Origin of the sequence: Thauera sedimentorum (genome assembly GCF_014489115.1) — a bacterium.
Lineage (GTDB): Bacteria > Pseudomonadota > Gammaproteobacteria > Burkholderiales > Rhodocyclaceae > Pseudothauera > Pseudothauera sedimentorum.
This window is the reverse complement of the sequence record NZ_JACTAH010000002.1, coordinates 611043-667138: the sequence shown is the minus strand read 5'-3', so window position 1 is coordinate 667138 and position 56096 is coordinate 611043. Positions and strand designations below refer to the sequence as shown.

Annotated in this window: 52 protein-coding genes (1 of these 52 only partly in view); 30 read left to right on the top strand and 22 right to left on the bottom strand. The window is 68.2% G+C overall.

The window, feature by feature from the left end; genetic code table 11:
• Positions 1 to 20: 20 nt before the first annotated feature.
• The 3 genes from efp to IAI53_RS12910 all read right to left on the bottom strand — a co-directional run bounded on the left by efp (position 21) and on the right by IAI53_RS12910 (position 2894).
• A complete protein-coding gene (gene efp, locus IAI53_RS12920) occupies positions 21 to 578 on the bottom strand; it encodes an elongation factor P (RefSeq protein ID WP_187718595.1) in 558 nt (185 codons plus the stop codon).
• 54 nt (positions 579 to 632) lie between these two features.
• A complete protein-coding gene (gene earP, locus IAI53_RS12915) occupies positions 633 to 1817 on the bottom strand; it encodes an elongation factor P maturation arginine rhamnosyltransferase EarP (RefSeq protein WP_187719432.1) in 1185 nt (394 codons plus the stop codon).
• A gap of 360 nt (positions 1818 to 2177) precedes the next feature.
• Positions 2178 to 2894 carry a 16S rRNA pseudouridine(516) synthase gene (locus IAI53_RS12910; RefSeq protein ID WP_187718594.1) on the bottom strand — a complete coding sequence of 239 codons (717 nt, stop codon included), beginning with the start codon at positions 2892 to 2894 and terminating at the stop codon, positions 2178 to 2180.
• A 109-nt stretch (positions 2895 to 3003) separates the two neighbouring features.
• Here IAI53_RS12910 and IAI53_RS12905 point away from each other — a divergent pair, with 109 nt between their 5' ends.
• The 4 genes from IAI53_RS12905 to IAI53_RS12890 all read left to right on the top strand — a co-directional run bounded on the left by IAI53_RS12905 (position 3004) and on the right by IAI53_RS12890 (position 5916).
• A complete protein-coding gene (locus IAI53_RS12905; protein ID WP_187718593.1) occupies positions 3004 to 3471 on the top strand; it encodes an SRPBCC family protein in 468 nt (155 codons plus the stop codon).
• Positions 3472 to 3556: 85 nt separating this feature from the next.
• Positions 3557 to 4513, top strand: coding sequence for a recombination-associated protein RdgC (locus tag IAI53_RS12900; RefSeq protein ID WP_187718592.1), 957 nt, complete (start codon positions 3557 to 3559; stop codon positions 4511 to 4513).
• A 70-nt stretch (positions 4514 to 4583) separates the two neighbouring features.
• Positions 4584 to 5027 carry an NfeD family protein gene (locus IAI53_RS12895; protein ID WP_432813924.1) on the top strand — a complete coding sequence of 148 codons (444 nt, stop codon included), beginning with the start codon at positions 4584 to 4586 and terminating at the stop codon, positions 5025 to 5027.
• Positions 5028 to 5052: 25 nt separating this feature from the next.
• Positions 5053 to 5916, top strand: coding sequence for an SPFH domain-containing protein (locus IAI53_RS12890; RefSeq protein WP_187718590.1), 864 nt, complete (start codon positions 5053 to 5055; stop codon positions 5914 to 5916).
• Positions 5917 to 6050: 134 nt separating this feature from the next.
• Here IAI53_RS12890 and IAI53_RS12885 read toward each other — a convergent pair whose 3' ends face one another.
• Positions 6051 to 6572 (bottom strand): retropepsin-like aspartic protease family protein, encoded by a 522-nt coding sequence (locus IAI53_RS12885; RefSeq protein ID WP_187718589.1) that lies wholly within the window; start codon positions 6570 to 6572, stop codon positions 6051 to 6053.
• Between the two features lie 23 nt (positions 6573 to 6595).
• The gene (locus IAI53_RS12880; protein ID WP_187718588.1) at positions 6596 to 8209 is read right to left on the bottom strand and encodes a peptide chain release factor 3; all 1614 of its coding nucleotides are present in this window, start codon (positions 8207 to 8209) and stop codon (positions 6596 to 6598) included.
• Between the two features lie 209 nt (positions 8210 to 8418).
• Between IAI53_RS12880 and IAI53_RS12875 the strand changes: the two genes are divergently transcribed.
• From IAI53_RS12875 to IAI53_RS12865, 3 genes are read left to right on the top strand one after another with little or no spacing between them, the layout of a single operon-like run.
• Positions 8419 to 8646, top strand: coding sequence for a DUF2798 domain-containing protein (locus IAI53_RS12875; RefSeq protein ID WP_187718587.1), 228 nt, complete (start codon positions 8419 to 8421; stop codon positions 8644 to 8646).
• Between the two features lie 19 nt (positions 8647 to 8665).
• Positions 8666 to 9619 carry an AEC family transporter gene (locus IAI53_RS12870; protein WP_187718586.1) on the top strand — a complete coding sequence of 318 codons (954 nt, stop codon included), beginning with the start codon at positions 8666 to 8668 and terminating at the stop codon, positions 9617 to 9619.
• Between the two features lie 47 nt (positions 9620 to 9666).
• Positions 9667 to 10581 (top strand): delta(1)-pyrroline-2-carboxylate reductase family protein, encoded by a 915-nt coding sequence (locus IAI53_RS12865; RefSeq protein WP_187718585.1) that lies wholly within the window; start codon positions 9667 to 9669, stop codon positions 10579 to 10581.
• A 23-nt stretch (positions 10582 to 10604) separates the two neighbouring features.
• Here IAI53_RS12865 and IAI53_RS12860 read toward each other — a convergent pair whose 3' ends face one another.
• The gene (locus tag IAI53_RS12860; RefSeq protein WP_187718584.1) at positions 10605 to 10988 is read right to left on the bottom strand and encodes a hypothetical protein; all 384 of its coding nucleotides are present in this window, start codon (positions 10986 to 10988) and stop codon (positions 10605 to 10607) included.
• Positions 10989 to 11079: 91 nt separating this feature from the next.
• On the opposite strand from IAI53_RS12860, the gene IAI53_RS12855 reads away from it, so the two are divergent.
• The 3 genes from IAI53_RS12855 to IAI53_RS12845 all read left to right on the top strand — a co-directional run bounded on the left by IAI53_RS12855 (position 11080) and on the right by IAI53_RS12845 (position 13934).
• Entirely contained in the window at positions 11080 to 11922 is an 843-nt protein-coding gene (locus tag IAI53_RS12855) for an amidohydrolase family protein (protein ID WP_187718583.1), read from the top strand.
• Between the two features lie 105 nt (positions 11923 to 12027).
• A complete protein-coding gene (locus IAI53_RS12850; RefSeq protein WP_187718582.1) occupies positions 12028 to 12378 on the top strand; it encodes a hypothetical protein in 351 nt (116 codons plus the stop codon).
• Between the two features lie 47 nt (positions 12379 to 12425).
• Positions 12426 to 13934, top strand: a complete 1509-nt coding sequence (locus tag IAI53_RS12845; protein ID WP_187718581.1) for a CoA-acylating methylmalonate-semialdehyde dehydrogenase — start codon at positions 12426 to 12428, stop codon at positions 13932 to 13934.
• A 149-nt stretch (positions 13935 to 14083) separates the two neighbouring features.
• Here IAI53_RS12845 and IAI53_RS12840 read toward each other — a convergent pair whose 3' ends face one another.
• The 5 genes from IAI53_RS12840 to dnaA all read right to left on the bottom strand — a co-directional run bounded on the left by IAI53_RS12840 (position 14084) and on the right by dnaA (position 20721).
• Positions 14084 to 14974, bottom strand: a complete 891-nt coding sequence (locus IAI53_RS12840; RefSeq protein WP_187718580.1) for a radical SAM protein — start codon at positions 14972 to 14974, stop codon at positions 14084 to 14086.
• A 7-nt stretch (positions 14975 to 14981) separates the two neighbouring features.
• Positions 14982 to 15431 carry a MaoC family dehydratase gene (locus tag IAI53_RS12835; protein ID WP_187718579.1) on the bottom strand — a complete coding sequence of 150 codons (450 nt, stop codon included), beginning with the start codon at positions 15429 to 15431 and terminating at the stop codon, positions 14982 to 14984.
• 87 nt (positions 15432 to 15518) lie between these two features.
• Positions 15519 to 18011 (bottom strand): DNA topoisomerase (ATP-hydrolyzing) subunit B, encoded by a 2493-nt coding sequence (gene gyrB, locus IAI53_RS12830; protein WP_187718578.1) that lies wholly within the window; start codon positions 18009 to 18011, stop codon positions 15519 to 15521.
• A gap of 138 nt (positions 18012 to 18149) precedes the next feature.
• A complete protein-coding gene (gene dnaN / locus IAI53_RS12825; protein WP_187718577.1) occupies positions 18150 to 19259 on the bottom strand; it encodes a DNA polymerase III subunit beta in 1110 nt (369 codons plus the stop codon).
• Between the two features lie 31 nt (positions 19260 to 19290).
• Positions 19291 to 20721, bottom strand: a complete 1431-nt coding sequence (gene dnaA / locus IAI53_RS12820) for a chromosomal replication initiator protein DnaA (protein ID WP_349771926.1) — start codon at positions 20719 to 20721, stop codon at positions 19291 to 19293.
• 296 nt (positions 20722 to 21017) lie between these two features.
• Here dnaA and rpmH point away from each other — a divergent pair, with 296 nt between their 5' ends.
• The 15 genes from rpmH to IAI53_RS12750 all read left to right on the top strand — a co-directional run bounded on the left by rpmH (position 21018) and on the right by IAI53_RS12750 (position 39025).
• Positions 21018 to 21152, top strand: a complete 135-nt coding sequence (gene rpmH, locus IAI53_RS12815; RefSeq protein ID WP_002926183.1) for a 50S ribosomal protein L34 — start codon at positions 21018 to 21020, stop codon at positions 21150 to 21152.
• A 1-nt stretch (position 21153) separates the two neighbouring features.
• Positions 21154 to 21513, top strand: a complete 360-nt coding sequence (gene rnpA / locus IAI53_RS12810) for a ribonuclease P protein component (protein ID WP_187718575.1) — start codon at positions 21154 to 21156, stop codon at positions 21511 to 21513.
• 102 nt (positions 21514 to 21615) lie between these two features.
• Complete coding sequence (gene yidC, locus IAI53_RS12805) at positions 21616 to 23268, top strand: membrane protein insertase YidC (protein WP_187718574.1); 1653 nt, start codon at positions 21616 to 21618, stop codon at positions 23266 to 23268.
• Complete coding sequence (mnmE, locus tag IAI53_RS12800) at positions 23240 to 24598, top strand: tRNA uridine-5-carboxymethylaminomethyl(34) synthesis GTPase MnmE (RefSeq protein WP_187718573.1); 1359 nt, start codon at positions 23240 to 23242, stop codon at positions 24596 to 24598. Before yidC ends, mnmE begins: the two co-directional genes overlap by 29 nt.
• A 37-nt stretch (positions 24599 to 24635) precedes the next feature.
• Positions 24636 to 25412 carry a TSUP family transporter gene (locus IAI53_RS12795; protein WP_187718572.1) on the top strand — a complete coding sequence of 259 codons (777 nt, stop codon included), beginning with the start codon at positions 24636 to 24638 and terminating at the stop codon, positions 25410 to 25412.
• Between the two features lie 138 nt (positions 25413 to 25550).
• The gene (gene speD, locus IAI53_RS18475) at positions 25551 to 25937 is read left to right on the top strand and encodes an adenosylmethionine decarboxylase (RefSeq protein WP_222948296.1); all 387 of its coding nucleotides are present in this window, start codon (positions 25551 to 25553) and stop codon (positions 25935 to 25937) included.
• A 3-nt stretch (positions 25938 to 25940) separates the two neighbouring features.
• Positions 25941 to 26825: a polyamine aminopropyltransferase gene (gene speE, locus IAI53_RS12790; RefSeq protein ID WP_222948295.1), complete on the top strand. Its 885-nt coding sequence runs from the start codon at positions 25941 to 25943 to the stop codon at positions 26823 to 26825.
• 186 nt (positions 26826 to 27011) lie between these two features.
• The gene (gene rsmB, locus IAI53_RS12785; RefSeq protein ID WP_432813923.1) at positions 27012 to 28241 is read left to right on the top strand and encodes a 16S rRNA (cytosine(967)-C(5))-methyltransferase RsmB; all 1230 of its coding nucleotides are present in this window, start codon (positions 27012 to 27014) and stop codon (positions 28239 to 28241) included.
• Positions 28201 to 28800: a DUF4390 domain-containing protein gene (locus IAI53_RS12780; RefSeq protein ID WP_187718571.1), complete on the top strand. Its 600-nt coding sequence runs from the start codon at positions 28201 to 28203 to the stop codon at positions 28798 to 28800. The genes rsmB and IAI53_RS12780 overlap by 41 nt, the downstream gene beginning before the upstream one ends.
• On the top strand, positions 28797 to 30908 hold the full coding sequence (locus IAI53_RS12775) for a sensor histidine kinase (protein ID WP_187718570.1): 2112 nt from the start codon (positions 28797 to 28799) through the stop codon (positions 30906 to 30908). The genes IAI53_RS12780 and IAI53_RS12775 overlap by 4 nt, the downstream gene beginning before the upstream one ends.
• A 12-nt stretch (positions 30909 to 30920) precedes the next feature.
• On the top strand, positions 30921 to 32168 hold the full coding sequence (locus IAI53_RS12770; RefSeq protein ID WP_187718569.1) for a sigma-54-dependent transcriptional regulator: 1248 nt from the start codon (positions 30921 to 30923) through the stop codon (positions 32166 to 32168).
• Positions 32169 to 32262: 94 nt separating this feature from the next.
• A complete protein-coding gene (gene trkA, locus IAI53_RS12765; protein ID WP_187718568.1) occupies positions 32263 to 33666 on the top strand; it encodes a Trk system potassium transporter TrkA in 1404 nt (467 codons plus the stop codon).
• A 23-nt stretch (positions 33667 to 33689) separates the two neighbouring features.
• Positions 33690 to 35147 (top strand): TrkH family potassium uptake protein, encoded by a 1458-nt coding sequence (locus tag IAI53_RS12760; protein WP_187718567.1) that lies wholly within the window; start codon positions 33690 to 33692, stop codon positions 35145 to 35147.
• Positions 35148 to 35370: 223 nt separating this feature from the next.
• Entirely contained in the window at positions 35371 to 36453 is a 1083-nt protein-coding gene (gene hemE, locus IAI53_RS12755) for a uroporphyrinogen decarboxylase (protein WP_187718566.1), read from the top strand.
• Between the two features lie 400 nt (positions 36454 to 36853).
• Entirely contained in the window at positions 36854 to 39025 is a 2172-nt protein-coding gene (locus IAI53_RS12750; protein ID WP_187718565.1) for a primosomal protein N', read from the top strand.
• Between the two features lie 18 nt (positions 39026 to 39043).
• Here IAI53_RS12750 and IAI53_RS12745 read toward each other — a convergent pair whose 3' ends face one another.
• From IAI53_RS12745 to IAI53_RS12725, 5 genes are all read right to left on the bottom strand, one after another.
• Positions 39044 to 39721 carry an MOSC domain-containing protein gene (locus IAI53_RS12745; protein ID WP_187718564.1) on the bottom strand — a complete coding sequence of 226 codons (678 nt, stop codon included), beginning with the start codon at positions 39719 to 39721 and terminating at the stop codon, positions 39044 to 39046.
• 22 nt (positions 39722 to 39743) lie between these two features.
• Complete coding sequence (locus tag IAI53_RS12740) at positions 39744 to 40637, bottom strand: ROK family protein (protein WP_349771943.1); 894 nt, start codon at positions 40635 to 40637, stop codon at positions 39744 to 39746.
• Positions 40638 to 40665: 28 nt separating this feature from the next.
• Positions 40666 to 41313, bottom strand: a complete 648-nt coding sequence (gene can / locus IAI53_RS12735; protein WP_187718562.1) for a carbonate dehydratase — start codon at positions 41311 to 41313, stop codon at positions 40666 to 40668.
• Positions 41314 to 41429: 116 nt separating this feature from the next.
• Positions 41430 to 42155 carry a uracil-DNA glycosylase family protein gene (locus IAI53_RS12730; RefSeq protein ID WP_187718561.1) on the bottom strand — a complete coding sequence of 242 codons (726 nt, stop codon included), beginning with the start codon at positions 42153 to 42155 and terminating at the stop codon, positions 41430 to 41432.
• Between the two features lie 31 nt (positions 42156 to 42186).
• Positions 42187 to 45669, bottom strand: a complete 3483-nt coding sequence (locus IAI53_RS12725; protein WP_187718560.1) for a sensor domain-containing protein — start codon at positions 45667 to 45669, stop codon at positions 42187 to 42189.
• Positions 45670 to 45895: 226 nt separating this feature from the next.
• On the opposite strand from IAI53_RS12725, the gene IAI53_RS12720 reads away from it, so the two are divergent.
• On the top strand, positions 45896 to 46213 hold the full coding sequence (locus tag IAI53_RS12720; protein ID WP_187719430.1) for a hypothetical protein: 318 nt from the start codon (positions 45896 to 45898) through the stop codon (positions 46211 to 46213).
• Positions 46214 to 46276: 63 nt separating this feature from the next.
• Here IAI53_RS12720 and metW read toward each other — a convergent pair whose 3' ends face one another.
• The 5 genes from metW to IAI53_RS12695 all read right to left on the bottom strand — a co-directional run bounded on the left by metW (position 46277) and on the right by IAI53_RS12695 (position 50557).
• Positions 46277 to 46861: a methionine biosynthesis protein MetW gene (metW, locus tag IAI53_RS12715; RefSeq protein ID WP_187718559.1), complete on the bottom strand. Its 585-nt coding sequence runs from the start codon at positions 46859 to 46861 to the stop codon at positions 46277 to 46279.
• Complete coding sequence (gene metX / locus IAI53_RS12710) at positions 46858 to 47991, bottom strand: homoserine O-succinyltransferase MetX (RefSeq protein WP_187718558.1); 1134 nt, start codon at positions 47989 to 47991, stop codon at positions 46858 to 46860. Before metX ends, metW begins: the two co-directional genes overlap by 4 nt.
• A gap of 147 nt (positions 47992 to 48138) precedes the next feature.
• Positions 48139 to 49890, bottom strand: coding sequence for a phosphoenolpyruvate--protein phosphotransferase (gene ptsP / locus IAI53_RS12705; protein ID WP_187718557.1), 1752 nt, complete (start codon positions 49888 to 49890; stop codon positions 48139 to 48141).
• Positions 49891 to 49893: 3 nt separating this feature from the next.
• Positions 49894 to 50163: an HPr family phosphocarrier protein gene (locus IAI53_RS12700; RefSeq protein WP_187718556.1), complete on the bottom strand. Its 270-nt coding sequence runs from the start codon at positions 50161 to 50163 to the stop codon at positions 49894 to 49896.
• 10 nt (positions 50164 to 50173) lie between these two features.
• A complete protein-coding gene (locus IAI53_RS12695; RefSeq protein WP_187718555.1) occupies positions 50174 to 50557 on the bottom strand; it encodes a PTS sugar transporter subunit IIA in 384 nt (127 codons plus the stop codon).
• Positions 50558 to 50733: 176 nt separating this feature from the next.
• Between IAI53_RS12695 and IAI53_RS12690 the strand changes: the two genes are divergently transcribed.
• Together IAI53_RS12690 and IAI53_RS12685 are read left to right on the top strand one after the other, a co-directional pair.
• Positions 50734 to 51771, top strand: a complete 1038-nt coding sequence (locus IAI53_RS12690; protein WP_225433312.1) for an inorganic phosphate transporter — start codon at positions 50734 to 50736, stop codon at positions 51769 to 51771.
• An 11-nt stretch (positions 51772 to 51782) separates the two neighbouring features.
• Entirely contained in the window at positions 51783 to 52424 is a 642-nt protein-coding gene (locus IAI53_RS12685) for a DUF47 domain-containing protein (RefSeq protein ID WP_187718553.1), read from the top strand.
• 10 nt (positions 52425 to 52434) lie between these two features.
• Here the strand turns inward: IAI53_RS12685 and IAI53_RS12680 are convergent, their stop codons facing one another.
• The gene (locus IAI53_RS12680) at positions 52435 to 52965 is read right to left on the bottom strand and encodes a hypothetical protein (protein WP_187718552.1); all 531 of its coding nucleotides are present in this window, start codon (positions 52963 to 52965) and stop codon (positions 52435 to 52437) included.
• A 311-nt stretch (positions 52966 to 53276) separates the two neighbouring features.
• On the opposite strand from IAI53_RS12680, the gene IAI53_RS12675 reads away from it, so the two are divergent.
• The gene (locus IAI53_RS12675) at positions 53277 to 54887 is read left to right on the top strand and encodes a BCCT family transporter (RefSeq protein WP_225433311.1); all 1611 of its coding nucleotides are present in this window, start codon (positions 53277 to 53279) and stop codon (positions 54885 to 54887) included.
• Between the two features lie 82 nt (positions 54888 to 54969).
• Positions 54970 to 56096, top strand: partial view of a DUF294 nucleotidyltransferase-like domain-containing protein gene (locus IAI53_RS12670; RefSeq protein WP_187718550.1) — the 5' portion only. It continues 760 nt past the right edge of the window; 1127 of the gene's 1887 nt are visible here — the first part of the coding sequence; its start codon is at positions 54970 to 54972; the stop codon falls past the right edge of the window.

The following is a 56096-nucleotide window of genomic DNA, read 5'->3' as shown; positions in this document are numbered from 1 at the left end:
GTCGATGCGCTGCGTGCGGCTTACTTCACGCGGTTCTTGTACTCGTCGGTACGGGTGTCGATCTCGATCTTGTCGCCGATCTCGACGAAGGCCGGCACCATCAGTTCGAAGCCGGTGCCGATGGTGGCGGGCTTGAGCACCTTGCCGGAGGTGTCGCCCTTGACCGCGGGCTCGGTGTAGGTGACTTCGCGCACCACCGAGTTCGGCAGTTCCACCGAGATCGCCTTGCCGTTGTAGAACACCACTTCGCACTGCAGGCCGTCTTCCAGATACTTCAGCGCGTCGGTCATGTTCTCGGCCTCGACTTCGTACTGCTCGTAGTCGGCGTCCATGAACACGTACATCGGATCGGCGAAGTAGGAGTAGGTCACTTCCTTGCGGTCGAGCTGGACGACTTCGAACTTGTCGTCGGCCTTGTACACCGACTCGGACGGCGCGCCGGTGAGCAGGTTCTTCAGCTTCATCTTCACGACCGCGGCGTTGCGGCCGGACTTGTTGTATTCGGTCTTCTGGACCACGAGCGGGTCGCTGCCGACCATGATGACGTTGCCGGAGCGGAGTTCCTGTGCGGTTTTCATGCTGTTCCCTGAGGTCTTCTAGCCGCGGCAAAGCCGCTGCAAAGTACTAAAAACTCAGGATTTTACCGCCGCTTCGAGATAATGCGCCAGTGTGTCGACAAGATCGGGCAGATCGGCCAGGGTCGCCGCCCAGCGTCCGGCATGCGCCTCCAGCGCCGGAAGCGCGGCGGCAAAGGCCGGCCAACAGGCCGCCGGGCTGTCCGGCAGGCCGCCGTCCTCACTGCCGACCTCGTTCCACGCCCGCCAGAATGCCCGCAGCGCATCGGCGGGCGTCGCCTCCAGGCCGGCACAGTAGCGCTGCAGGAAGGCATCGAGCTTGACGTGGTGCACGTCCTCCGCCTGGCGGTAGATCTGCCACACGAAGGGGTGCGCCGCCCATTGGGCACGCACGAAGGAATCCTCGCCGCGTACGAAATTGAGGTCGCAGGCCCACAGCAGGCGGTCGTAGCCGTCCTGGTCGGCGAAGGGGATCACCCGCAGGTCCAGCGCGCCGTGCACCACCCGGTCGCCGGTCGCGAGCCCGGGCAGGTCGAGCGCAGCGGCGATGTCCGCGACGATCCGCCCTTCCGGCACCAGCAGGCAGAGCGGGCGCGGTCCGGCGCACCACGCGGCCAGCAATCCGGCAAGCTGCGGATGGCCATAGGCGAACAGCGAGACGACCAGCGCATCTGCGGCCGGTGCGCCGCCGAGCCCGGCGAACAGCTGCGCCCGCGCGCCAGTGTCCGCCCGGAAGGCCGCGCGTGCCCCGACCAGGCCGGGTTCGCGCGGCAGACCGCCACTGCGGGCATCGAAACCGGGGAAGCAGAAGTACTTGGTAAGCGGCAGGCGCGGATGGGGCGAGGCCATGCCATGGACCCCGGCGACCCAGTCCTCGGCCGACAGGTACTCGAGGTTGATCCACACCGGCCTGGGCTGACGCGCGGCCATGCCGGCCAGGTGCGCCTCCGGCAGCTCGCAGGCGAAGGCCTCGACCACCAGCCTGGCCGGCTCGACGACCGGAAACACCTGCGTCCAGTGGCGCAGTTCGACGCCCTCCACCCTCATCCCGTCCCCGCCCCCTGCAACCTGCGGACACAGGCGCGCGAGGGTCGCCCAATCGTCCACCCACAGCCTGACAGCGTGCCCGCGGGCCGCCAGATCGCGCGCCAGCCGCCAGCAGACGCCGATATCGCCAAAGTTATCCACAACCTGGCAGAAGAACTCGCAATCGGGCACAGCGGAAGCCGGGGTGGGAAGCATGACGGTAGACAAGTCGACGAGTTCGATGGGGAGGGCTTGTGGATAAGAGGGGAAAAACGGCGGGGAGCGAATTCGGTCTACATTTTCTCCACAGCCGTACGGCAGGCTTGCCAAGCGTTTTTCAAGTGGCGAAATCCCTTGTACGGAAAGGTTGTCAATGAGTTATCCACAGAAAACGGCCCACTGTTAACATCTTTGTCTTTTATATAAAACCTAAAAACAGAAAGAAAACCGTCAACCTGCTCGGCGCGGAAAAAGCTCGAACCACGAGCGGTCGACGACTGGCAGAACGGCTGGCAAGGCATCAGCAAGAAGCGGAGTGGTGGGCAGGCACGGACCCGGCCCACCCGATGAGAACCACTAGGAAAGGGCGGCAAACTCCGCCAGACGGGCCAGATCGGCTTCGTCCAGCCAGCGCCATTCCCCGGGCGCGAGTTCGGCAGGCAGGTCGAATCCGCCTATCCTGCTGCGATGCAGCCGGTCCACATGATTGCCGGCTGCCGCCACCATGCGCTTGACCTGGTGGTACTTGCCTTCGGTCACGGTCAGGCGCAGTGCGCGTTCGGCGGTGCGTTCGCAGGCCGCGGCGACGATGGGCGCGGGTTCGTCATGCAACTGGACGCCGGCGAGCAAGGCCTCGACCTGGGCGTCGGTAACCGGCTCGGCGGTGGCGACCTCGTACACCTTGGGCACGCGCTTCTTGCCGGAGCTCCAGTAATGGATGAACTGGCCGTCGTCGGAGAGCAGCATCAGCCCGGTACTGTCCTGGTCCAGGCGGCCGACACATTGCACGCCGCGAGTCACCAGGGGTGCTGGCAGCAAGGAAAACACGCTGGGGTGGAACTGCGGTTGGTGGGAGCACTCGTAGTTGGCCGGTTTGTGCAGGACCAGGTAGGCCTTTTCACGGTACTGCCATTCGTCGCCATCGACGGAGAAGACGAGGTTTTCGGGGGAAACGTCGGCGAACGGGTCGTCAATCGTCTCGCCGGCAATGCTCAGCAGGCCGGCACGGATCAGGGCGCGACACTCCTTGCGGGAGCCGAAACCCTGGGAATGGAGAAGGCGTTCTAGTTTCATGGGGCGATTGTAGGCCCTGTTCCCGCGCTTCCACGATCGCGGCACGAAGGGCAACAGACCGCGCGCCGAGCACGGTACACTGTCGCCCGGAAAGCAATGGAGCGTGCAGGTGAAGTTCGAGCATCTGGTCCAGGTCAATGATCTTGCCGATCCGGCACAGAGCAATCTGACCCGCGAGGAGGTCTGGTTCGGCCTGCTGTGCCGTGCCGAAGACCCGCGCGCCTTCCTCCCCGGGCTGGAGCGCTGCGTGATCCGCGAACGGCATGAGGATGCGCTGGTGCGCGAGCTGCACTTCGGCGGCGCCGTGGTCGAGGACCGCGTCAGCTACGCGGAACTGCAGTGGATGCGCTTCGAGTCCGCCCCCACGGCCGAGCATGCCGGCGGCAGCCTGACCATCAGTATCGAGGAACCGGAACCGGGCGAGGTCTTCCTGCGCTTCCAGTACGCCACCACCTTGCCGGAAGCGGCAGGACAGGACGTGCAGGTGGCGGAGATCGTGCGCTCGGCCTACCACGAGTCCGACCTCGACACGCTGCGGGTCATCCGCATGATTGCCGAGTCCGGACGCCTGCAGTAAGCAGACGCTCCCGCCTTCCCCTTTTTCCCGCCCGCAGCGGCTCACCGCGCGGGCTTTGTCTTTGCCAGGATCAGGAAGCAAACACATGTGGTTCAAGAATCTGCAGATCTATCGCCTGCCGGCGCCGTGGAACATCAGCCTGGAGGCGCTCGACGAGCAGCTCGCGCGCCGGCGTTTCGTGCCCTGCGGCAGCCAGGACCCGGAATCGCGCGGCTGGCTGTCACCGGTCGGCAACGACCAGCTGGTGCATTCGATCGGCGGCCAGTGGCTGATCGCCCTGGGGGTGGAGCAGCGCCTGCTGCCGCCCTCGGTGGTGCGCCAGGTGGCCGACGAGCGTGCCGAGGAGATCGCCGCGCAGCAGGGCTACAAGCCCGGTCGCAAGCAGATGAAGGAACTGCGCGAGGCGGTGCAGCAGGAGCTGATGCCGCGTGCCTTCACCCGGCGGCGCAAGATGTACGCATGGATAGACCCGGTGGGCGGCTGGCTGGGGGTGGATGCGCCCAGCCAGACCCGCGCCGAGGACCTGCTCGAGGTGCTGCGCCAGACCCTGGACACCCTGCCCCTGTCGCTGGTGCGTACCGAACGCAGCCCGGTGGCGGCGATGGCCGACTGGCTGGCCGGTGGTGAGGCGCCGGGCAACTTCACCATCGACCAGGACGCCGAACTGCGCTCGGTGGCCGACGAGAAGGCCGCGGTGCGCTACGTGCGCCACGCGCTGGACGGCGAGGACGTGCGCGCCCACCTGGCGGCCGGCAAGCTGCCCACCCGCCTGGCGCTGACCTTCGACGACCGGGTGAGCTTCGTGCTCACCGAAAAGACCGAGATCAAGCGGCTGAACTTCCTCGACGTGGTGCGCGAGCAGCTCGACGACAAGGAAACCGATGCCCAGGCGCTGTTCGATGCCGGCTTTGCGCTGATGACCGGCGAACTGCGCCTGCTGCTGCCGGCAGTGGTCGAGGTGCTGGGCGGCGAGCTGAAGGCGGCGGAAACGTCCGCGGCGGCAGGTGCCGCCCCGGCGCTGGCGGGCGACCCGCCGTTCTGATGGCCACCGGCGCCTGCGCGCATGCCGCAAGTTCGTCGGGATGCGCTAGAGTCGCGGGATGGAAAATTCAATGATCATCGAATGGTGGCACTGGGAGATCGCCGGCCTGGCGCTGGTGTTGCTGGAACTGGCGATCCCGGCCTTCTTCGTCATCTGGTTCGGCTTTGGCGCGATGCTGGTCGGGCTGGCCTTGCTGGTCAGCCCCGGACTGGGCCTGCCGGCGCAGATCGGCCTGTGGGTGGTCGCATCGGTGGCGATGGCGGTGCTGTGGTTCCGCGTCTTCCGGCGCTCGGATCACAAGACCCTGGTCGGTACCGCGGCCGGCGAGGTGATCGGCGAGGTCGGCCTGCTGGTGGGAGCGGTGGCGCCCTTCCAGCGTGGCCGGGTGCGTTTCCAGCGTCCCATCCTGGGCGCGGAGGAATGGGCCTGCATGGCCGACGGCGAGATTGCCGCCGGCGAGCGGGTGAAGGTGCTCAGTGTGGAAGGCAGCTTCGTCAAGGTGACGAAGGCCTGAACGGTCGGTTTTCAGGGGAGTGTTCATGTCGGAAGGTCTGATCATTGCGGTCGCCGTCCTGGTCTTCGTGCTGGTGACGATTGCCAAGGGCGTGCGCCTGGTGGCGCAGGGCGAGGAGTGGATCGTCGAGCGCCTGGGCAAGTACCACGTCACCCTGCGCCCGGGGCTGAACATCCTCATCCCCTACCTGGACAACGTGGCCTACAAGCTGGTCACCAAGGACATCATCCTCGACGTGCAGGAGCAGGAGGTCATCACCCGCGACAACGCGGTGATCCTCACCAACGCAATCGCCTTCGTGAAGGTCACCGACCCGGTCAAGGCGGTGTATGGGGTCACCGACTTCTCCGAGGCCATCCGCAACCTGATCATGACCACGCTGCGCTCCATCGTCGGCGAGATGGAGCTGGATGAAGCGCTGTCCTCGCGCGACAAGATCAAGGCCCGGCTGCGCGAGAGCATTGCCGACGAGGCGGTGGACTGGGGCCTCACCGTGAAATCGGTGGAGATCCAGGACATCAAGCCCTCGCAGTCGATGCAGAAGGCGATGGAGCTGCAGGCCGCCGCCGAGCGCGAGCGCAAGGCCGCGGTGACCAAGGCCGAAGGCGAGAAGCAGGCCGCCATCCTGGAGGCGGAAGCGCGCCTGGAAGCGGCCAAGCGCGACGCCAACGCGCAGGTGATGCTGGCCGAAGCCTCGGCCGAGTCCATCCGCCGGGTGACCGCGGGCATCGGCGAGCAGACCACGCCCATGCTCTACCTGCTGGGCGAGAAGTACATTGCCGCATTGGAGAAGCTCGGCGATTCCAGCAGTTCGCGCATCGTGGTGATGCCCGCCGACCTGCAGGAAACCCTGCGCGGGCTGGTCGGCAAGCTGGGCGGCCGCGCCTGAGCGGCTCGCGCGGCACGAATCGCCGTTCCGCGGGACCCCGCCGAGCACGTCCGTAGGAGCGGCCTTGGCCGCGATGCGGCGTTTATTGTCCGCGGAACGGTCCGATCGCGGCCAAGGCCGCTCCTACGGGGTAATCACTGGCCTGGTGCGCGCAGGATCAGGGTGTCGCCGCGCTGGGTGAATTCCAGGTGCTTGAGCACGCTCATGCCCAGCAGGACCTGCTCGTCGCCCATGCCGGGGTTGAGGTGGCCGCGCACATTGGTGGCCAGGAAGGGGCCGAGGCCGAGTTCGCCGATCACCGTGCTGCGCACCGTGACCGTGCCGTTGGCGGTGATCACCTGGCCCGGCGCCCCCGGCACCAGGCCGAGCTCCTCGCCCAGGTGGGCCGGCACCGAGACCTGGGTGGCGCCGGTGTCGAGCAGGAAGACCACCGGCCGGCCGTTGATGGTGCCCGGCGCCACGTAGTGGCCGGCGCGGTTGCGCTGCAGCACCAGTTCGCTGGCCGCGCCCGGCATCACCATCAGGTCGCGGTTGGGGTTGTAGCGCTGCTCCAGCCGGTCGCTGAAGAACATCCACAGGACGCCGAGCAGGGCGAGCGCGCCCAGCCAGGTCATCACCCGGCCGAGGCCGCGGGTGCTGTCCAGCGGTTCGCGCATCGCCCGTGCCCGTCAGCGCGGCATCAGGCCAGCACCTGGCCGTGCTCGCGGGTGGCGTGGAAGCCCACCTTGGGCCATTTCTCCATGGTCACCTCCAGGTTGTAGCGGCTGCTGGCCAGATACACCGGGTTGCCGTCGACGTCCTTGCCCATGCGATGCGCCTGCTCGCGCTCGAAGTTGCGCCGGGTGAGCTCGTCCGGGAAGGTCAGCCAGCGCGCGGTGTGGATGTCGGCGGATTCGAAGATCGCGTCGACCTTGTACTCGTCCTTCAGGCGCTGGGCGACCACCTCGAACTGCAGCACGCCGACCGCGCCCAGCAGCATGTTGCCGCCTTCCAGCTCAAAGACCTGGATCGCGCCTTCCTCGCCGAGTTCCTGCAGGCCTTTCTGCAGCTGCTTGGACTTGAGCGGGTCGCGCAGGCGCGCGGCGCGGAACAGTTCCGGCGAGAAATAGGGGATGCCCTTGAAACCGAGCGCCTCCCCTTCGGTCAGGGTGTCGCCGATCTGCAGCTGGCCGTGGTTGTGGATGCCGATGATGTCGCCGGCCACGCCGTCGTCCTTCAACACCCGTTCGTTGGCCATGAAGGTGAGCGCGTTGGCGAGCTTCATCTCGCGCCCGGCGCGCACATGCCTGACCTTCATGCCCGAGCTGTAGCGCCCGGAGCAGATGCGGAAGAAGGCGATGCGGTCGCGGTGCTTCGGGTCCATGTTGGCCTGGATCTTGAACACGAAGCCGGAGAACTTCTCTTCGGCCGGCTGCACCATGCGGCTGCCGGCATCGCGGGCCTGCGGTGGCGGCGCCCAGTCGATCAGTGCCTGCAGGATTTCCTGCACGCCGAAGTTGTTGATACCCGAGCCGAAGAACACCGGGGTCTGCTTGCCGGCGAGGAACTCGCCGAGCATGAAGGGGTTGGAGGCGCCCTGGATCAGCTCCACGTCCTCGCGCAGCTGGCCGATCTCCATCGGGAACAGGGCGTCGAGCTGGGCGTTGGCGATGCCCTTGATCACCTCCGCCTCGCTGCGCTTCTCTTCGCCGGCTGTGAAGCGCAGCACGCGGTCTTCCTGCAGGTGATACACGCCGCGGAAGGCCTTGCCCATGCCCAGCGGCCAGGTCACCGGCGCGCACTGGATCTTCAGCACGTCCTCGATCTCGGCGAGCAGGTCGAAGGGCTCGCGCACCTCGCGGTCGAGCTTGTTCACGAAGGTGATGATGGGCGTGTCGCGCAGGCGGCACACGTCCAGCAGCTTGATGGTCTGCGCTTCCACGCCCTTGGCGGCGTCGATCACCATCACCGCGGCATCCACCGCGGTGAGCACGCGGTAGGTGTCTTCCGAGAAGTCCTCGTGGCCCGGGGTGTCGAGCAGGTTGATGGTGTGGCCCTGGTAGTCGAACTGCATCACCGAGCTGGTCACCGAGATGCCGCGCTGCTTTTCCACTTCCATCCAGTCCGAGGTGGCGTGGCGTGCGCTCTTGCGCGCCTTGACCGTGCCGGCGAGCTGGATGGCGCCGCCGAACAGCAGCAGCTTTTCGGTCAGCGTGGTCTTGCCGGCGTCGGGGTGGGAGATGATGGCGAAGGTGCGGCGCTTGGCGACGTCGCGCATCAGCTCGGGCGGGTAGGGGGTGTGGGTGTCGGTCATCGGTGTGCAGGCGGCGAAAAAGCGAAACCGCCGGCCGGCGGCAGCGGCCAGCCGGGCAGGCGGTGAAAGAGCGGCGATTTTATCAGGAAATCAGTGGATTAGACCGCCGCGCAGAGGCCCGGTCGGTAGTTCTGCGGATGCGCGCCGGGGGCGGATCGGCGACAATATTCGACTTTCCGAATATGAACCGGCCGGGTCCGGACGAGAACATGAAACTCAAGCCCCAGCACATCCAGCCGGTGATCATGGCGACCATCATGTCCTTCCTCATGACGGCGGTGATCACCCTCATCAACCTCGGCCTGCGGCCGGATTTCCTGACCCTGTGGGCGCGGGCCTTCGTCATCGCCTGGCCACTGGCGGTGGCGGCGGCCTTCATCGCCATTCCGATCGCGGTGCGCCTGACCCAGCGCATCCTGGCCGCGCTGGCGCGCTGAGCGCCCGGCAGGTGGACGGATGACCGATTTCCTGCAGATCCTCGCCTTCTCGCTCTCGGTCACCGGGCCGATCTTCGTCATCCTCGGCTTCGGTGTGCTGCTGCTGCGCACCGGCATGCTCACCGACGCCTTCGTCGATGCCGGCTCGCGCCTGGTGTTCAACATCGCGCTGCCGGCGCTGCTGTTCATCAGCATCAGCCAGACCCGCATCGAGGAGACCGCCAACTTCGCGCTGGTTGGCTACGGGATGGCCGCCACCTTCGCCGCCTTCCTGCTGCTGGAATGGCTAGTGGCGCGCTTCATCGAACCGGCGCGCGACCGCGGCGTGGTGGTGCAGGGGGCGTTCCGCTCCAACATGGGCATCATCGGCCTGGCCTACTGCGTGAATGCCTACGGCGAGGCTGGGCTGGTGGCCGCCTCGCTCTACCTCGGCCTGGTCACCATCCTGTTCAACGTGCTGTCGGTGATCACCCTGCAGCGCTCGCTGCACCGCGGCGGCGGCGGTATCGCGCGCATGGCCCGCGGCATCGCCACCAATCCGCTGATCATCGGCATCCTCGCCGGCCTGGCGGTGTCGGCCAGCGGGCTGCAGCTGCCGCAGATCGCCCTCAAGTCCGGGCAGTACTTCGCCGACCTGACCCTGCCGCTGGCGTTGCTGTGTACCGGCGCATCGCTCAATTTCCGCAGCCTGCGCGACGAGTTGTCGAGCACGCTGTTCGCCGCCATCGCCAAGCTGGTGGCGATTCCGCTGCTGTTCGTGGCCGGCGGCGTGGCGATCGGTTTCCGCGGCATCGAGCTGGGCGTGCTGCTGCTGATGTCCTCGGCGCCGACCGCGGCGGCCAGCTACGTGATGGTGCGCGCCATGGGCGGCAACGCGCCGCTGGCGGCCAACATCATCGCGCTGACCACGCTGGGTTCCTTGCTGACCACCAGCGCCGGCATCACCGTGTTGCGCGCGCTCGAACTGATGTGAGCCGGCCCGGGCGGTAAGATGGCCGTTTCACGCCAGCCCGCCCTGCCATGACCACGATACCGCTCACCGCCGCCGAAACCACCAGCCGCCTGCCTTATCCCGCGCTCGCCGAGGAGCTCTCCGCCCTGCTGGCGGACCCGCAGGTCGTCGTGCCGGCACGCCTGGAGCATCCGCTCCCGGGCGGCGCCAGTCTGTTCGTCATGCCGGCCAACGACGGCGCGGTGGCGATCACCAAGCTGATCACCTTCACGCCGGCCAACGCAGGCAGCCGCAGGCCGACCATACAGGGCGACGTGGTGGTGTTCGACATCGCCACCGGCACCCGGCAGCTGGTGCTCGACGGTCCCACGGTCACTGCGCGCCGCACCGCGGCGGTGTCGCTGCTGGCGGCGCAGCGGCTGGCGCCCAGGCGCGACGGACCCTTGCTGATCGTCGGCGCCGGGGTGCAGGGCCTGTCTCATCTGGAAGCCTTCGCCGCCGGACTCGGCGTGCGGGAGGTGTGGATCAACTCGCGCAGCGCGGCGAGCGCGGAAGCGCTGGCAGACCACGCGCGCGGTCTAGGACTGGATGCCCGGGTGGTCGATGACGCCCAGGCTGCCCTGGCGCATTGCCCGCTGGTGGTGACCGCCACGCCCGCCAGCGCCGCGGTGCTGGATGCGCCGCCGCGCGAAGATGCCTTCATCGCCGCGGTCGGTGCCTTCACCCCGCGCATGGTGGAACTGGGCGCGGCCATGTGCCACGACATTGCACGGCGCGGCAGGGTGGTGGTCGACACCCGCGACGCGGAGCACGAGGCCGGTGATCTGCTGCAGGCCGGCATGGATGTCGCCGCCCTGCCGGCGCTGGCCGACGTGGTGCGCGGGAACTGCCCGCGGCCCGCGGGTCCGGTGCTGTTCAAGAGCTGCGGCTGGGCCGGCTGGGATCTGGCCGCGGCGCGTCTGGCGGTGCGTGCGACGGGTTGAGCCGCCGCCAGCATCGTCCGTGTTCAGCGGTTGCGTCCCGGGGGCATGCCGTCGGCACCCATGCCGCGTCCGCCGCCGGGCCCGACACCGCCGCCCGGCCCCATGCCGCGCGAGGCGCCGTAGCCGCTGCCGCGGGGCGGCGGTTCGTCCGGCAGGGTGATGCCGCGTTCGCGGGCGCGCTCGACCATGCGTTCGTGGTGCTCGGCGCGCACCGCCTCGCGCTCTTCCAGGCTGCGCGCGGCACGCATGCGGTCGCGGTGTTCGATGCGCTCCTGCTCGGTCATCATCTGCGAACCGAAGATAGGCGCGTTGTCGTCCATCGGCGGCAGCGCACCGCCGGGCTGGGCGTGAAGGCCGGCGGAGAAGGCTAGGGCGGCCAGGGTCAGCAGGATCTTGCGGGGGACCATGATGATTCTCCTCTGCGTGCTGGTGGCGGGCATATCCCGCCGTCGTCTGCTACGAATATAGGCGGTGGGCGGTGGAGGAGACAGGATGCGGATGTTGTCGGTTTGTAAGCGCCTGGTATTGGCTGTACTGGCGGGTTTCGCGCTGGCCGGCTGTACGACGGTGGCACCTCCCCCGCCGCTGATGGTCGACGCCCATGCGCATTACACCGCGGACGACGCGCAAGCCTTCGATCCCGTGGCGGTGATCGGCATGATGGACCGCGCCGGGGTGGCGCGCATCGTGGTCAGCGGCCGTCCGCCGGCCATGGCCCTGCGCCTGCATGCCGAGGCGCCGCAGCGGGTGGTGCCGCTGCTCGGGGTGTATCGGTCGCCGGCCGACAAGGCGGACTGGATGCACGATGCGGGGCTGCCGGCGCGCGTCGAGGCCATGCTGGCCGACGGTCGCTGGGCGGGCATCGGCGAGCTCCACCTGTTTGCCGGGGATGCGCACAGTCCGGTGTTCGAGGCGCTGGTGCGCCTGGCGGCATCGCGTGAGCTGCTCCTGCTGATCCATGGCGATGCGGAGGTGGTCGACCGTGCCTTTGAACTTGCGCCCGGACTGCGCGTGCTGTGGGCCCACCTGGGCACCGAGCCGGTGCCCGAGGCGGTGGCCGCGGTGCTGGCCCGGCATGCCGGGCGGCAGCTGTGGGTGGACACCTCGGTGCGCGACGAACGCATCGCCCCCGGCGGGACCCTGCTGCCGGAATGGCGGGCGCTGTTCGAGGCCCATCCGCAGCGCTTCGTGGTGGCGGTGGACAGCTTCAGCACGAATCGCTGGCGGCGCTACGGCGAGGTGGTGGCCGGCATCCGCGCGTGGACCGACACGCTTGCCCCACCCTTGCGCCGCCGCCTGCTGCACGATAACGCGGCTGCGATGCTGGCGCCGCACAGGTAGCATGGCGGGCTGGATCGGGTGCCGGGGAATCTTTCGCCCCTGCGCCGCTCTGATCCGGTTCCGTTACACAACATCCGACGGCCGCTGCCGTCATGAGGAATGCCGATGTATACCGATCCCCGCCGGCCAAATCCCTTCGACCGCCTCGCCGGCGCGCCGGCCCAGCCGCCCAGCCTGTGGAAGAAGATCGTCGCCGTGGTCGCCGCGGGCGGCGTGTTCGTGCTGGCGCTGATGTTCTCGGTGGTGCTGTTCGCCGTGGTGCTCACGGTTGGCCTTGCGGTGTGGGGCTGGTTCTGGTGGAAGACGCGCGATCTGCGCAAACAGATGCGCGAGCAGCGTGCGCAAGGCGGACCGCGGTCGCCTGGCGGACGGCCCGGCGATGTGCCGCCGGGCGTGGTGGTGATCGAGGGCGAGGTGATCCGCGAGGTGCGTGAGGAGCAGGACGTCCGGCGCTGAAGGCGTGGCGGGCCGCGTCAGGATAAGGACAACAGTGGAGACATGAGATGAGTGGCGAGATCGCGCATTTCGTCGACGGCCGCGTGCTGCGCGGCGACGCCGGCCGCAGCCAGCCGGTGTTCGACCCGGCCCGCGGTGAGGTGAGTGGGCAGGTGCTGCTGGGTGGCGAAGCGGAAGTCGCCGCCGCGGTGGCGGCAGCAGGGGCGGCCTTTCCGGCCTGGGCGGACACCCCGCCGATCCGTCGCGCGCGGGTGATGTTCCGCTTCCTGGAACTGCTCAATCGCCATCGCGACGAGCTGGCGGCGCTGATCACCGCGGAGCACGGCAAGGTGCTCAGCGACGCCCAGGGCGAAGTCACCCGCGGCATCGAGATCGTCGAGTTCGCCTGCGGCATCCCGCAGTTGCTCAAGGGTGACTACACCGAGCAGGTGTCCACCGGCATGGACAACTGGACCTTCCGCCAGCCGCTGGGCGTGGTCGCCGGCATCACCCCGTTCAACTTCCCGGTGATGGTGCCGATGTGGATGTTCCCGCTGGCCGTCGCCACCGGCAACACTTTCGTGCTCAAGCCCAGCCCGCTGGACCCAAGCCCCAGCCTGCGCATCGCCGAGCTGCTGAAGGAGGCCGGGCTGCCGGACGGGGTGTTCAACGTGGTGCAGGGCGACAAGGTCGCGGTCGACGCCCTGCTCGCCCACCCGGACGTGCAGGCGGTCAGCTTCGTCGGCTCTACTGCGGTGGCGCAGCACATCCTGTCCGCCGGCGCACAGCACGGCAAGCGCGTGCAGGCGCTGGGCGGGGCCAAGAACCACATGGTGGTGATGCCCGATGCCGATCTCGAGCAGGCGGTCGACGCGCTCATCGGCGCGGCCTACGGTTCGGCCGGCGAGCGCTGCATGGCGATCTCGGTGGCGGTGCTGGTGGGCGAGGTGGCGGACCGCATCATGCCGCAACTGGCCGAGCGCACCCGCGCGCTGAAGGTCATGGACGGCCGCCGCGCGGAAGCCGAGATGGGCCCCATCGTCAGCGCCGCGGCGCGCGAGCGCATCGCCGGCTACATCGACGCCGGCGTGCGCGAAGGCGCGCAGCTGCTGGTCGACGGCCGTGGGTTCCGCGCGTCGGATGCCGGCCCCGGCTGCGAGGACGGTTTCTGGCTGGGCGGCACGCTGTTCGACCAGGTCACCCCGGCGATGCGCATCTACCGCGAGGAGATCTTCGGCCCGGTGCTGTGCTGCGTGCGGGTGCCGGACTTTGCCGCCGCGGTCGAGCTGGTGAACGCCCACGAGTACGGCAACGGCGTGTCCTGCTTCACCCGCGACGGCCACATCGCGCGCGAGTTCGCCCGCCGCATCCAGGTCGGCATGGTGGGCATCAACGTGCCGATTCCGGTGCCGATGGCCTGGCAGGGCTTCGGCGGCTGGAAGAAGAGCCTGTTCGGCGACATGCATGCCTACGGCGAGGAAGGCGTGCGCTTCTACACCCGGCAGAAGTCGGTGCTGCAGCGCTGGCCGGAGAGCACCCCCAAGGGGGCGGAGTTCGTGATGCCGACCGCGAAGTAGGGCGGTGCCGTGCGCGGCATGGGCCTCACGCCCGGGATGACCGGTAGGAGCGGCCTTGGCCGCGATTCGGCCTTCGAAGAAACCACCGCCGCATCGCGGCCAAGGCCGCTCCTACAGGGGGTGCATGGCCGGGGTAGGGCAACCGTGGATCAGAGCCCGCGCAGCCAGGCCGGGCGCAAGGGCGCGGCATCCGGGCGTTCGATGGCCGCGCGCACCTCGGCCAGCAGGCGGGCCTTGTCGGCGCCCAGGGTGCCCTTGAGCACCAGCCAGTTGGAGGCGTGGTCGGAGCGGAACACCGTGCGGCGCAACTCCAGGGCGGCGAGGAAGCGCTCCATCTCCACAAACAGGCCGTGCTGGTCGAGCGCCTGCCAGTCCGGCCAGGCCTCCATGAAGCGCCGGCCGTGGTCGTGCAGGGTGACGACCAGGGTGGACAGGTACTCCGGCTGGGTGGCGTTGATGAGCTGAGCGGAGTGGTCGGCATGCTGCGCGGACAGTGCCTGTCCGCCGAGGCCGTTGAGGATCATTACCGAGCGCGAGATGCCGGCCTCGCCCAGCTTGTCGAGCGCGCTGCGGGTGGACTCGAAGCTCTCGCCCTTGTTCACCCGTGCCAGCACCTCGTCGTCACCGGACTCGGCGCCCAGGTAGGCGAGCTTGAGCCCGGCCTCGGCCAGCGTGCGCAGCTCGGTCACGCTCTTCTTCGCCAGGTTGCGGGCCAGGCAGTAGCTGGACACGCGATGCACGCCCGGCAGGTGCTCGCGGATCGCCTCCAGGTAGGCCAACAGGCGGCGGGTGGGCAGCACCAGCGCGTCGCCATCGGCCAGGAAAACCCTGCGCACGCGCTCGCCGTAGAGTTCGCCCACGCGACGGATCGACGCCAGTACCTCGTCCTCGCTGCGCGCGCGAAAGGCCTTCTGCGGCGCGGTGTACATCTCGCAGAACGTGCACTTGTTCCAGGAACAGCCGTCGGTGACCGGCAGGATCAGCGACTCGGCCTCGCTGGGCGGGCGGAACACCGGTTCGACGTAGCGGATGGGGATCATCGGCGGTTCAGGCCGGGCGGCGCAGCAGCAGGTGATTGACGATGAAGCTCAGCACCACCTCGTCGCGCTGGTTGCGCGCTTCGTAGCGCAGGCGGGCGATGCCGCGGTCGGGCTTGGAACGCGAGGGGCGCACTTCCAGCACCTCGATGCGGCTGTGCAGGGTGTCGGCCGGGCGCACCGGCGCCAGCCAGCGCAGCTCGTCGATGCCGGGCGAGCCGATGCTCGATTGCAGGAACACCCCGCTCTGGATGAACAGCCGAAAACACAGCGCCAGCGACTGGAAACCGCTGGCGATCAGCCCGCCATAGGGCGAGGCCGCCGCCGCGCCGGCGTCCAGGTGGAAGGGCTGCGGATCGTAGCGCCAGGCGAAGTCGATGATCTCGGCCTCGGTCAGGGTCAGGCCGTTGGTGGTGAAGACGTCGCCGGGGCTGAGGTCGTCGAGGTAGCGGGTGTCCATGGCGGTTCCTGTGAGGTTGGCGGGGCTGACGTGACAACGCCCGGGCGGGCCGGGCGTTGGCGCTCAGGTGGACCTTGGCAGTGCCGCTCAGACGTCGATGTTCTGCGCGTACAGCGCATTGCCCTCGATGAAGGCGCGGCGCGGTTCGACGTTGTCGCCCATCAGCGTGGTGAAGATCTCGTCGGCGGCGATGGCGTCGTCGATCTGCACGCGCAGCAGGCGGCGCACCGCGGGGTCCATGGTGGTTTCCCACAGCTGCTCGGGGTTCATTTCGCCCAGGCCCTTGTAGCGCTGCTTGCTGAGGCCGCGTTCGACCTCGTTGAGCAGCCAGCCGATGGCGTCGGCAAAGCGGGTGACCAGCTGGCGCTTGTCGCCACGGCGGATCTCGGCGCCGCCGCCGATCAGGCCGGCGATGGCTTCCGAGGCGTTGCGGATGCTGCGGTAGTCGCCGGAGACCAGGAACTCCTCTTCGATCCAGCCGAACTTGCGGTTGCCATGGTGCATGCGCTCGATGACCAGGCGCCAGGCTTCGGTCTCGTCGTGGAATTCGGCGCGGATGGTGATGCCCATCGGCAGGTGGGCACCGATCAGTGCGGCGGAGGCTTCCGCGGCGGCCTGGTCGGCGAGGCTGACCTCGATGTTGTGCGCCAGCATGACCTGCAGCACTTCCGGGTCGATCAGGCTGGACAGCCGCCGGGTGACCGCTTCGGCGAGCAGGTAGCTGCGCGCCAGGCCGCCCAGGGCTTCGTCGGCGATCGGCTCGGCGCCTTCGCGCGGCAGCAGCGCGGCGCCGTCGAGGGCGAGCTTGAGCAGGTGGTTGTTGAGCTCGTGGTCGTCCTTGATGTAGAGCTCGGTCTTGCCGTGCTTGATCTTGTAGAGCGGCGGCTGGGCGATGTAGATGTGGCCGCGTTCGACCAGCTCGGGCATCTGGCGGTAGAAGAAGGTGAGCAGCAGGGTGCGGATGTGGGCGCCGTCGACGTCCGCGTCGGTCATGATGATGATGCGGTGGTAGCGCAGCTTCTCGGGCTTGTAGTCGTCCTTGCCGATGCCGGTGCCGAGCGCGGTGATCAGGGTGGCGATTTCCTGGCTCTGCAGCAGCTTGTCGAAACGCGCCTTCTCGACGTTGAGGATCTTGCCCTTGAGCGGCAGGATGGCCTGGAACTTGCGGTCGCGGCCCTGCTTGGCGGAGCCGCCTGCGGAGTCACCCTCGACGAGGTAGAGCTCGCACTGCGCGGGATCCTTCTCCTGGCAGTCGGCGAGCTTGCCGGGCAGGCCGACTCCGTCGAGCACGCCCTTGCGGCGGGTCATCTCGCGCGCCTTGCGGGCGGCGTCACGGGCGCGGGCGGCTTCGACGATCTTGTTGCAGATCGTGCGTGCGTCGAGCGGGTTTTCCAACAGGAAGTCGGTGAGCTTGCCGGCGACCACTTCTTCCACCGCCGGGCGGGCCTCGGAGGACACCAGCTTCATCTTTGTCTGGCTGGCGAACTTGGGGTCGGGCATCTTCACCGAGAGCACGCAGGCCAGGCCTTCGCGCATGTCGTCGCCGGTGATGTCCACCTTGGCCTTCTTGGCGATCTCGTTCTCTTCGATGTACTTGTTGATCACTCGCGTCATCGCCGCACGCAGGCCGGTGAGGTGGGTGCCGCCGTCGGACTGCGGGATGTTGTTGGTGAAGCACAGCACCTGTTCCTGGTAGCTGTCGTTCCACTGCATGGCGACTTCCACCCCGAGCTCGGCGTCGTGGCCGGCGCCGGTGGGGATGCGGGTGGTGCCTTCCGCGTGGAATACGGTGGGGTGCAGCACGGTCTTGGTGCGGTTGATGAACTCCACGAAGCCGCGCACGCCGCCGGCGAAGGCGAAATCCTCCTCCTTGCCGGTACGCTGGTCGAGCAGGCGGATCTTCACGCCGTTGTTGAGGAACGAAAGCTCTCTGAGCCGCTTGGCGAGGATCTCGTAGTGGAACTCGACGGTGCCGAAGATCTCCTCGTCGGCAAGGAAGTGCAGTTCGGTGCCGCGCTTGCTGGTCTCACCGGTGACGCGCAGCGGGGAGACTTCCACGCCGTCGACCACCTCGATGACGCGGTCGGCCGGCACGCCGCGCTGGAACTCCATGAAGTGCTTCTTGCCGTCGCGGCGGATGGTCAGGCGCAGCCACTTGGACAGGGCGTTCACGCAGGACACGCCCACGCCGTGCAGGCCGCCGGAGACCTTGTAGCTGTTCTGGTTGAACTTGCCGCCGGCGTGCAGCACGCACATGACGATCTCGGCCGCCGAGCGCTTGGGCTCGTGCTTGTCGTCCATCTTCACGCCCACCGGGATGCCGCGGCCGTTGTCGGTGACCGAGATGGAGTTGTCGGCGTGGATGGTGACGACGATGTCGTCGCAGTGGCCGGCCAGGGCCTCGTCGATGGCGTTGTCCACCACCTCGAACACCATGTGGTGCAGGCCGGTGCCGTCGGAGGTGTCGCCGATGTACATGCCCGGGCGCTTGCGCACCGCTTCCAGGCCTTCGAGCTGCTGGATGCTGGATTCGTCGTAATCGTTGCCGGAAGGCGCGGGCGTGTTTTGCGGTTCGGACATGGTCATCTCGGGTAATTCAGAAAGAGCGGGTGCAGCGGACGGGCGATGCGTAGGAGCGGGCTTGCCCGCGAACGCCACCAAAGGTGGCGCCCGCCTTGGCGGGTATCGCGGCCAAGGCGGCTCCTACAGGAAGCGCGTTCAGATGCGCATCGGCATCACGACGTACTTGAACTGCTCGTTGCCGGGCAGGGTGATCAGCGCGCTGGAGTTGCCGTCGTTAAAGCGCCACTCGACCTTCTCGGACGACAGGTTGTTCATCACGTCGAGCAGGTAGGTGACGTTGAAGCCGATGTCGAGCGGCACGTCGTGGTAATCGACTTCCAGCTCCTCGACCGCCTCTTCCTGTTCGGCGTTGGTGGACACGATCTTCAGGCTGCCGTCGCCGAGCACCAGGCGCACGCCGCGGAACTTCTCGTTGGTGAGGATGGCGGCACGCTGCAGCGCGGCCAGCAGCGGCACGCGGTCGAAGGTGATCATGCGCGGGTGGTTCTGCGGGATCACGCGTTCGTAGTCGGGGAACTTGCCGTCGATCAGCTTGGAGATCAGCTCGATGGCGCCGAAGCGGAACACCACCTGGTTGCCGGCGAGCAGCACTTCCAGCGGGTCGTCGTTGTCGGCGAGCTGGCGGGCGAGCTCGAGCACGGTCTTGCGCGGCAGGATGGCTTCGGTGCGCTGCTCGACCGGGTTCTCCAGCGTGCTGGCGGCGTAGGCCAGGCGGTGGCCGTCGGTGGCCACCATGCGCAGCTCGTTGCCGTCGGCGATCACCAGCAGGCCGTTGAGGTAGTAGCGGATGTCCTGCTGCGCCATGGAGTAGGCGACCTGGGCGAGCTGGCGCTTGAAGGCGCGCTGGCTGACGGTAAGGCGCACCGCGTCGCCGTCGGGCAGATTCATGCGCGGGTAGTCGGCCGCCGGCAGGGTCTGCAGGGCGAAGCGGCTCTTGCCGGCCTTCACCGTGAGGCGCTTGTCGTCCAGCGTGAGCGACACATCGGCGGTGTCCGGCAGGGCGCGCAGGATGTCCTGCAGCTTGCGCGCGCCCACGGTGATCGCGGTGTCGGCGCCGCCCTGGTGTCCGGCGGTGGCGGTGCGGATCTGGATCTCGATGTCGGTGGCGAGCAGGGTCAGGGTGTCGCCCTGCTTCTCGATCAGCACGTTGGAGAGGATGGGCAGGGTGTGGCGCTTCTCGACGATGCCGGCCACCGACTGCAGCGGGGCCAGCAGGGCGTCGCGGGTGGTGTTGAGCAGGAGCATGGCGTCTCGTTGTATGAAGGTTGATCGGGGCTTAACCGCGGAGAACCTGGGTCAGCACATGGACGTCGTGGTTGAGCTGCTGGTCGCCCAGGCGCAGCTCGGTAATGGTGCGGCAGGCGTGCAGCACGGTGGTGTGGTCGCGCCCGCCGAAGGCGTCGCCGATGGCCGGGAGCGACATCGGGGTTAGTTCCTTGGCCAGCCACATCGCCACCTGGCGCGGGCGGGCCACCACCCGGGTGCGCTTCTTGGAGTGCATGTCGGCGACCTTGATCTTGTAGTAGTCGGCCACCGTCTTCTGGATGTGCTCGATGGTGAGCTGGCGGTTGTGCGCGTTGAGCAGGTCCTTGAGCGCTTCCTTGGCCACCTCCAGCGAGATGCCGCGCCCGTGGAAGCGCGCGTAGGCCACCACCTTGTTGAGCGCGCCTTCGAGTTCGCGCACGTTGGAGCGCAGGTTCTTGGCGATCAGGAAGGCGACGTCGTCGTCCACCGCCACGCGTAGCGCCTCGGCCTTTTTCTTCAGGATGGCGACGCGCATCTCGAGTTCGGGCGGCTCGATCTGCACCGTGAGGCCCCAGTCGAAGCGCGAGATCAGGCGGTCTTCCAGGCCCTGGATGTCCTTGGGGTAGGTGTCGCAGGTGATGACGATCTGCTTGCGCGCCTCGGTGAGCGCGTTGAAGGCGTGGAAGAACTCTTCCTGGGTGCGGTTCTTGTTGTTGAAGAACTGGATGTCGTCGATCAGCAGCAGGTCGAGCGAGCGGTAGTAGCGCTTGAAGGCGTCGAAGCTCTTCTGCTGGTAGGCGCGCACCACGTCGGCGTAGTAGTCCTCGACGTGCACGTAGCGGATCACCGCGCGCGGGTTGTGCTTGTAGACCGCGTTGCCGATGGCGTGGATCAAATGGGTCTTGCCCAGGCCGACGCCGCCGTAGACGAACAGCGGGTTGTAGGAGGTGCCGGGGTTTTGCGCCACCTGCATCGCCGCCGCGCGCGCGAGGTCGTTGGCGCGCCCGGTGACCAGGGTGTCGAAGGTGAAGTCCGGGTTGAGGCGGGTCTTCTCGTAGGCCAGGTCGGCGGCGGAGATGACCGGCTCGGGTTCGGGCTGGCCGATGATGATCCCGGGTGCGGCGGCCGGCATGTCGGCCGGCACCGGCTTGCTCGCCGCCTGCACTGCGCCGGCCACCGGCTTGGGGGACACCGCGGGGCGCGGGCCGCCGGCGGGGGGCAGGGCGAGTTCGATCTGCGGCTCACTGCCGAAGAACTCGGCACCCAGTTCGCCGATGCGGCGCAGGTAGCGCTCGCGCACCCATTGCAGCACGAAGCGGTTTGGCGCCTGTAGCTCGATGCGGGGTTCGTCCGCCGCGTCCGCTTCCCTGGCGGCGAGTGCCTTGATCCAGGTGTTGAACTGCTGGGCGGGCAATTCCTGCTCGAGGCGCGACAGGCAGAAGGACCAGAAGTCTTGGTTCACGGAACGTGCGGTCTGTGCGTGCGACACGATACTCAAAACGCGCCCGCCCGAGGATGTGCCGCGGGGCACACGACGGGAACAAGCGGCCTGATGATTGTTGTAGGACAGCCCGGGCCGGCAGGTCGTCAGTCGCTACGGTAGCGGACTGGACCCCTCCTTTAGCCGGCGGAGGCAACCCGACGGATTCTACCCTCCAAGGGCGGACTTATCCACAGGTCCGGGCAAAAATTGTGCTTGACAAACATGGGATTATCCAATTAAATCTCGCGTTTGACCTTTCTTCAGGCAAGCTGAAAATGAAACGCACCTACCAACCTTCCGTCGTCCGTCGCAAGCGCACCCATGGCTTCCTGGTTCGCATGAAGACCCGTGGCGGTCGTGCGGTGATCCGCGCCCGTCGCGCCAAGGGCCGTCATCGCCTCGCCGTCTGAGGTGACAGATCTTCCGGGTGTCGACGCCAGCTTTCGCGACGCCCACAGATTACGCAAAACGGATGAGTATTCATCCGTTTTTGCTTTTCGGCGGGCCCTCAAGGGGCGCTGGTTCATCGTCCATTACCGGCCCAACGGGCTGGACACCGCCCGTCTTGGCGTGGTGGTGGCCAAGAAGCTGGCGCGGCGCGCGCACCTGCGCAACCTGCTCAAGCGCATCGTGCGCGAGAACTTCCGCAAGACTCGCCACGCGCTTCCGCCGCACGACCTGGTGGTCCGGCTGCACGCGAAGGTGGACGGCGCGACCCGGGCGATGCTCAACGAGGACGTCAGCCGGCTGCTGGCGCGCCTGCCGAGATGACCGGCCCGGAGACGGGCAAGCCGACGCACCGCACGCGGTGTCCCTCGGGGCGGGTATGATTCCGTTCCTCGACCAACGAACCGTCAACCGATAGAAGTCCGTATGGATCAACGTCGCCTCATCCTCTTCCTGATTTTCTCGTTCGCGCTGGTGATGTTGTGGGACAGCTGGCTGGAGTACAGCCGCCCGCAGCCGGCAGTGGTTGCGTCCCAGCCGGCCGGCGCCGACGGCGCGTCCTCAGTGCCGGCCCCGACGCCCGGCAGCGCGCTCAGCGCACCGGTACCGGGTGAGCAGTCCGCCGCGATGCCGGCCTCGGTGCCGCGCATGGTGGTACGTACCGACCTGATGGTGGTGCAGATCGCCGCGCAGGGTGGCGACATCGTGCGCATGGAGCTGCCGGCGCACAAGTCGAACGAGGATCGCACGCGCAACTTCGTGCTCTTCGACGACGGCGGGCGTCACCTGTATGCGGCGCAGTCCGGCCTGATCGGCGAAGGCCTGCCCAACCACAAGACCCTGTTCGCCCTGCCGGCCGATGAAGTGGTGCTGCCGGAAGGCCAGGACAGCGTGACGGTCCGACTGGAGGCGCCGGAGCAGAACGGCGTGCAGGTCACCAAGCTGATGACCTTCCACCGCGGCAACTACCTGGTGGATGTCAGCTACGAGATCCGCAACGGCAGCGAGCAGCCGCTGGACGCCCATGCCTACTTCCAGTTCACCCGTGACGGCCAGCCGGCCGAAGGGGTGGATGTGTACGGGGTCAACACCTTTACCGGCCCGGCCTTCTATACCGATGCCGAGCGCTTCCAGAAGGTGCAGTTCGAGGAAATCACGGAAGGCAAGGCGAAGTTTGCCAAGCAGGCTGCCGATGGCTGGGTGGCCATGGTGCAGCACTACTTCGTCGGCGCCTGGCTGCCGCAGGCCGGCGTGGAGCGCGAGTTCTTCGCCCGCCGGGTGGGCAACGACCTCTTCTCGGCCGGGGTGATCCTGCCGGTGACCCAGGTTGCGGCCGGTCAGCAGGGCAAGGTGGATGTGCGCCTGTACGCCGGCCCGCAGGACCAGGACAAGCTCGAAGGCATCGCGCCTGGCCTGGACCTGGTGGTGGATTACGGCTTCCTGACCGTGATCGCCGCGCCGCTGTTCTGGGTGCTGTCGTGGTTCCATAGCCTGACCGGCAACTGGGGCTGGGCAATCATCCTGGTCACCGTCGCCATCAAGCTGGTGTTCTTCCCGCTGTCGGCGGCCAGTTACAAGTCGATGGCCAAGATGCGCGTGCTCGGTCCCCGCCTGCAGCGTCTGAAGGAAGTGTACGGCGACGACAAGGCGAAGATGCAGCAGGAGATGATGAATCTCTACCGCACCGAGAAGATCAATCCGCTGGGCGGCTGCCTGCCCATCCTGGTGCAGATCCCGGTGTTCATCGCGCTGTACTGGGTGCTGCTGGGCAGCGTCGAGATGCGCCACGCGCCCTGGCTGGGCTGGATCCAGGACCTCTCGTCCAAGGATCCCTACTTCATCCTGCCGATCATCATGGGCGTGTCCATGCTGGTGCAGATGAAGCTCAACCCGACGCCGCCGGACCCGATGCAGGCCAAGATCATGATGGCCCTGCCCATCGTGTTCACCTTCATGTTCCTGTGGTTCCCGTCCGGTCTGGTGCTGTACTGGGTGGTGAACAACATCCTGTCCATTGCTCAGCAGTGGCAGATCACCAGGATGATCGAGGGTGCAAAACCCGGCAGCAAGGCCGCGTGACACGATAGCGGCCATCGCCACCGCGCCGGGCCGGGGAGGCATCGGCGTGGTGCGCGTTTCCGGCAGCGCCCTGCTGCCGTTTGCCCGTGCGCTGTGCGGGCGTGAGCCAGCCCCGCGGGTCGCCACCTTTGCACGCTTTCGCGATGCGGATGGGGGGGCCATCGACGAGGGGCTGGTGCTCTATTTTCCCGCACCCGGTTCCTTTACCGGAGAGGACGTGATCGAGCTGCAGGGCCATGGCGGCCCGGTGGTCATGCAGATGCTGCTCGCGCGTTGCGTCGAGCTTGGGGCGCGGCTGGCAGAGCCGGGCGAGTTCACCAAGCGGGCCTTCCTCAACGGCAAGCTCGATCTTGCGCAGGCCGAAGGCGTGGCCGATCTGATCGAGGCGTCGACCACGGCTGCAGCGCGCTCCGCCCTGCGTTCCCTGTCGGGCGCGTTTTCGTCCGAGGTCACCCGGATTCGCGATGCCTTGATCGACCTGCGCATGCTGGTCGAGGCGACGCTGGATTTCCCTGAGGAGGAACTCGACTTCCTTGAGCGCGCCGACGCTTTCGGCCGCCTCGCCGCAGTGCGACGCAGTCTCGAATCCTTGCTCGATCGCGCCCGCCAGGGCGCATTGCTGCGAAGTGGTCTGAACGTGGTGCTGGTGGGGCCGCCGAACGTCGGCAAGTCCAGCCTGCTCAACCGTCTGGCCGGCGAGGAGCGCGCCATCGTCACCGACATCGCCGGCACGACCCGGGATGCGCTGCGGGAGACGATACAGATCGAAGGTATTCCGCTGCACATCATCGATACTGCGGGCCTGCGCGAGACCAGCGACGAGGTCGAGCGCATCGGTATCGCGCGGACCTGGCGCGAGATCGAGCGGGCCGATGTGATCGTTCGATTGCAGGATGCGGGCGCCGCGGCTGATTCGGCGGACACTGCGGCGATCGACGCCGCGCTTCCCGGGCAGGTCGAACGCATCGTGGTCCGCAACAAGATCGATCTCCTTGGCCAGGCGCCTGGGCGTATCGAGGCGGACGGGATGGTCACGCTGCAGTTGTCGGCGCGCACCGGCGATGGGATAGACCTCTTGCGTGCCGAGCTGCTGCGGGTGGCGGGCTGGCACGCGCATGGCGAGGATCTCGTGCTTGCACGGGAGCGCCATCTTGCTGCCCTGCGCGGGGCGCTGGAGCATTTGGCGCAGGCGGCGCAGCGCGTTCATGCGCTGGAGCTGTTCGCCGAGGAACTGCGGCTGGCGCAGGACAGGGTGAGCGAGATCACCGGGGAGTTCACCGCCGATGATCTGCTTGGGGTCATCTTCTCGCGCTTCTGCATAGGCAAGTGAAGTCCGCGGCGCGCGGTTTCACGTGAAACAAAACTGAATGGATTTCGAGTTCATCGCGCTCGCGCTGGGACTGGCGGCCTTCTTTGCCGGATTCGTCGATGCGGTGGTCGGTGGCGGCGGCTTGATCCAGATTCCCGCCTTGTTTGCGGCGTTTCCGCAGACCGCACCGGCGAGCCTGTTCGCCACCAACAAGGTAGCGAGTATCGTCGGCACCACTAGTGCTGCCGTCCAGTACAGTCGCCGGGTACGCATCCCATGGGCGGTAGCTGGCCCCGGAGCGCTCGCCGCTCTGGTCGGGTCTTGGTACGGCGCCAAGGCGGTGGCATTCCTCCCGCCTACGCTTCTGCGTCCGCTCATCCTCGTCCTGCTGGTAGGGGTCGCGGTGTACACCTTCATCAAAAAGGACCTGGGCCTGCATTCCCGCGAGCACGTCGCGCCGGGCCGAGCGGCTCTCGTGGCCGGTGCGATCGGGCTCACCATCGGTTTCTACGATGGCTTCTTCGGTCCGGGCACCGGGAGCTTCTTCATCTTCCTGCTGATCCATTTCCTGGGGATGGATTTCCTGCGCGCCTCGGTGACCGCAAAGATCCTCAACGTTGCCACCAACCTCGCCGCCATCGGTTATTTTTCTGCCAACGTGGAAGTGATGTGGAAGCTGGGTCTGTTGATGGCGGCGTGCAATCTCGCAGGCGCGATGACGGGGTCGCGCATGGCCCTGCGCCACGGAACGACGTTCGTGCGGGGGATGTTCCTCTTCGTGGTCAGTACGCTGATCGCCAAGTTGGCCTACGACCTGATCGTCAGCGGGTGGTAGGCAAGGTGGGGGCAGTTTCACGTGAAACCGTCCCCACGCCGGGCAGGTCGGTGCGTTGGCGAATGCATTTGCAGGAATATTGAGTTTTGCTTACGTGGTAAAATCGCCTGCTTTGCCGAAGCTGGATCGAAGCGCACCATGAACGGACTCCACCTGATCGCGGACCTGTACCGCTGTCAATGTCCGCCCGACCTGCTAACGGATCGGGCGGTACTCGAAACACTCTGCGTCGAAGGCTGCCGCGACGCCGGCCTCACCCCGCTGGGTGCCTACTTCTACCAGTTCCTGCACGATGACGGACAGCACGCCGGTGTGACCGGTACGGTGGTCCTCGCCGAATCCCATTTGGCCATCCATACCTGGCCGGAAAGCGGTGACGTGACCCTGGACGTGTACGTGTGCAACTTCTCGCGTGATAACAGCGGGCGGGCGCGCGAAGTCTTCGAACACGTCATCCGTACCCTCAAGCCGCGCGATTCGGTGTGCCATGACGTGGTGCGCGGAAAGATTGGCGCCGAGGTCTGAGGCATGAGCGGGCAGAATCATCCGGCGGCCGAGGACTTGCTGCTCGAGTGGCTCAACGACGACGCCGGCTTCTTCTACCGGCGGGGCACGCTGCTGGAGGAGGGTGCCTCGCCCTATCAGCAGTACGAGGTCTGGGACACTCCCCAGTTCGGCAAGCTCTTCCGTCTGGACGACTGCTTCATGACCTCCGAGCGTGACGAGTTCTACTATCACGAGAACCTCATCCACGTTCCGGCGATCACGCACACCGCCCCGCGCTCGGCGCTGATCATCGGTGGCGGAGATGGCGGCTCCGCCGAGGAGTTGTTCAAGCACCCGGGGATGGACCGTGTGGTCCTGGTCGAACTCGACGCCAAGGTGATCGACATCGCGCGCCAGCATCTGCAGGCGGTGCATCACGGTTCGCTGGACGATCCGCGCCTGGAAGTCCGTATCGAGGACGGCTTGCGCTACGTGCGCGAGGTGGCGCCTGCGGCCGGTGAGCGCTTCGATCTGATCGTGCTCGATCTCACCGATCCGGTCGGGCCTGCCGAGGAGTTGTACTCGCGACAGTTCTTCGCCGAATGCAAGGCGCTGCTGAATGAAGGAGGGGCGATCACGCTGCATATCGGCGCACCGGTCTTCCAGCCCGAGCGCGTGCGTGAGCTGGTCGGCCGTCTGCGTGACTGCTTCGCCCGCGTGTCGCCGTATTTTCTCTACATTCCGCTGTACGGCAGCCTGTGGGGCATGGCCTGCGCGTCCGACACGCTGGACCCGAAAGCGCTGAGCGCCGACGAGGTTGAGCGGCGCATCGCCGCCCGCCAGATCGGCCGCCTTCAGCACTACAATGGCGCCATCCACTGCGCACAGTTCGCGCTGCCCAACCATCTGCGCCGCCTGCTCGCCTGATCCACCGGGCGGCGGGCGCGCCCACCGCCCGCCTCAGACGTGACCTCCAACCCAGGTAACAAGCGCCGTGCTGCCCGACCCGCCGACAGGGGCGGGCGCCGGCCAGATTCATCATCCTCGTCCGCGCGCCGCGCGCCACTGCCGGCCGACAGCCTGGCCTATGGGCTGCAGCAGGCTGCGGGTCTGGTGCAGGCCGTGCGCGACGGCGCCAATCTCACCGACACCTGGGAAGCGCTGCAGCGTGCGCACCCGCAATGGCCCGACGGCACCCGCGGCGCAGTGCGCGATCTCGCCTGGGGCACCCTGCGCGACTACGGGCGGGCCGAACCGATACTCGGGCGTCTGCTGCAGAAGCCCCTGCCTGACCCTTACCAGGCCCTGCTCATGGTGGCGATCCACCGGTTGGAAAGCCGGCCCGAGCAGTCGCATACCATCGTCGATCAGGCGGTCGAGGCGGTGGCCGCCACCGCACCGGGGCTGCGCGGCGTGGTCAACGGCGTCCTGCGCAACCTTGTCCGCCAGGCCGACCAGGCCGCCCGCTGGCGCGAGGCCGACCCGGTGGCGCGCCACCGCCATCCCGACTGGTGGATCGCCCGCCTGCGCGCGAGCTGGCCGGGGGAGTGGGAGTCGGCGCTCGAGGCAGGTAACCAGCATCCGCCGATGGCCTTGCGGGTCAATCCGCGCCGCGCTACCGCCACCCAGGTGCTGGAAGGGTTCGCCGCAGCCGGCATCGACGCGCGTGCGCTCGACAATGGTGCGCTGCTGCTGGCGCGCCCGCGCGCGGTGGCCCAGCTGCCGGGTTTCGCCGAAGGGCGCTTCTCGGTGCAGGATGCCGGCGCCCAGTGGGCCGGGCGCTGGCTCGGTGCACAGGCGGGCGAACGGGTGCTCGACGCCTGTGCCGCCCCGGGCGGCAAGGCAGCGCAGATTCTCGAGCTGGCGGACGTTGCCCTGACCGCGCTGGAGCTCGATCCGCGCCGGGCGCGCCGCATCGAGGAGAACTTCGAGCGCCTGGGCCTGCGCGGCGAGATCAGGGTGGGTGATGCCCGCCGCACCGCCGGCTGGTGGGACGGTCGCCCCTTCGACCGCATACTCGCCGACGTGCCGTGCTCGGCCTCGGGCGTCGCCCGCCGCCATCCGGACATCAAGTGGCTGCGCCGCCGCGAGGACATCCCGCGCTTCGCCGCCCAGCAGGCCGAGATCCTCGATGCGCTTTGGCATACCCTGGCGCCCGGTGGCACAATGCTCTACGTGACCTGTTCGGTGTTCGACGAGGAGAATCGCGGCCAGATCGCGCGCTTCTGCACCCGCCACGCCGACGCCCTCCGCCTGCCGCTCGACGGTCGGCTGGAGCAACAGCTGCTGCCCACCGCCGAGCATGACGGTTTCTACTACGCCCTGTTGCGCAAGCAGGCCTGAGCGCTTGATCAGGCGCCTGCTCCTTGTCCTGCTTTGGTTGCCGGCGGTGCTGCTGGCCGACCACGCCTTGCTGCGCCAGGCCGACATCACGCTGCGGGAAGAGGGCTATGTGGTCAATGCCGACATCGACTTCGCCCTCAACCCCCGGCTCACCGACGCGGTCAATCGCGGCGTATCGCTCTACTTCGTCACCGAGTTCCTGGTCGAGCGCCCCCGCTGGTACTGGTTCGACGAGGTGGTGATCGAGCGCCGTCTCAACTACCGCATCTCCTACCACGCGATCACCCGCAGCTATCGTCTGTCGCTGGGCAGCTTCCACCAGAGCTTCGACACCCTGGACGGCGCGGTGCGCACCATGCAGCGCGTGCGCAACTGGCAGGTGGCGGAGCGCTCCGCGCTCGCCGATGGCGAGTCCTACGAGGCGTCGCTGCGCTTCCGCCTCGACACCGCCCAGCTGCCCAAGCCCTTCCAGGTCACGGCCATCGGCAGCCGCGACTGGAACCTGTCCACCGAGTGGATGAACTGGACGTTTCTAGCAGGAATGCCGCTGTCCCGATGAAACGTGTCGCCCTCATCGTTGCCGCTGCCGTCGCCGGCATCTCGCTGTTCCTGCTGGCCTCGGCCAGCGCCAACACCGAGCTCTTCGCCGGCGCCTATCCCTACCTGCTCGGCCTCAACGGCGTGGTGGCGGTGGCGCTGGTCGGCCTGGTCGCCGTCCAGCTGCGCGGCCTGTGGCGCGAGTACAAGGGCCGCCAGTTCGGTTCGCGGCTCAAGTACCGCCTGATGCTGATGTTCGCCCTGATGGCCTTGCTGCCGGGGGTGGTGGTCTATGCGGTGTCGCTGCAGTTCGTGGTGCGCAGCATCGAATCCTGGTTCGACGTGCGGGTCGATTCCGCGCTGGAGGGCGGCATCGCGCTTGGCCAGAATGCGCTCGACTACCTGGTGAGCCAGGTGGGCGACAAGGCCACCGACATGGCGCTGGACCTCGATGGCCTGCCGGTGAGTCCGGCCCGCCTGAACCGGTTGCGCGAGACTGCCGGCGTGGCCGCCGCCACCGTGGTATCGTCCAGCGGCCAGCTGCTCGCCACGGTGTCCGATGGCAGGGGCAGCCTGATCCCCGACCTGCCGGCCGCGACCCATCTGCGCCAGGCCCGCCAGTTCCGCAAGTTCAGCCTGGTCGACAGCCGGCCGGACGGCAGCCTGCTGATCCGCGTGGTGGTGCCCCTGCCGGCACGTTCGCTGACCGAGGAGCCGCCCTTCCTGATGCTCAGCCAGCCGGTACCCGAGTCCTTCGCGCTGCATGTGGATGCGGTGCAGGAAGCCTACCGCGACTACCAGCAGCTCACCCTCGGGCGCCAGGGGCTGACCCGCATCTACACGCTCACCCTCACCCTGTCGCTCCTGCTTGCCCTGCTCGCCGCGGTGGCGGTGGCCTTCGTGCTCGCCCGCCGCCTTGCCGCACCCTTGCTGATCCTCGCCGAAGGCACCGAGGCGGTGGCGCAGGGCGACTACTCGCCGCGCCGCGCACTGCCGGCGCGCGACGAGCTGGGCGTGCTCACCCAGTCCTTCAACCAGATGACCCGCCAGCTCGACGACGCCCGCGCGGCGGCCGAGCGCAACCGTGCCGCGGTAGAGTCGGCCCGCGCCTACCTGGAAAGCGTGCTGGCCAATCTGTCGACCGGTGTGCTGGCCTTCGCCGAGGACGGCACGCTGCGGGCTGCCAACCGTGGCGCGATGGACATCCTCGCCGATCCGCTGGACGGCTTCGAGGACATCGCGCTGGCCGACTGGCCCCATCACACGGCTTTTCGCGACGCTCTGCTCGAAGGCTTTGCCCGCAACGAGGGCGACTGGCACCGCGAGCTCGAACTGGAGAACGCCGACCGTGGCCCCCAGACCCTGCTGATCCACGGCGCGCGCCTGCCGGCCAGCTCCGGGGGCGGCTCGGTGGTGGTGTTCGACGACATCTCCAACCTGATCGCTGCCCAGCGCACCGCCGCCTGGGCCGAGGTGGCGCGTCGCCTGGCCCACGAGATCAAGAATCCGCTGACGCCGATCCAGCTTTCCGCCGAGCGCCTGATGCACAAGCTGCACGACCGGCTCGACGCGGACGGGCAGGACATGCTGGAGCGCGCCACGCGCACCATCGTCAATCAGGTCGAGGCGATGAAGAAGCTGGTCAACGCCTTCCGCGACTACGCCCGCCTGCCCGCGCCGCAGCTCGGCCCGCTGGACCTCAATGCGTTGATCGAGGAGGTACTGAATCTCTACGAAAGCACGCCGCTGCGCATCCGCACCGAACTTGCGCGCGACCTGCCGCCGGTGCTCGGCGACCCCACCCAGGTGCGCCAGATCATCCACAATGTGCTGCAGAATGCCGAGGACGCGCTGGCCGGCGAAGAGGACGGCGAGCTGCTGATCCTCACCCGGCGCGATGGCGACCGCGCGCAGCTGCTGGTGCGCGACAACGGCCCGGGCTTCCCGGCCGAGATCCTCGCGCGCGCCTTCGAACCCTATTTCACCACCAAGTCGCGCGGCACCGGGCTGGGGCTGGCGATGGTGAAGAAGATCGCCGACGAACACGGCGGCGACGTACGTCTGGCCAACCGCGAACAGGGCGGGGCGGAAGTCCGCATCCGCCTGCGGCTTGCAGGCGCGCAACACTGATACGACGGAACCATGGCGAACATACTGATTGTTGACGATGAGATGGGCATCCGCGAGCTGCTCTCGGAGATCCTGAGCGACGAAGGACATGACGTGGTGCTGGCCGCCAACGCCGCCGCGGCGCGTGCCGCGCGCAACGCCGCGCGTCCGGACCTGGTGCTGCTCGACATCTGGATGCCCGATACCGATGGCATCACCCTGCTCAAGGAATGGGCCGCCAACGGCCAGCTCAGCATGCCGGTGGTGATGATGTCCGGCCACGGCACCATAGACACCGCGGTGGAAGCCACCCGCATCGGCGCCATCGACTACCTTGAGAAGCCGATCGCCCTGCAGAAGCTGCTCGCCGCGGTCAAGCGCGGCCTGCAGCGCCCGGCCACCCCGGGCACGCCGGCGGCACTCTCCCTGGCGGCCTTCACCCGCTCGGTGCCGCTGCGCGAACTGCGCCGCCGCATCGAGCAGATCGGCGAGAACTCGCGCGTGCTGCTGCTCAAGGTCGGCGCCGGCAGCATCGCGGAGCTGGCCGCGCGCAGCGTGTTCTCGGCCAACGCGCACTGGATCGACCTGTCCCAGCTCCACAACCCGATCGACATCGCCCAGCTGCAGGCGGCGCACGGCGGGGTGGTGTTCGCCGGTGAGCTGGCGCGCCTGTCCCGGCCGCAACAGAAGAACCTCGCCTTCATCCTCGAGCGCCTCGATCGCTACGACCTGCGCATGGTGGTGGCGACCGACCACAGCACCGAGGGCCTGCAGCGCCTGGGCTGGGACGAGGGCCTGCTCGCACGCCTGTTCGAGGTCAGCCTGGTGCCGCCGTCGCTCGCCGACATCCGCGACGACGTGCCCGAGCTGGCCGCGCAGATCCTGCTGCACCTGGTCGAGGCCGGGGAGGTGCCGCGCCACCATTTTTCCACCGGTGCGCTCAACGCGCTGCGCACCCATCCATGGCCGGGTGGCTACGCGGAACTGCGGGGCGCGGTGAAATCGATTGCGCTCGGTACGCTGGAAGAGGAGATCGCGCTGGCCGACGTACGTCGCATCATCGGCCAGCCGAACGATTCCGCCGCTTTCGCCCTGCCGCTCGACCAGCCGCTGCGCGAGGCCCGCGAGGCCTTCGAGCGCATGTACTTCGAGCATCACCTGCGCCTGGAGGGGGGCAACATGACCCGCCTGGCCGAAAAGAGCGGCCTGGAGCGCACCCACCTGTACCGCAAGCTCAAGCAGCTCGGCCTGCAGGCCGGCCGGCGCAGCGAAGAGGCGTGAGGGTGACGCGCTTTTTTGCGCCGCAACAAAGTGTTTCAACAAAGCAAAACCCCGGCGTAGAATCGGCGGACTCGCACCCTGACGGGCCTACGTTGTGAAGATCATCATCCTCGGTGCCGGCCAGGTCGGCGCCTCGGTTGCCGAGAACCTCGTCTCCGAAGCCAACGACATCACCCTGGTCGACACCAGCGCGGACTACCTTGCCGCGCTGCGTGACCGGCTGGAAGTGCGCACCGTGTGCGGCAACGCCGCATCGCCCTCGGTACTGCGCGAGGCGGGCGCGGACGACGCCGACCTGCTGATCGCGGTCACCCAGTCCGACCAGACCAACCTGTGCGCCTGTCGCATCGCCAAGGCGATCTTCAACCTGCCCACCCGCATCGCCCGGCTGCGTTCGACCGACTTCGTCGACTACCCGGAGCTGCTCGACAACAACAACTTCGCGGTCGATTTCTCCATCTGCCCGGAGCAGATCGTCACCGACTACATCAAGCGCCTGATCGCCTTTCCCGAGGCGCTGCAGGTGCTCGACTTCGCCGAAGGCGTGGTCAGCCTGATCGGCGTGAAGGCCTTCGAGGGCGGGCCGCTGGTCGGCCACCCGCTGAAGAACCTGCGCTTCCACCTGCCCAACGTCGAGGTGCGCATTGCCGCCATCTACCGCAACGGCGAACCGATCATCCCCGAGGGCGACACGGTCATCGTGCCCGGCGACGAGGTGTTCTGCCTGGCGGCCACGGTGCACATCCGCCAGGTGATGCGCGAACTGCGCCGTACCGACAAGCCGATGCGCAGGGTGATGATCGCCGGCGGCGGCAACATCGGCTACCGCCTGGCACGCAGCATCGAGTCCGACTACCACGTGAAGATCCTCGAGGTGGACAAGCGCCGCGCCGAGGCTCTCGCCACCCAGCTGTCCAGCGCGCTGGTGCTGCGCGGCGATGCCACCGACGAGAAGCTGCTGGAGAACGAGGGCATCGACGAGATGGACCTCTTCGTCGCGCTCACCAACGACGAGGAGGACAACATCATGGCCGCCTCGCTCGCCAAGCGCATGGGCGCGCGGCGCACGCTGGCGCTGATCAACCGCAAGAGCTACGTGGACCTGGTGCAGGGCGGGCCGATCGACATCGCCATCTCGCCGGCGCATACCTCCATCGGCTCGCTGCTCGCCCACGTGCGGCGCGGCGACGTGGTGGCGGTGCACAGCCTGCGCCGTGGCGCGGCCGAGGCGCTGGAGATCATCGCCCACGGCACGCCCAAGGACTCCAAGGTGGTGGGCCGCCAGATCGAGGAGATCCCCCTGCCCAAGGGCGCGAGCATCGGTGCCATCGTGCGCGACGAGAAGCGCATCGACGGCAAGGTGCTGCGCCGCATGGTGATCATTCCGCACCACGACACGGTGATCGAGCCGGAGGATCACGTGATCGTGTTCTGCACCCACAAGAAGCTGGTGCGCAAGGTCGAGAAGCTGTTCCAGGTCGGCTTTACCTTCCTGTAAGCATCCAGCCTCCACAGTCCGCGATGCGCGCCTACCATCCCGCCCTCAACGCCCTGGGCCTGATCATCATGATCTTCGGCCTGCTGATGGGCTTTCCGCTCGGCGTCTCCGCCTGGCTGGACGACGGTGCCACCCTGGCCTACGACCAGGCCCTGCTGCTGACCATCGCCACCGGCGCGCTGCTGTGGATGTTCACCCGCAGCCGCAGCCGCGACCTGCGGGTGCACGACGGCTTCTTCCTGGTCGCCGCAGCCTGGGTGGTGCTGCCGGTGTTCGGCGCGCTGCCGCTGCTGGCCTACCTGCCGGAGCTGTCCTTCACCCACGCCTACTTCGAGGCGGTGTCCGGGCTCACCGCCACCGGTGCCACGGTGCTCAGCGGCCTGGACGACCTGCCGATCTCCATCAACCTGTGGCGTACCTTCATGCACTGGATAGGCGGCATGGGGGTGATCGTGCTGGTGGTTGCCATCCTGCCGCTGCTGGGCATCGGCGGGCGGCAGATGTTCAAGGCGGAAGTGCCCACGCCGATGAAGGAGAGCAGTCTCACCCCGCGCATCACCGAGACCGCCAAGGGCCTGTGGGTGTCCTACATCCTGCTCACCGTGGCCTGCGGGCTGAGCCTGTGGTACGTGGGCATGGACGGCTGGGACGCCCTCATCCACGCCTTCACCGTCGCCGGGCTGGGCGGCTTTTCCAGCAAGGACGCGTCCATCGGCCACTTCGCCAACGTGAACGTCGAGATCGTCATCATCGTCTTCGCCCTGCTGGCCGGGCTCAACTACGCCACCCACTACCTGGCGCTGGTCCGCCGCAGCGCCATGCCCTATCTGCGCGACCCGGAGATTCCCTTCTTCTTCGGCGTGCTGGTCATCAGCGTGATCGGCCTCTCTGCCTACCTCATGCAGAACCACGCCCACGCCGACCTGCCGGCGACCGTGCGCTACGTGTCCTTCCACGTGGTGTCCATCGCCACCTCGCTCGGCCTGGCGACCTACGACTACACCCTGTGGCCGATGTTCGCGCAGTTGTGGGTGCTCTTCCTCGGCAGCTTCATCGCCTGTTCCGGCTCCACCGGTGGCGGCATCAAGATGATGCGCGCGATGATCCTCTACAAGCAGGTGTTCCGCGAGATCATCCGCTCGCTGCACCCGCACGCGGTCCGTCCGGTGCGCCTCGGCAACCAGCCGGTTTCCGAGGGCATCCTGCACGCGGTGCTGGGCTTCTCCTTCATGTACATGGTGTCCATCGTTTCGCTCACCCTGGTGCTGTCGGCCACCGGGCTGGACATCGTCACCGCCTTCTCCGCAGTGGTGGCCTGCATCAACAACACCGGCCCGGGCCTGGGCGCGGTCGGCCCGGCCTCCAACTATGCCGGCATGGATACCTTCCAGAGCTGGGTGCTGTGCTTCACCATGATCCTCGGCCGCCTGGAGATCTTCACCCTGCTGGTGGTGCTCACCCCTTCGTTCTGGCGCCGCTGAACGCGCCAGTGGGCCTGAGTTCCCCCGTAGGAGCGGCCTTGGCCGCGATGCGGCGGTGGTTCGCCGGTGGGCCGCAATCGCGGCCAAGGCCGCTCCTACGAGTCAGCGCATCGGTCGCGGCCGAGCGTCGGGGCGCAAAACGCGGGATAATCGCCGTTTGCCCCGGCGCGGCCCCTCGATGCGGGCGCGGCCGGAACGGTCGGACGAAACCAGGAACGACAACGTGAGCCGCCTCAAGAACGACACCTTTCTGCGCGCACTGCTGCGCCAGCCCACCGAGTACACCCCCGTCTGGCTGATGCGCCAGGCCGGCCGCTACCTGCCGGAGTACTGCGAGACGCGCAAGCGCGCCGGCAGCTTCCTGCAACTGTGCAAGAGCCCGGCGCTGGCCTGCGAGGTCACGCTGCAGCCGCTGGCACGCTACGACCTGGATGCCGCCATCCTGTTCTCCGACATCCTCACCGTGCCCGACGCGATGGGCCTCGGCCTGTACTTCGCCGAAGGCGAGGGCCCGCGCTTCGAGCGTCCGCTGCGCGAGGAGTGGGAGATCCGCAACCTGGCCGCGCCGGACCCGCACGCCGAACTGCAGTACGTCATGGATGCGGTCGCCGAGATCCGCCGTGCGCTGGACGGCTCGGTGCCGCTGATCGGCTTCTCCGGCAGCCCGTGGACCCTGGCCTGCTACATGGTGGAAGGCGGCTCCGGCTCGGAGACCGACTACCGCCGCATCAAGACCATGGCCTACACCCGGCCGGACCTGCTGCACCACATCCTGTCGGTCACGGCCGATTCGGTGGTGGCCTACCTCAACGCCCAGATCGAATCCGGCGCGCAGGCGGTCATGGTGTTCGACTCCTGGGGCGGGGTGCTGTCCGAGGCCGCCTACCAGGAGTTCTCCCTGGCCTACCTCAAGCGCGTGGTGGATGGCCTGATCCGCGAGCGCGACGGCGAGCGCGTGCCCAGCATCGTATTCACCAAGGGCGGCGGCGTGTGGATCGAGCAGATCGCCGACCTCGGTTCGGACGCGGTCGGCCTCGACTGGACGCTGGACATCGGCCGTGCGCGCGAGAAGGTGGGCCACAAGGTGGCGCTGCAGGGCAACCTGGACCCTTCCATCCTGTTTGCGCCCCCGGAAGTCGTTGCCGCCGAAGCGCGTCGGGTGGTCGATGCCTTCGGGCCACACCCCGGCCACGTGTTCAACCTCGGTCACGGCATCTCGCAATTCACCCCGCCGGAGAGCGTCTCGGTGCTGGTCGACACCGTGCATGCGCACAGCCGTGCGGTGCGCAGCAAGGCCGCCGGCTGAGCCCGCGCGACAGGCGCGGAATACCTGTTTTTCGGTAGTGGGGATTTCGCGCCTGTCAACAAGAAAAATGCACCAAATCGGGTTGACTTATGCACACCCGGCTGTTCCCGCGGCATTTGCTGCACAGCGCTGGTGCAGTATGCATCAAAAATCATAAGTCTCTGTTTTACAAGCAAAAAGCCCCTGCCTAATGTTGGGGCAAAGTAGTGGAAATGCTTGTGCCGTACCGGTTTGCGCTCGTTTCACCCAGGCTTTCCACAAACTTATCCACAGCTTTTGTGGACAAGCTTCCGAGCTGTTTCTGCAGCAAAGTGTTAGCGTCATTTTCCACGTTTCGCATCAAGTAAACGCGCCAAGTAACTGTTTATAAAGACGTTACCCGCAAGAAGGCCTCGACTGCATGCGAATCGTCCGCGTCGCGCTACCCGTACCGCTCCCGCAAGTCTTTGATTACACGGCAACAGACGTATCCGATACGGATATCGGCCGCTGTGTCCGGGTGCCCTTCGGCAAGGGCGAGAAGAGCGGGTTGATCGTTGCGCTGCCCCCTGCCGCCGAGGTCGACCCGGCCCGGCTCAAGCCGGTGCGGCACATCCAGCGCGAGGTCTCCGCCCTGCCGGCCGACTGGCTGGCGCTCGTGGGCTTCACCGCGCGCTACTACCATGCACCGCTCGGCGAGGTCATCGCCCTCGCATTGCCCCCCGGCTTGCGCCGTGCCGACGCGATCGCCGACCGCGACCACGACCCCCTGCTCGCACCGGCCGTGGCGGGTCTTGCAGCCCTGGATGAGGTCAAGCGGGACAGCCGTGCCCTGCGCCTGCTGCGTGCGCTGGCGGGCCATGGCGGCGCGGCGCGGCGCAGCATCGTGCGTGCCTGGGAGGACGGCGCCGCGGTCGGCGAGCTGTTGCGCCGCGGATGGGCGAAGGAGGTCCGTCGCCCGGCAGCCGAGCCTGGCGGCATCCTGCCTGCGCTGACCGCCGAACAGCAGGCCGCCCTCGACACCCTGGCCGCCGCACCGGACGGTTTTGCCGCCTGGCTGCTGCAGGGGGTGACCGGCAGCGGCAAGACCGAGGTCTATCTGCGCCTCGCCCAGCGCGAACTGGCTGCCGGCCGGCAGGTGTTGATGCTGGTGCCCGAGATCGCCCTCACGCCGCAGCTCGAAGCGCGGGTGGCGGCGCGTTTCCCGGCCGCGGAGGTGGTCAGCCTGCATTCCGCGCTGGCCGAGGGTGCGCGCTCGCGCGGTTTCGTGCGCGCGCTGGAAGGCCACGCCGACATCGTGCTCGGCACCCGCCTGGCGGTGTTCGCGCCCTTGCCGCGCCTGGGGTTGATCCTGGTCGACGAGGAGCACGACGCCTCCTACAAGCAGCAGGAGGGCGTGCGCTATTCGGCGCGCGATCTCGCGGTGTGGCGCGCGCGCCAGCGCGCGGTGCCGGTGGTGCTCGGTTCGGCCACGCCCTCGCTGGAAAGCTGGCAGCACGCGCGCGGCGGGCGTTACCGCCATCTGGTGCTGGCGCACCGCGCGCTGGCCAGCGCGCTGCCCACGGTGCGCTGCGTGGATACCCGCAGGCTGAAGCTGGACGAGGGGCTCAGCCCGGCGCTGCAGGCCGCCATCGGCGAACGCCTGGCGCGCGGCGAGCAAAGCCTGGTGTTCCTCAACCGGCGCGGCTACGCCCCGGTGCTGTCCTGTCCGGCCTGCGGCTGGGTCAGCACCTGCCCGCACTGCACCGCCAACCTGGTGGTGCATCTGGCCGACCGCCGGGTGCGCTGCCACCACTGCGGCTGCGACGGCCCCATCCCGCGCGCCTGCCCGTCCTGCGGCAACCAGGACATCCAGCCTTTCGGGCGCGGCACCCAGCGCATCGAAGCGCGGCTGGGCGAGCTGTTCCCCGAGGCCCGCGTGCTGCGCATCGACCGCGATTCGGCGCGTACCCGCGCGCAGTGGGAGGCCCTGCTCGCGACCATCGCCGCGGGCGAGGCCGACATCCTGGTGGGCACCCAGATGATGGCCAAGGGACACGACTTTCCGAAGTTGACCCTGGTCGGCGTGGTGGGCGCCGACGCCTCGCTGCATGCGGCCGACTTCCGCGCCCCCGAGCGCCTCTTCCAGCAGCTGATGCAGGTCGGCGGCCGGGCGGGGCGCGCCCAGTTGCCGGGCGAGGTGCTGATCCAGACCGAATACCCGGAGCACCCGCTGTACCGGTGCCTGGCCCGTCACGACTTCGACGCCTTCGCCGCGCTGGCGCTGGAGGAGCGTCGCCAGGCCGGCTTCCCGCCGCTCACCCACCAGGCCATGCTGCGCGCCGATTCGCCGGCCCTGGACGACGCGGTGGCCTTCCTGCGCGAAGCGGCGCGGGTCGCCGCGCAGTGCGCCCCCGAGGGGCTGCAGGTCTACGACCCGGTGCCGATGCGCATGACCCGGCTGGCGCGCCGCGAGCGCGCGCAGCTGTTGGTCGAGGCCGGCGAGCGCGGCGTCCTGCAGGGATTTCTCGGAGAGTGGATGACGGCGCTGCGGGCGCTGCGAACCGCGCGCGAGCTGCGCTGGAACCTGGACGTCGATCCGCTGGAGGTGTGAACCGCAGCTGGCGCGGGGTCAGGCGTTGCCCAGCAGCCAGGCGCGGCGGTCGGCCAGGCGCTTCTGCCAGGCCGGCGACAGCCCGGCGGCCGCGCCGAGCATCGCCAGTTCATCCGGGTCGGGGCGATGGTCGATGCGCGCGCGCCACAGGCGGGCGAGGGTGAGGCCGGGGGCGGGCCGCTCTTCGAGCTCGAAGCGGTCGCCGGCGGCCACGCTGCCCGGCGTCAGCACCCGGTAGTACCAGCCGGTCAGGCCTTCGGCGGCGATCAGCCTGGACAAGCCGTTGTCCTCGCAGCGCGCGTCGATCTTCCAGCACGGACTGCGCGGCTCGCTGACCTGGATACGCGCCGTGCCGAGGCGGAAGATGTCGCCGATGCAGACCTCGTGCTCGGTCCAGCCGCGGGTGGACAGGTTCTCGCCCAGCACGCCGGGGGCGAGCAGGCCGGCCAGTCCGGGTCGTGCCTGCGCCAGCCGCTCGTAGTGCTCGGCCGGATAGTGGTGCAAGGCCTTCTGCGGGCCGCCGTGGTAGCGCGGATCGGCCTGGCGGTCGCCGGCCAGGCCGGTGGGGCCGATCTCGCAGCGGCCGGCCACCGGCGCCTTGAACATGCCGGTGAGCTGGCCTTCGGGCGGCAAGGGGCGCAGGCCGCCGGCGAACAGTCCGCCGAGCGTCAGCGAGGGGAGGGGGGAGTCGGGCATGGTGTCCATGCCGTGCAGTCTCTCACAGGCGTGCCGCGCCGCGCACGCCCGAGGCGTCGCCGTGCCGGCCCGCTTCGAGGCGGGTGACGACCCGGTCGGCGAACACCTGCGCCTGCCACAGCTGCGGCACCGTGCGGTAGAGGCGTTCGAGGCGGGACAGTCCGCCGCCGAGGACGATCACGTCCGGGTCCAGCAGGTTGATCACCCCGGCCAGGGCACGCGCCAGGCGCTGCTCGTAGCGGGCCAGCGTGGCTTCGCAGGTCGCATCGCCGGTAGCGGCCCCCTGGGCGATGGCGTCGGCGTCCAGCGCCTCGCCACCGTGGCGCCGATGGTCGGCGGCCATGCCGGGGCCGGACAGGTAGGTTTCGATGCAGCCGCTGCGCCCGCAATAGCATGGCGGCAGCGGCAGGTCCTCAGGGCCGGGCAGCGGCAGCGGGGAATGCCCCCATTCGCCGGCGATGCCGTTGGCGCCGGTGAGCAGGCGCCCATGCACGACGATGCCGCCGCCGACCCCGGTACCGAGGATCACGCCGAACACCACCGCCGCGCCGGCACCGGCCCCGTCGGTGGCCTCCGACATGGCGAAGCAGTCGGCATCGTTGGCGATGCGCAGCGGCCGGCCCAGGCGGGCGGCGAGGTCCTCGCGCAGGGCCCGGCCGTTGAGGCAGGTGGAATTGGCGTTGCGCATCCGCCCGGTGAGCGGGGAGGTCGAGCCCGGCGTACCGATGCCGACCGGGCACTGGCCGCGCACGCCGAGTTCGGCTTCGGCCTGCTCGACCAGCGCGGCCACCGCGCCCACGGTGGCGGGGTAGTCGCCCTGGGGCGTGGGGACGCGGCGACGCAGCAGTTCGCGGCCGTCGCCGTCGAGCGCGACGATCTCGATCTTGGTGCCGCCCAGGTCGACGCCGATGCGGATCACCGGGATGCCTGCGGCGGGATGTGGATCAGAGCAGGCGATCGACCGCGCTGCGGTACTGTTCCACCGCATCCTCGCGCCCGCGCGCGCTTACGCCGAGCTCGCGCACCAGGCCGTCGTGCAGGCTGTAGCACCAGCCATGCACGGTGACCGCCTGGCCGCGCTGCCAGGCCTCGCGCAGGATGGAGGTCTGGCTGATGTTCACCACCTGGTGGATGGCGTTGAGTTCGCACAGGCGGTCGAGGCGTTCGCTCTGGTCCTCGATCTCGTCGAGCTTCTGCAGGTGGCGGTCGCGCACGTCCTGCACATGGCGCAGCCAGTTGTCGGTCAGCCCGGTGCGGTTGTCGTGCAGCGCCGCCTTGACGCCGCCGCAGCCGTAGTGGCCGACCACCAGGATGTGCTTCACGCGCAGGATCTCGACGGCGTAGTGGATGACCGACAGCGCGTTCAGGTCGGTGTGCACCACCACGTTGGCGATGTTGCGATGGACGAAGATCTCGCCCGGCGCCAGGCCGACGATCTGGTTGGCCGGCACGCGGCTGTCCGAGCAGCCGATCCACAGGTATTCGGGGGTCTGCTGCTTGACCAGGCGGGAGAAGAACTCCGGGTCCTCGGCATGCATGCGCTCGGACCACGCCTTGTTGTTGGCGAAGAGGTGTTCGATGGATTGGGGCATGGTGCGGATTCCTCGGCGGGCGGAGCCCGGTAAAGATTCCGTAATTATGAATTACGAACCGCCTGCACGCCAAGCCGTCCGAAAGCACTACGCCTGATCAGCGGCGTCCTTCGGCCTCAGTCCTCCCAGATGCCGAGCTCGGCAAGCTGCCGGCTGGCCGCCTCGGCCCAGCCGCGGTTGGCCGCCGGGCTGGCCGGGCTTGGATGCAGGATGCGTCCGAAGCGCAACGGCAGGCCGTCCAGGGCTTCGGCTGCGCGCTTCTCCGCCCAGGCGCCGACGCCGATCACCCATTCCGGCTCTAGGGCGGCCACCATGGCGCGCAGATGGGTGTTGCAGGCCGCCAGCAGCGGGCGGGATTCGGCTGCCGGCAGCTTGTCGGGGGTGAGGTTGCGGCCCTGGTCGAAGAACACCAGCGGACAGTAGTTGGCGACGAAGTGATCGGCGAAGAACTGCCGGGGATCGCCGAAGCGTGCCCGGAACAGACCCCACAGGCGCTGGCCGCTGACCTCGGCGCGCTTGCAGGCGAAGCCTTCGACCGGCCGCTTCGGGTTGCTCTGCGCCGGCTGGCCGACCGCGCCGGCCAGCCCCAGCCAGTCGCGCACCGCGCCGATCTCGCCGAAGGGCACGCCGGTCTGCGCCATCCCGAAGGGGCCGGGGTTCATGCCCAGGAAGACGACGCGCTTGCGGCCCGCGCCGTAGCGCTCCAGGTAGTTGCGGTGGATGCCCCAGGCGTAGTCGAGCGGGTTGTACACATGGCTGACCGGGGCGCTGAAGCGCAGGGCGCCGACGGACGTGGAGAGTTGCTGTGCGGCCTCGACGAGGCGGGCGGCGGTTGCGGTCATCTGGTGGCGGGCCGAACGGGGAAAACGCGCATTATCCCAGATCGGCGAAGCGCTTCTGCAGCCAGTCTTCCGCCTCGTCGGCCGGCAGCGGCCGGCTGAAGTGGTAGCCCTGCAGTTCGTCGCAGCCCAGCTCGGACAGGCGGGCGACCTGCACCGCGGTTTCCACGCCTTCGGCGATCACCGACAGGCCGAGGTTGTGGGCCATGGACACCGCGGCCGCGACGATGGCCGCGTCGTTGGCGTCATGCTCGATGTCGGAGACGAAGGAGCGGTCGATCTTCAGGTGGTCGAGCGGGAAGAGCTTGAGGTAGGACAGCGACGAGTAGCCGGTGCCGAAGTCGTCGATCGCCAGCCGCACGCCCAGCCGCTTGAGGCCGCCGAGCACCGGGATGGCGTCGTTCGGGCGCTCCATCACTGAACTCTCGGTGATCTCCAGCTCCAGTTGCGAGGCCGGCAGCTCGCTGTCGGCCAATGCCTCGCCGACCGCCTCGGCCAACCCGGCGTGCATCAGCTGGCGGGTGGACAGGTTGACCGACATGCGCAGCGAGGGCAGGCCGCGGTCCAGCCATGCGCGGGCCTGCCGGCAGGCCTCGCGCAGCACCCACTTGCCCAGCTCGACGATCAGGCCGGTTTCCTCGGCCAGCGGGATGAAGCGGAAGGGCGGGATCAGCCCATCCTCCGGGTGGCGCCAGCGCACCAGCGCCTCGACCCCGCGTACGCGGCCATCGGCGGCACCGAGCTGCGGCTGGTACCACAGTTCGAACTCGCCCTGCTGCAGGGCGCGGCGCAGCTTGCGTTCGAGGTCCAGGCGCTCGGTGGCGCTGCGGTTCATCTCCTCGGTGAAGAACTGGTAGTTGGCGCGGCCCAGGGCCTTGGCGTGGTACATCGCGGTGTCCGCGCAGCGCAGCAGCTCGGCGGCGTCCTCGCCGTCCTCCGGATACAGCGCGATGCCGATGGACGGCGTGGTGTGCAGTTCCGCGCCGCCGGTCTCGTAGGGGGCGGACAGGCGGGTGAGGATCTTTTCGGCCACGTGTGCCGCGCGTGCGCTGCTGGAGATGCCCTGGATGACCACCACGAACTCGTCGCCGCCCTGGCGGGCGACGATGTCGGCATCGCGCACCGTGTGGCGCAGGCGCTCGGCCACCTCCTTGAGCAGGCAGTCGCCGACCTGGTGGCCGAGCGAGTCGTTGATGTGCTTGAAGCGGTCTAGATCGAGGAAGAGCACCGCCAGGCCGTGGCCGTTGCGCCGCGAGTCGGCCAGCGACTGCGCCAGCCGGGCGTCGAGCGAGAAGCGGTTGGCCAGTCCGGTGAGCATGTCGTGATGGGCCAGGTGCTCGATCTCGGCCTCGGCGCGCTTGCGTTCGGTGATGTCGGTGTAGATGGTGACGAAGCCGCCGTCGGGCAGGGGCTGGCCCTGCACGTGGAGCACCGTGCCGTCCGGGCGGGTGCGCTCGAAGCTGTGCGGCTCGGTGCGCCGAGCACGGGCGAGCAGGTCGGCGACGATGCGCTCGGGGTCGCCGTCGCCGTACTCGCCGCGCTCGGCGTTGTAGCGCATCAGGGTCTCCAGCGTCGGCAGGCCGTTGGCGAACAGCTCGTCGGGGAAGTCGAGCACCCGCTTCAGTTCCTCGTTGCAGGCCACCAGATTGAGGTCGCGGTCGATCAGCGTGACGCCACCCGGAATGTTCTCGATGATGGTCTGCAGGATGCGGTTCTGGCGGGCGAGTTCGGCCTGGGCGTGCTTGTGCTCGGTGATGTCGGTGTAGGTGGTGATGAAGCCGGCCACCTTGCCGTCGATGAACAGCGGCTCGCCGGCCACCAGGTGGGTGCGGCCGTTCGGCCGGGTGCGTTCGAAGCGGTGTGCCTGGAACTGCAAGGCGAGTTCGCGCCGCTTGCGCACGTGCTCTGCCGGGTCGCCCGGGCCGTACTCGCCGCGCAGGGCGGGGACCATGATCAGGTCGTCGAAGCTGACGTTCTGGTACACCGTGCCGGGCGGCAGCTCCAGCACGTCGGCGAAGCCCTCGTTCCAGTACTGCAGGTGCAAGGTCTCGTCGAACACGCTGATGCCTTGCGGCAGGTGGTTGACGATGGCCAGCAGGTAGGCCGACTTGCGCTCCAGCTCCTGCGCCAGCAGTTGCTGGCCGGTGATGTCCTGCACCGTGCCGACCACCCGCCAGGGTTTGCCGTCGACGTCCTTCTCGATGCGGAAGCGGTTGTGGAAGTGGCGGATCGCGCCGGCAGCGCCGACGATGCGGTAGTAGAAATCGCCACTCTTGCCCTCGCGGTAGGCGCTGGTCAGCGCCTCGTTCACCTGCTCGCGGTCGTCCGGATGGATGCGCTCGAGGAAGGCCTCGCGGGTCGGTGCCACGCCGTCGGCGATGCCGAGCAGCTTGCGGGTGCGGTCGGACCACCACAGCTCGTCGGAGATCAGGTTGCGCTCCCAGCCGCCCAGGCGTGCCACCTCCATGGTTTCGATCAGGTCGTTGCGCAGCCGCTCCAGTTCCTGGCGGTAGCGCTGTTCCTCACGCAGGCGGCCGCGGGTGACGCGGCGCTGGTTGCGCCAGATGCGCGCCAGGGCGACGGCGGCGGCGATCAGCAGCAACAGGCTGACCGCCGCCGCGCCGAGGAGCTGCTGGCGCGAACCTGCCAGCAACTCCTCCTGGTCCACCTTGCTCAGCAACAGCCAGCCCGCCTCCTCGATCTGCGCGGCGGCGGCGAAGACCAGCGGGCCGTTGCGGTAATCCTGCCCCTCGCCGTCCAGGTCGCCGCGCAGCGCGGCAGCCGACACCGCCACCGGATCGTCGCGGGATACCTCGAGCGGCGGGGCGTCCGGCGCCCGGAAGCGCGCGGGCAGCATCAGCCGCAGGCCGTTCGCGGTGCGTTCGAACAGCAAGGTCTCGCCCGACTGGGTGATGCGCGGCGAGCCCTGCAGCAAGGGGATCAGGTAGTTGTCCGGCGACACGCGCAGCACCACGGTGTCGACCTGCCAGTGTTCGCCGGCCAGCGGCACCGGAACGACCAGGTCGAGATAGATCTCTCCGGCCGGGTCGCGCTGCAGTGAGCTCAGGCGGGTGAAACCGCTCTCCCTTGCCTCGCGCACCGCCACCGCGGTGGCCGGCGACAGCTGGTGCGCCCGGCCCAGGGCGAGCAGCTCCTGCCCGCGGGCATCGAGCACCAGTACGCTCTCGTAGTCGGAGACGTCCAGGTAGCCCTGCAGCCAGTAGCGCAACTCCGCGCTGCCGATGCCGTTGTCGCCGGCGAGCGAGCGGTCGAGCTGGGCGAGCCCGGCGCGGTTGCGGCGCAGGACCTCGCCGTCGCCCAGGCGCTCGTTGCGCCAGCGGGCCACGTCCTGGGCGAGCAGGCGGACCACGGACTGCAGTTCGGCGCGGGCGCCGTCGCGCACCACGGAACTCTGTTGCTGGTAGTAGGCGAAGAAGGCCAGGGCGATCGCGCTGGCGACGATGAGGAAGACCGCCGCGAACTGGATGGTGAAGGGATCTGCCTTGGCTCTCGACATACCGTACCGGAGGTGTGGGTAGGAGTGGAGTGGGCCTGTCCCGGAAGCAGGCGGCTCTCGTGTGGGTCCCGAATCGGGGAGCATTTTTGCGGTCGATTCTGACAGCGCCCCGGAGGGCTTACAATCGTGCGCTGCAGCGATACGCATGCGTACGGGCTTGCCTGCCCGTGCGAGCAGGCCGAAAATGCGCTTTCAACAAAACCACAGCGAACGCGAGGAGATCAACATGACCCAGCACATCACCGTATCCTTCGGTGCCAACCGGGAATACGAACTGACCGTGCATGACGCCGACACCGCCGGCATGACCAAGGATCAGGCGCGTGCCTGGCTCGCCAAGGAATTCGAGGTGCTCGAGTGCACGCCGTCCAACCCGATGGGCAAGATCCTGGTGCTGGACATGATCCTCAATGTCGCCAAGTACGGCGGTGAGGAGCGTTTCAAGCAGCCGGGCGAATGGGCGAAGCAGTTTGCCGCCGCGGTCGGCCGCGCTCTGGAGCGCCCGGCGATCCGTGTGGACGTGGCCGGATTCGTGGTCGGCTGATCGACCTGCCGGCGCCATGAAGAAAGGGGGCCGCGGGCCCCCTTTCTTTCTTTCAGCGGCCGCTCAGCGCCGCCCCAGCCGGTACACCGCCACGCTGGCGAGGAAGTTCGCTTCCTCGAGGATGAGCTTGCCCTCGTCGAACGCCAGGCGCTCGCGCACCACGATGCCGTTCATCTCGCACAGCGCGTCGAAGTCGGCGATGGTGAAGAAGCGCACGTTGGGGGTGTTGAACCACTGGTGCGGCAGGCTCTCCGACACCGGCATGCGGCCGTTGAGGATGCTCTGGCGGTGGCGCCAGTAGCCGAAGTTGGGAAAGCTCACCACCGCCTCGCGGCCCACCCGCAGCATCTCGGCGAGGATGCCCTGGGTGTTGTGCATGGCCTGCAGCGACAGGCTCATGATGACGTGGTCGAAGAAGCCGTCCTCGAAGCCGGCCAGGCCCTTCTCCATGTCGATCTGCAGCACGTCCACGCCGTTCTTCACGCAGGCGAGCAGCTTGTCCGGGTCGTTCTCCACGCCGTAGCCCAGCACCTGGCGCACTTCCATCAGGTGGCGCAGCAGGCTGCCGTCGCCGCAGCCCAGGTCCAGCACCTTCTCGCCCGGGGCGATCCACTGGGCGATCACGTCATAGTCGTAGCGGTAGCTCATGCGTGCACCTCGATGCGGTCGAACCAGGCGCCGAGCACGGCGTGGTATTGCGGCTCGTCGAGCAGGAAGGAGTCGTGCCCGGCGTCGCAGTCGATCTCCGCGTAGCTGACCCGCCGGCGGTTGTGCAGCAGGGCGTAGACGATCTCGCGCGAGCGCGCCGGTGAGAAACGCCAGTCGGTGGTGAAGGACACCACCAGGAACTCGGCGGTGGCGCGCGCGAGTGCCGCGGGCAGCTTGCCGCCGTGCTCGAAGGCGGGGTCGTAGTAGTCCAGCGCCTTGGTGGTCAGCAGATAGGTGTTGGCGTCGAAGTAGCCGGCGAACTTGTCGCCCTGGTAGCGCAGGTAGGACTCGATCTCGAACTCGACGTCGTAGCTGTACACCGCCTTGCCGTGGCGCAGGCTGCGGCCGAATTTCTCCGCCATGGCGTCGTCGGAGAGATAGGTGATGTGGCCGACCATGCGCGCGAGCTTGAGGCCGCGCGCCGGCACCACGCCGTGCTCGTAGTAGTGCCCGCCGTGGAAGTCGGGGTCGGTGAGGATGGCCTGGCGGGCCACCTCGTTGAAGGCGATGTTCTGCGCGGTGAGCTTGGGCGCGGAGGCGATCACCGCCGCGTGGCGCACCCGGTCCGGGTACTGCAGGGTCCAGGACAGGGCCTGCATGCCGCCCAGGCTGCCGCCGATCACCGCGGCCAGGCGCTCGATGCCGAGGCGGTCCATCAGGCGGGCCTGCGCATCCACCCAGTCTTCCACGGTGACGAAGGGGAAGTCGGCCCCCCAGGGTTTGCCGGTGGCCGGGTTGAGGGCGTTGGGGCCGCTGCTGCCGTAGCAGCCGCCGAGGTTGTTCACGCCGATGACAAAGAACTTGCGCGTGTCCAGCGGCTTGCCGGGACCGACCAGGTTGTCCCACCAGCCGGTGCTGGCCGGGTCGTCGGCGTACACACCGGCGACGTGGTGCGAGCCGGACAGCGCGTGGCAGACCAGCACCGCGTTGTCGCGCGCGGCGTTCAGTTCGCCGTAGGTCTCATAGACGAGCTCGTAGTCGTCTAGCCGGCCGCCGCTCCTGAGCGGCAGCGGGTCGGTGAAACGCGCCCGCTGGGGCACGACGATACCGACGGATTGGGGTTGGATCATGATGTCGAGCCGGAAAACAAAAAACCCAGCCGGCTGCAGACGCGGACTGGGTTGCCCTCGCTTTAGCCGGATTTGTTGAGCGCCCGCAAGCTGTGAATCAAATCGGCGCTGAAGTGGCAGGGAAATTAGCTCGGCAGCAGGAAAATGTCAAACGGACGGCGGTTTTGCGGTAGGAGCGGCCAGGCGCTCGACTGCCTCGCGCACCCGGACCTGCTCGTCCATCTTGAGGATGCGCTGCACTTTGGGGGCGAGTTCGCCGACGTCGGCGCGCAGCACCTGTTGCTTGATCTCCAGCACGTTGGACGGGTGCATGGAGAAGTTGCGCAGGCCCATGCCGAGCAGCAGCAGGGTGTAGGCCGGATCGCCGGCCATCTCGCCGCACACCGACACCGGCAGGCCGAAGCGCGCGCCGGCCTGGATGGTGCCGCCGATGAGCTTGAGCACCGCGGGGTGGAGCGGGTCGTAGAGCGGGGCGACCGCCTCGTTGGAGCGGTCGATGGCCAGGGTGTACTGGATCAGGTCGTTGGTGCCGATGGACAGGAAGGACAGCCGGCGGATGAACATGCCCAGCGCCAGCGCAGCGGCCGGCACCTCGATCATGCCGCCGATCTCCACGCCTTCGTCGAACTTGATGCGCTCGGCGCGCAGCTCGGCGCGCGCCTTGTCGATCAGCATCAGCGATTGGTCGATCTCATGCGCGTGCGCCAGCATCGGGATCATGATGCGCAGCCGGCCATGCACCGAGGCGCGCAGCAGCGCGCGCAGCTGGGTGAGGAACATCTTGGGTTCGGCCAGCGAATAGCGCACCGCGCGCAGGCCCAGCGCCGGATTGGGCTCGGGGCGGGCCACGCCGTTGAGCGCCTTGTCCGCGCCCACGTCGAAGGTGCGGATGGTCACCGGGCGCTTGCCCATGGCCTTGAGCACGCTGCGGTAGGCCTCGTACTGCTCGTCCTCGTCCGGCAGGGTGTCGCGCCCGATGAACAGGAACTCGGTGCGGTACAGGCCCACGCCGTCGGCGTTTACGCTGCGCGCGGCGGCCACGTCCTTGGGGCCTTCGATGTTCACCAGCAGGTTGACGTCCTCGCCGTCCAGGGTGGTCGCGCGGGTGTCCTTGAGGCGCTTGAGCTTGGAGCGCTCCAGTTCCAGCTCGGTGCGCCGCAGGCGGTACTCCTCGACGATCTGCTCGTCCGGGCCGACGATGACCACGCCGCGGGTGCCGTCGACGATCAGCAGTTCGTCGTCTTCGACCAGGTCGCGGATGCGGTGCAGGCCGACCACCGCGGGGATGGCCAGACTGCGGGCGACGATGGCGGTGTGGCTGGTGGGGCCGCCCACGTCGGTGACGAAGCCGGCGATGTTGTGGTCGCGGAAGCTGATGGTGTCGGCCGGCGACAGGTCGTGGGCCACCACGATGGTGCCCAGGCCGTCGCGGCGCTTGGCCGGCAGGTGGCCGGGGTGGCCGAGCAGCACCTTGACCAGGCGTTCGACCACCTGCACCACGTCGGCCTGGCGTTCGCGCAGATAGGGGTCTTCGATGGCCTGGAACTGCTCGACCAGCAGTTCCATCTGCTGCACCAGCGCCCATTCGGCGTTGCAGCGCCGCTCGGCGACCAGGTTGCGGGCGGCGTCGACCAGCATCGGATCGGCCAGCAGCATGACCTGCAGATCGACGAAGGCGCCCACCTCGGTATGCGCCTGCCCGGCCGCGGTGGCCGCCTTCAGGCCCATCAGCTCGCCGCGCACGGTGGCCACCGCGTCGTCCAGGCGGTACAGCTCTTCGTTCAGGTACTTCTGGGCGACGTGGTAGTGGTTGACCTCGAGCAGGGCGTGCGACACCAGATGCACGTGGCCGATGGCGATGCCCTGTGAAACCGGAAGCCCGTGGATGGTGAAGGCCATCGCCTACTCCTCCTCGCCGAAGCGGTCGGCGATCAGTTCGAGGATGGCGGAGAGCGCCGCATCCGCGTCCTGGCCCTCGGTCTCCACGGTGACCGTGCTGCCGCGCGCGGCAGCCAGCATCATCACCCCCATGATGCTCTTGGCGTTCACCCGCCGGCCGTTGCGTTCCAGCCAGACGTCGGCGCCGAAGCTGCTCGCGGTCTGGGTGAGTTTGGCCGAGGCACGTGCGTGCAGGCCGAGCTTGTTGATGATCGGGGCTTCCGCTCTGGGCATCGTTGTGGGCTCACTTCATGTGCAGGACGCCGTCGCAGCCGCCGGAGATGGCGCGCTGGACGAGGGTGGGCATGTCTTTCTCGCGGTAGGTCAGCACGCGCAGCAGCATCGGCAGGTTGACCCCGGCGATGCCTTCCACCCGGCCCGGTTCGAGCAGCTTGGTGGCAATGTTCGACGGCGTGGCGCCGTAGATGTCGGTGAGCAGCAGCACACCGTGGCCGGCATCCGCCCAGCCCAGCATCTGGCGCGCGGTCGGCAGCAGGTCCAGCGGATCGTCCTGGGCCGAGACGCCCAGTTGCACGATGTGCGGCGGGCGCTTGTTCAGCACGTGGCAGGCGCACTGGATGAGCGCTTCGCCCAGGCTGCCGTGGGTGACGAGGAAGATGCCGATCATGGACAGAATATTCCGTTGTGTTGCCGGCGCAGCCGTGCCGGACCCAGGCCGCGCGCCGATCGGGCGATTGTAGCCGATGCGCCCGATGCCGCTCATGTGGCAGTGCGGCATGCGCCGACCCCGTCCGCCGCCTTATGATCCTGAGCTATCACCTGCCAACCAGGACGCCCGCGCCCTTGGATGCTCTGCTGACCCTCACCGTGCTCGCGGTGTTCACCGTGTTGCTCTTCGACTACACCAACGGCTTTCACGATGCCGCCAACGTGGTGGCCACGGTGATCGCCTCGCGGGCGATGTCGCCGGCGCAGGCCGTGGCCCTGGTGGCGGTGTTCGAGTTCCTCGGCCCCCTGCTCGGCGGTACCGCGGTGGCCAATACCATAGGCGGCTTCGTCGACCTGTCCGCGCTGCCGGTGCAGGTGTCGCTGGGCGTGCTGCTCGCCGGCCTGTTGGGCGCGATCGGCTGGAACCTGCTGACCTGGTGGTGGGGCATCCCCTCGTCGTCCTCGCACGCCCTGGTGGGCGGGCTGGCCGGCGCGGTGATCGCCGCCGCCGGCCCGGCGCACGTGGTGTGGGGCTTCGGCTCCTGGCTGGAAGGCGGGCCGCTCACCGGGGTGGCCAAGGTGGTGCTGGCGCTGCTGCTCTCGCCGCTGCTGGGTTTTGCGGTCGGCTACCTCATCCACCGCCTGCTCGGCCTGCTGTTCCGCGCCGCGCGCCCGGCGCTGAACCGCCGCCTGCGCGGCGCGCAGTTCGTCACCACCGCCGGGCTGGCCTTCTCGCACGGCGCCAACGACGCGCAGAAGAGCATGGGCATCCTCACCCTGGTGCTGGTGCTCGGCGGCTTCATCCCCGCCTTCGAAGTGCCGCTGTGGGTGATGCTGGCCTGCGCCACGGCGATGACCCTGGGCATCCTCTCCGGTGGCTGGCGCATCGTGCGCACGCTGGGATTCGCGGTGTACAAGGTGCGTCCGCTGCACGCACTGGATTCCCAGCTCACCTCGGCGGCGGTCATCCTGTCCGCCTCGTTCGCCGGCGCGCCGGTGTCCACCAGCCACGTGGTGGCCAGCTCCATCATGGGCATCGGCGCCTCGGAGCATCCGCGCCGGGTGCGCTGGTCCAAGGCGGGCGAGATCGTCGCCACCTGGGCGATCACCATCCCGGCGTCGGCCGCAGCCGGCGCCGGCCTGTTGCTGCTGCTGCGTCCCCTGTTCGACTGAGAGCCTTCGCCATGAGCGACAAACCGCCATCCATCGTCCATCGCATTCTCGCGCGGGTCTTTCCCAAGGCGCCCGACTTCCACCAGCTGCTCACCGAGCAGGCCGACCAGGTGGTGCACACCGTGACCCTGCTGGTGCGCTTCATGGAGACTGCCGATCCGGCGACCGCCAAGCAGATCAAGAAGGACGAGCACGCCGCCGACACCCTCAAGGTGCGCAACATCCACACGCTCAACGAGGCCTTCTCCACGCCCTTCGACCGCGAGGACATCTACCGCGCGATCATGGACCTGGACGAGGTGGTGAACTACTGCAAGAGCACGGTGAACGAGATGGACGTGCTCGGCGTCGGCCCCGACGTCTATACCCACGACATGGCACGCTGCCTGCACGAGGGGGTGGTGGCGCTGGCGGCCGGTTTCGCGCGGCTCAAGGCCACGCCGCCGGCCGCGGCGGGCGACGCCGACCTGGCGCGCAAGGCCGAGCGGCGGGTGGAGAAGCTCTACCGCCGCGCCCTGGCCGATCTGTTCCAGGGCGAGGACTACCTCAACATGTTCAAGCGCCGCGAGATCTACCGCCACCTGTCGAACGCCGCCGACCGCATGGCGCATTGCGCCAACACCCTGCACGACATCGTGGTGAAGAGCGCCTGAGGCGCGCGGCTCAGCCGCCTTCGAGCAGGGCGCGCACCGAGCCGAGCAGGGCGTCGGCCTCGGCGTGCCCGTTGCGCGAGTCGCGCAAGGCCAGGTGCCAGCGAGCGATGGCCGCCCGCAGCGTATGCGCGCAACTGGCCTGCTCGATCACCAGATGAACCTCCTGTGCCAGCAGGCCGAGGTGGCGGCGGGCGCTGTCCTTCATCAGCGCGCGGATGGCTTCCAGACGCTCGCCGGGCAGCGCCACGGGCGCCGGCTCGGCCATCGCCGATGCGTTGAGGACAGGCTCCGTACTTGCGCCGTTTGCCTGATCTGCGCTGACCACCAGACCCAGGGCGCGTAGCGTGGCGAGCAGTTCCGCCAGGGTTTCCCGGCCGATGAGCGCCGCCAGTTCGCCGTCGCTGCGGCGGCCGTCGACCAGCACCAGCAGCTGGCGCTGGCGCGGGCTCAGATCGGCGTTGCGGCTGGCGAGTTCCGCGCGGCCGGCGGCGGTCTTGCGGTGGACCGTGGACGCTTCGAATGCGGGGCTGCGGGCCGTCATGGCGGGCGGCTTCCTGCGGGATGACGAAGGCGTGAATCTGCACCGCCTGCATTACAGCCGTTTGACCGCCGCGAATGCCGCTTGCGGTCGGCGTCCGTGCCACCCCAACGCTACCCGCATGTCTTCCGAATATGCGAAACGGCTCTACCGCGGGCCGCTTCCCGAATGCCGGCACGGATTTCCGGCCTTGTTAGGTCGTGCTCGAGTCTTTATTTTAAAAAGGCGGGGCCGTGCGCCACACGTGCGCGGACCCCCGTTTCACGTTCCCGAAAACGACAAGTGAGGTTCCCATGGCAGAGGAACGGGATTACATGCGACCCGATGGCGAGGTCAATCCCATCGATACCGACTATCAGATCGGTCAGGACAACATCGTTGTCAACGTCGGCCCCTTCGGGCTCGACATCCACAACCGGGTATTCGCCATTTCCGGCCTGGCGGTGGTCGCCTTCGTGGCGCTCACCCTGATGTTCCAGAACCAGGTCGAGCCGCTGTTCAGCGGCCTGCGCGGATGGCTGACCGGCAATCTGGACTGGTTCTTCATCGGCGCCGGCAACATCTTCGTGCTGGTCTGCCTGGGTCTGGCGATCTCGCCGCTCGGGCGGGTGCGCCTGGGCGGCACCGAGGCCAAGCCGGACTATTCCTACCTCGGCTGGTTCTCCATGCTGTTCGCCGCCGGCATGGGCATCGGGCTGATGTTCTTCGGCGTGTCCGAGCCGCTGTCGCACTTCGGCAGCGCCTTCGGCGGCACCGCCATGGAGAACGGCGTGCGTACCGACTGGGCGCCGCTGGGCGCCGCCGCGGGCGATGCGGAAGGCGCCACCCGCCTGGCCATGGCGGCCACCATCTACCACTGGGCGCTGCATCCCTGGGCGATCTACGCGGTGCTGGCCCTCGGCCTGGCGCTGTTCTCCTTCAACAAGGGCCTGCCGCTGACCATCCGCTCGGTGTTCTATCCGCTGCTCGGCGAGCGCGTGTGGGGCTGGCCGGGGCACGTCGTGGACATCCTCGCGGTGTTCGCCACCCTGTTCGGCCTGGCCACCTCGCTCGGGCTGGGCGCCTCGCAGGCCAGCTCCGGCCTCAACCACCTGTTCGGCGTGCCGCTGGGCGACACCACGCAGATCGTGCTGGTCATCGTCATCACCGCGATCGCGCTGGTGTCGGTGGTGGCCGGCCTGGACGCCGGGGTCAAGCGCCTGTCCGAGATCAACATGGTGCTGGCCCTGCTGCTGCTGGCGTTCGTCATCGCCGTGGGCCCGACCCTGGCGATCCTGACCGGTTTCTTCGATAACCTGGGCGCCTACCTGCAGTACCTGCCGGCGCTGGCCAACCCGGTCGGGCGCGAGGACGCCAACTTTGCCCAGGGCTGGACCGCCTTCTACTGGGCCTGGTGGATCTCGTGGTCACCCTTCGTCGGCATGTTCATCGCCCGGGTGTCGCGCGGGCGCACGGTGCGCGAGTTCATCATCTCGGTGCTGATCGTGCCTTCGCTGGCCTGCGTGCTGTGGATGACGGTGTTCGGCGAGACGGCGATCAGCCAGTTCGTGAAGGACGGCTACAAGGCTGCGGTGGAGGCCGATCTGCCGCTGCAGCTCTTTGCCATGCTCGAGGTCCTGCCGCTGTCGCAGATCACTTCCTTCGTGGCCATCGTGCTGGTGGTGGTGTTCTTCGTCACCTCCTCGGACTCCGGTTCGCTGGTGATCGACGTCATCTCCGCCGGCGGCAAGGTCGATGCGCCCTTGCCGCAGCGCGTGTTCTGGTGCACCTTCGAAGGCCTGGTGGCGATCGCGCTCATCCTCGGCGGTGGCCTGGTGGCACTGCAGGCGATGGCGGTGTCCACCGGCTTCCCCTTCACCATCGTGCTGCTGATGTCGGCGGTGGCGGTGGTCAAGGGCCTGGCCTCGGAGCCGCGCGCCGTCTGACGCAGGCGCCCGGCACAATCCAGGGGGCGGGCGCTCGTGCCGGGCGGCCCGCCCCTTGTACTTCTTGACCATGGATGGCCCGATGCAGGTCGAACAGCTCGAGATCCTCGATTTCCTGCGCGCCCACGCGCCCTTCGGCGAACTGCCCGAGGACACCTTGCAGCGCGTGGCCGCAGCGGTGGATGTGCGCTACTTCAAGGCCGGCAGTCGCATCCTCGAGTTCGGCCAGGCGGCCGAGGCGTGGTTCGTGGTGCGCAGCGGCGCGGTGGAGATCTACCGGCGCAACGGCACCTTGTACAACCGCCTCACCGAGGGCGGCTACTTCGGCGAATTCGGCCTGCTGCGCAACAAGCGGGTGCGCTTTCCGGCCGCGGCCATCGAGGACACCCTGCTCTACCTGATCCCCGAGCCGGTGTTCACCGAACTGTTCGAGAGCAACGAGCAGTTCGCCGACTATGTCGAGATCGAGGACCGCTCGCGCCTGCGCCAGGTGTTGTCGCGCCGCGAGGATGCCAACCAGCTGATGACCGCCAAGGTCGACACCCTGGTGAGTCGCGCGGCGGTGATGCTGGACCGTGAGGCCAGCGCGGCGGATGCCGCCCGCCACATGACGGCCGAGGGTGTGTCCTCGCTGCTGATCACCGCCGGTGACGACGAGGGTGAGCCCGACGGCGCGGTGCCGCGCATCGTCGGCATCATCACCGACCGCGACCTGCGCACCCGCCTGCTCGCCGAAGGCCTGCCCTACGACACTGCGGTGAGCGAGATCATGTCCGCCGGGCTGGTCACCGTGGAGCACAACCAGCTGGTGTTCGAAGCCATGCTGCGCATGCTGCGCAACAACGTGCACCACCTGCCGGTGCTCAGGCACGGCCGCCCGCTGGGGGTGATCGCGCTGTCCGACATCATCCACTACGAGTCGCGCAACAGCCTGTTCGTGGTGGGCAACATCTTCCGCCAGAGCAGTGTGGACGACCTCGCCGCGCTCACCGGCGACGTGCGTGCCTGCTTCACCCGCATGGTGGGCGAGGACGCCAACTCGCGCATGATAGGCGCGGCCATGGCGGTGATCGGGCGCAGCTTCAAGCAACGCCTGCTGGAACTGGCCGAAGCCGAACTCGGCCCGCCGCCGGTGCCCTACTGTTTCCTCGCGCTGGGCTCGATGGCGCGCCAGGAACAGCTCATCGTCACCGACCAGGACAACGCGCT

Excerpts from the sequence above, each read along its gene's own strand:
- IAI53_RS12875 (WP_187718587.1), top strand. The coding sequence starts at position 8,419 with ATGAAACTCAAGCCCCAGCACATCCAGCCGGTGATCATGGCGACCATC.
- IAI53_RS12685 (WP_187718553.1), top strand. The coding sequence starts at position 51,783 with ATGAGCGACAAACCGCCATCCATCGTCCATCGCATTCTCGCGCGGGTC.
- IAI53_RS12760 (WP_187718567.1), top strand. The coding sequence starts at position 33,690 with ATGCGCGCCTACCATCCCGCCCTCAACGCCCTGGGCCTGATCATCATG.
- IAI53_RS12885 (WP_187718589.1), bottom strand. The coding sequence starts at position 6,572 with ATGCGCGAACCGCTGGACAGCACCCGCGGCCTCGGCCGGGTGATGACC.
- IAI53_RS12835 (WP_187718579.1), bottom strand. The coding sequence starts at position 15,431 with ATGGACACCCGCTACCTCGACGACCTCAGCCCCGGCGACGTCTTCACC.
- IAI53_RS12855 (WP_187718583.1), top strand. The coding sequence starts at position 11,080 with ATGTTGTCGGTTTGTAAGCGCCTGGTATTGGCTGTACTGGCGGGTTTC.
- can (WP_187718562.1), bottom strand. The coding sequence starts at position 41,313 with ATGCCCCAATCCATCGAACACCTCTTCGCCAACAACAAGGCGTGGTCC.
- IAI53_RS12780 (WP_187718571.1), top strand. The coding sequence starts at position 28,201 with ATGACGGTTTCTACTACGCCCTGTTGCGCAAGCAGGCCTGAGCGCTTG.
- IAI53_RS12840 (WP_187718580.1), bottom strand. The coding sequence starts at position 14,974 with ATGATCCCCATCCGCTACGTCGAACCGGTGTTCCGCCCGCCCAGCGAG.
- IAI53_RS12680 (WP_187718552.1), bottom strand. The coding sequence starts at position 52,965 with ATGACGGCCCGCAGCCCCGCATTCGAAGCGTCCACGGTCCACCGCAAG.
- IAI53_RS12750 (WP_187718565.1), top strand. The coding sequence starts at position 36,854 with ATGCGAATCGTCCGCGTCGCGCTACCCGTACCGCTCCCGCAAGTCTTT.
- efp (WP_187718595.1), bottom strand. The coding sequence starts at position 578 with ATGAAAACCGCACAGGAACTCCGCTCCGGCAACGTCATCATGGTCGGC.
- IAI53_RS12770 (WP_187718569.1), top strand. The coding sequence starts at position 30,921 with ATGGCGAACATACTGATTGTTGACGATGAGATGGGCATCCGCGAGCTG.
- metW (WP_187718559.1), bottom strand. The coding sequence starts at position 46,861 with ATGAGCTACCGCTACGACTATGACGTGATCGCCCAGTGGATCGCCCCG.
- IAI53_RS12860 (WP_187718584.1), bottom strand. The coding sequence starts at position 10,988 with ATGGTCCCCCGCAAGATCCTGCTGACCCTGGCCGCCCTAGCCTTCTCC.
- IAI53_RS12870 (WP_187718586.1), top strand. The coding sequence starts at position 8,666 with ATGACCGATTTCCTGCAGATCCTCGCCTTCTCGCTCTCGGTCACCGGG.
- IAI53_RS12720 (WP_187719430.1), top strand. The coding sequence starts at position 45,896 with ATGACCCAGCACATCACCGTATCCTTCGGTGCCAACCGGGAATACGAA.
- IAI53_RS12745 (WP_187718564.1), bottom strand. The coding sequence starts at position 39,721 with ATGCCCGACTCCCCCCTCCCCTCGCTGACGCTCGGCGGACTGTTCGCC.
- IAI53_RS12890 (WP_187718590.1), top strand. The coding sequence starts at position 5,053 with ATGTCGGAAGGTCTGATCATTGCGGTCGCCGTCCTGGTCTTCGTGCTG.
- IAI53_RS12700 (WP_187718556.1), bottom strand. The coding sequence starts at position 50,163 with ATGCCCAGAGCGGAAGCCCCGATCATCAACAAGCTCGGCCTGCACGCA.
- IAI53_RS12845 (WP_187718581.1), top strand. The coding sequence starts at position 12,426 with ATGAGTGGCGAGATCGCGCATTTCGTCGACGGCCGCGTGCTGCGCGGC.
- IAI53_RS12795 (WP_187718572.1), top strand. The coding sequence starts at position 24,636 with ATGGATTTCGAGTTCATCGCGCTCGCGCTGGGACTGGCGGCCTTCTTT.
- IAI53_RS12675 (WP_225433311.1), top strand. The coding sequence starts at position 53,277 with ATGCGACCCGATGGCGAGGTCAATCCCATCGATACCGACTATCAGATC.
- IAI53_RS12865 (WP_187718585.1), top strand. The coding sequence starts at position 9,667 with ATGACCACGATACCGCTCACCGCCGCCGAAACCACCAGCCGCCTGCCT.
- IAI53_RS12775 (WP_187718570.1), top strand. The coding sequence starts at position 28,797 with ATGAAACGTGTCGCCCTCATCGTTGCCGCTGCCGTCGCCGGCATCTCG.
- IAI53_RS12900 (WP_187718592.1), top strand. The coding sequence starts at position 3,557 with ATGTGGTTCAAGAATCTGCAGATCTATCGCCTGCCGGCGCCGTGGAAC.
- gyrB (WP_187718578.1), bottom strand. The coding sequence starts at position 18,011 with ATGTCCGAACCGCAAAACACGCCCGCGCCTTCCGGCAACGATTACGAC.
- IAI53_RS12695 (WP_187718555.1), bottom strand. The coding sequence starts at position 50,557 with ATGATCGGCATCTTCCTCGTCACCCACGGCAGCCTGGGCGAAGCGCTC.
- earP (WP_187719432.1), bottom strand. The coding sequence starts at position 1,817 with ATGCTTCCCACCCCGGCTTCCGCTGTGCCCGATTGCGAGTTCTTCTGC.
- IAI53_RS12910 (WP_187718594.1), bottom strand. The coding sequence starts at position 2,894 with ATGAAACTAGAACGCCTTCTCCATTCCCAGGGTTTCGGCTCCCGCAAG.
- IAI53_RS12725 (WP_187718560.1), bottom strand. The coding sequence starts at position 45,669 with ATGTCGAGAGCCAAGGCAGATCCCTTCACCATCCAGTTCGCGGCGGTC.
- speD (WP_222948296.1), top strand. The coding sequence starts at position 25,551 with ATGAACGGACTCCACCTGATCGCGGACCTGTACCGCTGTCAATGTCCG.
- dnaN (WP_187718577.1), bottom strand. The coding sequence starts at position 19,259 with ATGCTCCTGCTCAACACCACCCGCGACGCCCTGCTGGCCCCGCTGCAG.
- IAI53_RS12730 (WP_187718561.1), bottom strand. The coding sequence starts at position 42,155 with ATGACCGCAACCGCCGCCCGCCTCGTCGAGGCCGCACAGCAACTCTCC.
- IAI53_RS12895 (WP_432813924.1), top strand. The coding sequence starts at position 4,584 with ATGATCATCGAATGGTGGCACTGGGAGATCGCCGGCCTGGCGCTGGTG.
- metX (WP_187718558.1), bottom strand. The coding sequence starts at position 47,991 with ATGATCCAACCCCAATCCGTCGGTATCGTCGTGCCCCAGCGGGCGCGT.
- yidC (WP_187718574.1), top strand. The coding sequence starts at position 21,616 with ATGGATCAACGTCGCCTCATCCTCTTCCTGATTTTCTCGTTCGCGCTG.
- rpmH (WP_002926183.1), top strand. The coding sequence starts at position 21,018 with ATGAAACGCACCTACCAACCTTCCGTCGTCCGTCGCAAGCGCACCCAT.
- speE (WP_222948295.1), top strand. The coding sequence starts at position 25,941 with ATGAGCGGGCAGAATCATCCGGCGGCCGAGGACTTGCTGCTCGAGTGG.
- IAI53_RS12850 (WP_187718582.1), top strand. The coding sequence starts at position 12,028 with ATGTATACCGATCCCCGCCGGCCAAATCCCTTCGACCGCCTCGCCGGC.
- ptsP (WP_187718557.1), bottom strand. The coding sequence starts at position 49,890 with ATGGCCTTCACCATCCACGGGCTTCCGGTTTCACAGGGCATCGCCATC.
- IAI53_RS12880 (WP_187718588.1), bottom strand. The coding sequence starts at position 8,209 with ATGACCGACACCCACACCCCCTACCCGCCCGAGCTGATGCGCGACGTC.